Below are 56,610 nucleotides of genomic sequence, written 5' to 3' on the forward strand. Positions count from 1 at the left end.
TGAAATGGATCATGAGCTCCAACTCGCTCTGCCTGATGCCGCCGCCGAAATACGAGACCTGGTTCGCCGAAGCGCAGCTTGAGGCCAACGTGCATTACGTGCCGCTGGCGCCCGACTTTTCTGACGTCGCCGACAAGGTCGCCTATTTCGAAAAGCATCCGGTCGAGGCCGAGCGCATTGTCGCCGCCGCCAACGCCTATTGCCGCACCTTCCTCAACGAAAAGGACGAGCAGGCCATCTCGCTGCTCGTCCTCTACAAATATTTCGTGCTGAGCGGCCAGATCGATCCCGATCCGGAAATCTGGCGCTACATCACGGGCTGACGGCGCTCAGATCTCGCTGCGGTCGAGGACCAGATCGGCCGGGCCGAACCGGTCCTTGGCCGTGAACTGCTGGTGCCAGTAGGGATAAAGCACCGGCGGTCGGCTGACGGCGTCGAGGCGCATGCGCTCGTCAAGGGACAGGGTCAGGCTTGCCGCGGCAAGGTTGTCCTTGAGCTGGGTTTCGTTGCGGGCGCCGATCACCAGCGAACTGACGGCCGGGCGGCCGAGCAGCCAGGCGAGCGCCACCTGCGCGGCCGACACGCCGCGCGCCTTGCCGATTTCGACCAGCACGTCGACGATCCGCCACAGCCGATCCTCGTCGCGGATCGGCGGCTCCGACCAGCCGCCAAGCTGCCGCGCGGTAGGACTGTCGCGGTTGTATTTGCCTGAGAGCAGGCCGCCGGCCAGCGGGCTCCACACCAGCACGCCGAGGCCCTGGTCGACCGAGATCGGCAGTAACTCATACTCGGCCTCGCGTGCTTCCAGCGTGTAGTGGATCTGCTGCGTGACGAAACGGGGCCGATGCTGGCTGTCGCTGATCGAGAGCGCCTTCATCACCTGCCAGCCGGAATAGTTGGAGCAGCCGACATAGCGGACCTTGCCCTGGCTGACCAAAGTGTCGAGTGCGGCGATCGTCTCCTCCAGCGGCGTGACGCCGTCCCATTCGTGCAGGAAAWAGATGTCGATGACATCGGTCTTGAGCCGCTTCAGGCTCCGCTCGCATTCGCGGATCAGGTGATGGCGCGACAGGCCTTCGTCATTGGGGCCGTTGCCGATCCGCATGCGCGCCTTGGAGGCGATCAGCACGTCGTTCTTGCGCTTGCCGCCGAGCGCCGCGCCGACGATCTCTTCGGACAGGCCGCTGGAATAGACATTGGCGGTGTCGATCAGATTGATGCCGGCATCGATGCAGGTGTCGATGATGCGGCTGGCCTCCGCAAGGTCGGAGTTGCCGACCGCGGCGAAGGGCCCCGTGCCACCGAAGGTCATAGTGCCAAGGGTCAATGTCGAAACCTTCAGGCCGGAGCGGCCAAGGGTACGGTATTCCATATCGGGTCCTCGCGATCGGATTGAAAAGGAGCRCCGCGGCGGGCGCCGGAAAGAGGCGAGGGCATTTCTAGGACAATTCGAACAGCCTGTCGCCACATCATCGATCAAAACAAAGACACTTGAAGCGCGTCGCCTCAATCCCTTTCAACGCGCTTCACGCCAACGCCTTGCCGAGCCTACGGTTGCAATAAAACCGTCATTGCGCGTCTGTATCCCAGTCGGCTTACGCAGTGGCGTTTCCGGCTGCGGCCGGAACGCGCCCGAAGCGACGATGGCTGAAAGGCAGGAACAGCGCGATGAAGGAAGTCAAAGGGAATTCCGCGGCAAAGGACTGGCTTGAAGCCGAACTCGCCGACACGCTCGATGAGGACTATGAGCTGGAGATTTCCGAGCCCGCGCTCTCGCTTGAGATCGCCAGAATATACAACGACGCGCATCCGCCTTCGATCGAGCGCCAGACCTATTTTCGCGAGCTGCTGCGGTTGCAGGCGGAACTGATCAAGCTGCAGTCCTGGGTCGCCTACCACAAGAAGAAGCTGGTAGTGATCTTCGAGGGCCGCGACTCCGCCGGCAAGGGCGGCGTCATCAAGCGCATCACGCAGCGGCTCAACCCGCGCATCTGCCGCGTCGTGGCGCTGCCGGCGCCGACCGAGCGCGAGAGATCGCAATGGTATTTTCAGCGCTATGTTCCGCATCTGCCGGCGGGCGGCGAAATCGTCTTGTTCGACCGCTCTTGGTACAACCGCTCAGGCGTCGAGCGCGTCATGGGCTTTGCCACCCGGATCAGGTGGAGGAATTCTTCCACGACGTGCCCGAATTCGAGCGCATGCTGGTTCGCTCCGGCATCACGCTGGTGAAGTACTGGTTCTCGATCACCGACGAGGAGCAGCAGCTGCGCTTCCTGATGCGCATCCACGACCCGATGAAGCAGTGGAAGCTGTCGCCCATGGACCTGCAGTCGCGCGTGCGCTGGGAACAGTACACCAAGGCCAAGGAAGAGACCTTCGCCCGCACCAACATCAAGGAAGCGCCCTGGTTCATCGTCGAGGGCAACGACAAGAAGCGGGCACGGCTGAACTGCATCGACCACCTGTTGCAGCAGATGCCTTATGAGGACGTGCCGCACGAGGAGATCACGCTGCCGGAGCGCGTCTTCAATCCGGACTATGAGCGCCAGGTGCTGCCGCGCGAACTCTACGTGCCGCAGAAGTATTGAGATCCTTCCCTTCTCCCCGTTCCACGGGGAGAAGGTGCCCGAAGGGCGGATGAGGGGCGGCGCCGACATTGACAGTTTAGCGGGGCCGAACCGCTGCCTGGGCACTACTTCCACCGCTCGCGCTCCCCCTCATTGCCCTGCCGGGCATTTCTCCCCGTATAGTGACGGGAGAAAGGGGGCTGCGCCAAGGGTTTCGCTATCTACACCCGCCCGATCATCACATGCGTGGCATCAGCCGTCGCCACCTGCTCCGTGCAGCGGTAGCCGAGCTTCCGCATGTCAAGGCCGGCGAAAAGATGCTCGCCGGAGCCGAGCAGGACCGGCGAGATCGCGAGATGCATTTCGTCGATGAGGCTTTCCATCAGATATTGCCGGATGGTGGCGACGCCGCCTCCGATCCGCACGTCCTTGTCCTTAGCCGCCGCCTTCGCCTGTTCGAGCGCTGAATGGATGCCGTCGGTGACGAAATAAAATGTCGTACCGCCTTCCATGACGATCGGCGCCCGCTTGTGGTGAGTGAGCACGAAGACCGGCACATGATAGGGCGGGTTGTCGCCCCACCAGCCTTTCCAGCTCTCGTCCGGCCATTCGCCGCGAACGGGCCCGAACATGTTGCGGCCGAGGATCCAGGCGCCGACATTCTCGAAGCTGYGCACGGTGAAGCTGTCGTCGATGTCGGTCGTGCCGCCCTCCTTGCCGATCACCATCTGGCGGAAGGTACGGGTGCCGATCATCCATTTATGCAGATCTTCGCCGCCGACGCCGAGCGGTTTTTCGAGAGCCTGATCGGGACCAGCGCCGTAGCCGTCGAGCGACAGAGTGAAAGCGTTGACACGCACGCTGGACATCATCTCCTCCTAGGCCAGTTGTGATATGCAAGCAGGTATTGACTAGCTTAACCGATTGCAAAATGCAAGCGGTATTCGGCCGAATCAGAAGTGGATTCCGTCGTGCAAGGGTAAGGGCGAACTTGCCCATCGCGCGAATGCGATTGGAGGATGGGCCTGAAACGTTTTGCGAGAGTTGCCGAGAGGCCTACCCCCTCAGCATCTCCGCCACCGTCGGCGCGAAATACGTAAGAACGCCGTCGCAGCCGGCGCGCTTGAAGGCGATGAGCGATTCCAGCATCGCCTTCTCGCCGTCGATCCAGCCATTGGCGCTGGCCGCCTTGATCATCGAATATTCGCCAGACACCTGGTAGGCGAAAGTCGGCATCTGGAACTCGTCCTTCAGCCGGCGGATGATGTCGAGATAGGGCAGCCCAGGCTTCACCATCAGCATGTCTGCGCCTTCGGCGAGATCCTGCTCGGCCTCGCGCACAGCCTCGTCGGAATTGGCGTGGTCGATGTAATAGGTCTTCTTGTCGCCTTTGAGCAGGCCGGCGGTTCCGACCGCCTCGCGATAGGGGCCGTAGAAAGCTGAGGCGAATTTCGTCGCATAGGACATGATCGCCACGTCCTGGAAACCGTTGGCGTCGAGCGCGTCGCGGATGGCGCCGATGCGRCCGTCCATCATGTCCGACGGCGCGATGATGTCGGCGCCGGCGGCGGCCTGGATGACGGCCGCGGCGGTGACCTGTTCCACCGTCTCGTCATTGACGATGATGCCGTCGCGCAGGATGCCGTCATGGCCATGGCTGGTGAACGGGTCGAGCGCCGCGTCGGTGATGATGCCGATCTCGGGCACTGCATCCTTGATGGCGCGGGTGGCGCGGTTGATGACATTGTCCGGATCGAGGATATGCGAACCGGTCTCGTCGCGCAGCGATAGCTCGACGTTGGGGAAGGTGGCGATCGCCGGGATGCCGAGCTTGGCCGCGCGCTCGGCCTCCTTGACCGCGAGGTCGACGGACAGGCGATAGACGTCGGGCATGGCGGCGATCGGCTCGCGCACTTGCCTGCCGTCGACGACGAAGATCGGCCAGATCAGGTCGTTCACCGAGAGTTGGTTCTCCTGCACCAGGCGCCGCGACCAGTCAGCCTTGCGCATGCGCCGCAGCCGCCGGCTGCCGGTGATCTCGTCGACGCTGCGCGCGCCGGCAGGCTTTGCGGGGGTGAATCTGTTCATCGCCAAAACTCTCTTTTCGTTCCGGCTTTTACCATGCACCCTAGCCACTGACCAATGCGACACGATTGTGCCAGATCGGCTCAGTTTCCTCGCCCCCGCCAAAGCGGGGGAGAGGTGGCCTCGAAGCGGCGGGAGAGGGGGCCTTCGTAGGGCGCAGTCCCCCTCTCCGTCTCGGCTTCGCCGAGCCACCTCTCCCCCACTTCGTGGGGGCGAGGAACTCCGTTCAAGGCTGCCCGTTCCCGGACAAAATCTGCGCCGCGCCCCGGACCGCCACGCGAAAAGCCTCGTCGAAGCTCACGCCACGCGCCTGCCACTGGTATGTCTTGCCGCGATTGCTAAGCCGCCAGTCCGCGATCCAGCCCAATTCCTTGTCGCTCCACACGATGCTGCCGGCGAGCGCCCGGTCCGCACCCGCCTGCCGGGCGAGCCGGTCGAGCCTTGCCATATCGGCAGCCCGCAGCGCCTTGTCGTCGAGGTCGTCGAGTTGCTCCGTCTTTGGAAAACTGACACGCATCAGCAGCGGCACTGTGGCGTTGGCAAAGGACTCGCGCATCGTCTTGCCGCGGTCCTCGTCAGCCGTCAGCACAAAATGTTTTGTACCTTGCTCGGCTGTCAGGAAAACGGCGATTGGCGGCCGCTCGCCGGGCCAGGGCTTGCTGCCGAGCTGCGCCAGCAGCTTGTCGACCACCGCGGGCTTGTAGAGGCAGGTCAGGTCATGCGGCCGGTCGTGCGTGCCTTGCTCGTCATGGATCGGAATGCCTTCCAGCCGGTCATGATAGCGGAAGGACGCGACGAAGTCGGCTGCCTTGTCGCGCAGCGCCAGCATCTCCGGCCTCTGCAGGAGCCGCTGATCGCCGGAAACCCTGACCAGCACTTTCTCCAGGCAGTCCTTGAAGCCGATCTGCCGGTTCACTTCGCCGGTGCCGGTGACGATGGTCTGCGCCTGATAGAGCTCCGCCGCCGTCGCGGCCAACCCGGAGGGAACTCCCAGGCAAAGGAGACCTGCCAAGCCAGCCATGGAACGAGAAAATCCAGGCATCTCGATTTGCTCGAAAATCTGTCGACCCCGCGCGGGGCGCAATGGTTTGCCGGTTTCGTAACATCTGAGGCGGCCAGCCGCCAGAGCAGCGTCCACCGCCATTGACGCATCCCTGTGCCGTCTTTAGCACTTCAGTATCCCGCAAAGGGCGGAGAAAAGGATTCTCTGGTGATGGATTTTGGCGGAGGCGAGGAGATTCGCTTCGAGCGTTTGGGTAAGGCCGGCGTCGTCACGCTGGCGCGGCCGCAAGCGCTCAACGCTGTCACCCATCGCATGGTCAAGGCGCTCGGTAACGCGCTCGACGCCTGGGAGAAGGACGCCGGCGTCAGCGTCGTCGTCGTCAAGGCCGAAGGCAGGGCGTTTTCCGCCGGCGGCGACATCCTGCACATTTACGAGGCCGGCCGTGCCGGCAAGCCGCCGGTCGATTTCTTCGCCGACGAATACCGCCTCAACGCCCGCATCGCGCGCTTCAAGAAGCCGTATGTCGCGCTGATCGACGGCATCGTCATGGGCGGCGGCGTCGGCATTTCCTTCCACGGCTCGCATCGCGTGCTGACCGAGAACGCGCAGTTCGCCATGCCGGAAGTCGGCATCGGCTTCTTCCCCGATGTCGGCGCCAGCCACCTCTTGCCGGACCTCGGCGGCAGCTTCGGCATGTATCTAGGGCTGACGGGGAATCGCATCCGCTATGGCGATGCGCTGTGGTCGGGCCTCGCCACGCACACCATCAAGGCCGAGGATCAGGCAGGCCTGCTCGACGAACTGGCGGCGACCGGCGATCCGGATTCGGAGTTGCGCGGCTTCTTCACGCCCGCCAGGCGCGAAACGGAGCGGCAGGATTTGGAAGCGATAGCGCACCATTTCTCGCAAGCTTCGCTCGCCGATATCATCGCAAGCCTGGAGGAAGCTGCCGCCGGCGACGCCTTCGCCGCCAAGACGCTGGCCACCATCAAGACGCGCTCGCCGACAAGCCTCAATGTCGCCTGGCGCGAGATCAGCGCCGGGCTGACGCTGTCGATGGACGAGTGCATGAAGATGGAATTCCGCATCCTCAACCGCATGCTGGCCTGCCACGATTTCTATGAAGGCATCCGCGCCGCCATCATCGACAAGGGCACGAAGCCGCAGTGGCGGCCCGCCAGCCTCGATGCGGTGAGCGCCGCCGATGTCGATGCCTATTTCGCGCCGCTCGGGACCGGGGAGCTCGAACTGTGAGCGAGGTCACCTCCAGGCGCGTGGTGCTGCAGCCCTCGACCACGGAGGTGATCTTCGCCTGGTTCCAGCGGGTCATTGCCGGCTACTGCCTGCTGTTCGGCATCCTCTACTGGATCCGGCTGATCGGCATCTATCCGGGCGAGCTCTGGCGCTTCGACCTGATGCCGGTGCACTGGCAGGTGGCGGCGGCCACGCTTGCCGTCTTCTTTCCCTTCGCCGCCGCGGGCCTCTGGATGCTCGCCTCCTGGGGGCCGGTGATCTGGTTCATCTGCGCGGCGACCGAGACCGTCATGTATGCCGTCTTTCCCGATCTTTTCGGCCACCGGCTGCTGATCGTGATCTCGCATGCCTGCGTGGCGCTGCTTTACATTGTCTTCCGGGTCACTATCTGGATACAGAAGCGCCAGCTCCGGCAATAGGCAGCCGAGCCGCTCCGGTGGGCCGAGTTCGCGGCCGCGATTTGCCCCCACAATCATTGGCTAAATCTTTAGGTTAATTGATCTTGTTCGCGTGACCGTTCGTTAAGCCTCTTTCGAAACCTCTTGCCGGTAAGCTCTTGTTAGCCTTGGCGTTTAAGTCGAATTTTATGAGTATTCGATAGTGTCGCGATCAAGGTGAAAAACAAAAAAGATCACCGGGCGACAAACGAGAGGCAAAGACAATGAACAATTCGCGTCCGGCGGCGAAGACCGCTAACGTATCCGACGATCGCCGCGAGGCTATCCGTTCGCTTTACATGGAATCGCTGCAGCTGGTGGAGCGCCTGCACCGCCGTCTGCTTGACGTGATCAAGGACGAGTTCGACCGCRACGGCCGCTCTGACATCAACGCCATCCAGGCACTGCTGCTYTTCAACATAGGCAATTCGGAGCTGACCGCCGGTGAGTTGCGCTCGCGTGGCTATTATCTCGGTTCGAACGTCTCGTACAATCTGAAGAAGCTGGTCGATCTCGGCTTCATCAACCACCAGCGCTCGCGCATCGACCGCCGCTCCGTCCGCGTCTCGCTGACGCCGAAGGGCACCGAGGTGGCGGATGTCGTCGCCGGTCTCTACGAGCGCCATGTCGGCTCGATCGAGCACGTCGGCGGCATCAACACCGACGAGTTCAAGCAGATGAACCGCGCCCTGCAGCGCCTCGACCGCTTCTGGAACGACACCATCGCTTACCGGATGTAAGCGCGTCTGAGACCGGGAACACATCGAAGCCGCGCCGGAGAAGCGCGGCCGGAGAAAACTGTGGGGCCGGTGCTCGAAAAGCGCCGGTCCTTTCTTTTGCGAGGGCGAAGGGCAGCCGGCCGATCGACCTGCAAGGGGTGGTTGACCGTAGGGTTGAAGGCGTGGAAGCTTTCCCATCAAAGGGGAGGGGGAGTCATGCGCTATTTCCTGCTTGTGCTTTCCGCTTTGATCCTGGCTTCGCCGGTTCAAGCCAGGACGATCTCTTACGGCGCCAGGGCGGGCATGGAGCTCACGATTGTCAAAAAGACCGGCATCGGCACGTCRCATGCCAGCATCCTGACCAAGCACACCAGGCAAAACGCAATCGGCTTTTGCCGCGACTATGTCGGCAAGGTGACCGAGGATTGCATTGCCAAGGAAATGAATACGCCCTTGCATCTGGAGATCACCGCGGACTGCAAGACCGGGAAGTTCACCACCTTCTACGGCGCCAACATGCTCTTTCAGGGCCGCAGCCCTGCCGGCAGCGCGACAGACTACCTGATCACCGACACGGACGAGAACGTGGTGCTGGATGGCTCTGGCGCCTCCGGCTACGACTACACGCTGGAGCAGTTCAAGACCCTGTGCCCAAACCGGGTGAAGTAGGGACCGGAAGGGCGTCCGCTGCCGGCGATGCCAAAATGCCTCGGTCCGATTCTTTGATCGTATCACCGGTTGCAAATAGGGGGCCAAAGCCACGTTGCCGCCATAATCGCGGTGAAAGCGAGAATGCGGGTGATGCTGCGGGCCGAGGCCAGCGCCTCCTGAAACAGGCGTCGTGGTGCTACGTTTTCGCGCCCTGATGACGCAGGTCATGGTTGGCTAATTGTTAAGATTGCCGACCTTAGAGTGCTGGCGACCCGCCAGTAGAGCGAACTGAGCGAGATGATACAGCTAGAATGTCTGGAACGTCCATGAGAACCAGCCGCCGCTTCTTCCTCACCGGAGCCTCTGCGCTCGCCGCCGCTGTTGTTGCCGGCCATGCCAGCGCGCAGGATGTGGTCGGGGATATCCTCAAATCTTCGACCCGCGGCAATTGGGACGACCAGTTCGACGCCCGCGCCAGCGACACCAACAAGGTTGCCTCGACACTGCCGATTTTCAGCCTGCAGACTGTCGCCTTCACCGAGCAGGCGGTGGCGCAGTATCAGAACATCGTTGCCCAGGGCGGCTGGGAGCAGGTTCCGGCAACCAAGAAATTGCAGCTCGGCGACGACGATCCGGATGTCGTGCCGCTGCGCAAGCGCCTGATGGTCTCGGGCGACCTGCCGCAGAGCGCCGGCATCTCGACCGCCTTCGATTCCTATGTCGACGCGGCGGTGAAGCGCTTCCAGCTGCGCCACGGACTGCCGGCCGACGGCGCGATGGGCAAGTACACCTACGCGGCGATGAACGTGCCTGCCCAGATCCGGCTCGGCCAGCTGCAGACCAATCTGCAGCGCCTGCGCGAGAAGGCCGGCACGCTCGGCAGCCGTTATGTGCTGGTCGACATTCCGGCGGCGCAGGTCGAGGCGGTCGAGAACGATCGCGTCGTGCTTCGCCACACTGCGATCGTCGGCAAGATCGACCGCCAGACGCCCATCGTGAATTCCAAGATCAACGAGATCATCGTCAATCCTTACTGGAATGCGCCGGTCTCGATCGTGCGCAAGGACATCATTCCGCTGATGCGGAAGGACCCTAACTATCTGAAGGACAGCCATATCCGCCTGTTCGCGCCCGACGGCAGCGAGGTCGATCCGATGAGCATCGACTGGTCGACGGACGATGCCGCCAAATACCGCTTCCGCCAGGATCCCGGCGCCGGCAACGCGATGGCTTCGGTCAAGATCAACTTCCCGAGCCCGGACGGCGTCTACATGCACGACACGCCGCAGCAGAGCCTGTTCGGCAAGCTGATGCGCTTCGATTCCTCCGGCTKCGTGCGCGTCCAGAATGTGCGCGACCTGGTCACCTGGATCCTGCGCGATACCCCGGGCTGGGACCGCCAGCATTTCGAGGCGACGATCAAGACGGGCGAAAACACGCCGGTGGAGGTCGTCAATCCGGTGCCGGTCCACTTCCTCTATCTTTCGGCATGGTCGACCGCGCCGGGCGTCGTCCAGTTCCGCGACGACATCTACGGCCTCGACGGCAACGAGCAGCTGCAGATCACCTCTTCGCYGTAAGTCTCTGATAGCCAAAACAAAAAGGCTGCCCTTGAGGCGGCCTTTTTCATTTTGGCCTTTGGTTGGCAGCCTGATCGCTGCTTCCGGCGAGCCGGCATGGCGGCATAGGGGCGGAGTGCGGGCAGGCGCCATGTCCCCGCAGCCGCGATATCAACGACCATACGATGCGGGCGCGCTTACCGAGATTACGCTGACTGCACTCTGTGCCCAAAAGCCGGCAAGACGGCAAATAACGTTTCAGGCGATTGCTTGGCGCAATCCGGCCAGCAAATTTCGCGCCGCAAACGTGGCGGGCCAAACACAACTGTGTTAATGGCGGCGACCTCGCAGACCTCCGGCCCCAAGGGAAAGCAAGCCATGTCATCAGCCGCTGCAGCCTCCAGCAAATTCGAATCCTTCTTTGAGACCACGCTTGCCGATGCCGATCCGGAAATCTTCGGCGCCATCCGCAACGAGCTTGRCCGCCAGCGGCATGAGATTGAACTGATCGCGTCGGAGAATATCGTGTCCCGCGCGGTGCTCGAGGCGCAGGGCTCGATCATGACCAACAAATATGCCGAGGGCTATCCGGGCAAGCGCTACTATGGCGGCTGCCAGTTCGTCGACGTGGCCGAGGAACTGGCCATCGAGCGCGCCAAGAAGCTCTTCGGCTGTAACTTCGCCAACGTCCAGCCGAATTCCGGCAGCCAGATGAACCAGGYGGTGTTCCTCGGGTTGCTGCAGCCCGGCGACACCTTCATGGGCCTCGACCTCAATTCGGGCGGCCATCTCACCCATGGTTCGCCGGTCAACATGAGCGGCAAGTGGTTCAAGGTCGTGTCCTACGGCGTGCRCAGGGACGACCACCTGCTCGACATGGATGCGATCGAGAAGACCGCGCATGAGACGAAGCCGAAGCTGATCCTGGCCGGCGGCACCGCCTATTCGCGCGTCTGGGACTGGAAGCGCTTCCGCGAGATCGCCGATTCGATCGGCGCGTATCTGATGGTCGACATGGCGCACATCGCCGGCCTCGTCGCCGGCGGCATGCACCCGTCGCCGCTGCCGCACGCCCATGTCGTGACCACCACCACGCACAAGTCGCTGCGCGGCCCGCGCGGCGGCATGATCCTCTGCAATGACGAGGAGATCGCCAAGAAGATGAACTCGGCGGTGTTCCCGGGCCTGCAGGGCGGCCCGCTGATGCATGTCGTCGCCGCCAAGGCGGTGGCGCTCGGCGAGGCGCTGAAGCCGAGCTTCAAGGCCTATGCCGAAAGCATCGTCGCCAACGCCAAGGCRCTGGCCTCGAGCCTGCAGGAAACCGGGCTCGACATCGTCTCGGGCGGCACCGACAACCACCTGATGCTGGTCGACCTGCGTCCGAAGAATGCCACCGGCAAGCGCGCCGAGGCAGCGCTTGGCCGCGCCAACATCACCTGCAACAAGAACGGTATCCCCTTCGATCCGGAAAAGCCCTTCATCACCTCCGGTGTCCGCCTCGGCACGCCGGCAGGCACCACGCGCGGCTTTGGCCAGGCCGAATTCCGCGAGATCGGCAAGCTGATCGCCGAGGTGCTGGACGGGTTGAAGGTGGCGAACTCCGACGAAGGCAATGCCGCGGTCGAGGCTGCGGTCAAGGCCAAGGTCACGGCGCTGACCGATCGCTTCCCGCTCTACCCCTATCTCGGTTGACCGGCCGCGTCGCGTCATCTTTTATCCTTTACGCTTCGCGCCGCCTGATCGGGCGGCGCGGCTTGCTGGAGATTTGATGATGCGCAATTTCCGTCTTGCTGCCCTTGTCCTGTCTGGCTCGCTGACCGCTATCGCCGCGTGCGGCGCGGTGGCCCAGGAGCAGACCCAGCCGGCCAGCGATATGCCGGCCACCAACACTTTCGGCCGGTGGACCACGATCATTGATACGCTGGATACCGGGCAGGATGCGCACAAGACCTGCGCCGCCTCGACGGCGTTCGTCGACGGGAGCGGCAATGCGGGCACGCTCACGCTGTCGATCTCGACCGGTGACGCGCTGCCGCCCGATGCCTATCCCGCCGTGATGATCACGGTCGACAACAAGGATCTGCCGACCGGGAAAAACATCGCGGCTACCTTCGGCGACCCCGGAGTCAAGGTTTCCGCCACGGTCTATTCCAGCAACGGCGTCAATGGGCGTCCCAGCTGGACAGTCGACAACCAGGCCAAGACCAGTCTCGCTGTGCTGCGCGCCATGCGCAAAGTCACCTCGCTCGACATCACCTTCGGCAAGCAGACGGTCGCCAGCATCCCGATGGATGGCTTCACCAAGGCCTATCGCAATCTCGGCACGTCTTGCGGCTTCGCAACCAAGGACGTCGCACCGTAGCGCCGATGGCGGCGGGACCCGGGGCAGGGCGCTGGCAATCTTCCTCGCGCCTCGCTATCTCTGAGGCGCGAAATGTCTCTGCGCTTTGCCGTTGCGGCAAAACGCACTAAGCCTTTCCGCCACCCGAGAATCGCGAACCAAAGGCTCTCCATGCGCTGCCCCTATTGCCAGTCCGAAGATACGCAGGTGAAGGATTCGCGTCCCGCCGAGGACGGCGCGGCAATCCRCAGGCGGCGTGTCTGCCCTGACTGCGGCGGCCGCTTCACCACCTTCGAGCGTGTGCAACTGCGCGACCTCGTCGTCATCAAGAAGTCCGGTCGCAAGGTGCCCTTCGATCGCGACAAGCTCCTGCGCTCGGTGGAGATCGCGGTGCGCAAGCGCAATGTCGATCCCGAGCGCATCGACCGCGCCGTGACCGGCATCGTGCGCCAGCTCGAAAGCTCGGGCGAGACGGAAGTGGCCTCCGGCGAGGTCGGGCGCCTGGTCATGGAGGCGCTGAAATCGCTCGACGACGTCGCCTATGTCCGCTTCGCCTCGGTCTACCGCAATTTCCGCGAAGCCAAGGATTTCCATGAACTGCTCGGCGAGCTGAAGGGCGACGAGGAAAAGAGCGAAGAGGACGCCGGCTGAGATGGCGATGTCTCGACCGAGCGAGGCCGATCAGGCAGCCCTTGATCGCCGTTTCATGGCGGCGGCCATCAGGCTGTCGCGCCGCAATGCCGGCCGGACTTCGACCAATCCTTCCGTCGGCACCATCATCGTGCGCGACGATGGCGCGGGCCCGATGATCGTTGGCACTGGCGTCACCGCCATCGGCGGCCGGCCGCATGCCGAGACCGAGGCGCTGGCCGAGGCCGGCGAGCTGGCGCGCGGCGCCACCGCCTATGTCACGCTGGAGCCTTGCGCCCATCATGGCCGCACGCCGCCTTGCGCCAATGCGCTGGTCAATGCTGGCATTGCGCGCGTCGTGGGTGCGGCGAGCGATCCCGATCCGCGCGTCTCGGGCAAGGGCTACGCCATCCTGCGCGCCGCAGGTATCGAGGTGGTGGAGAGGGTGCTCGCCGCCGAGGCCGCCGAGCAGATGGCCGGCTATTTGATCCGATCATTGAAAAAACGCCCGGAAGTGATCCTGAAACTTGCGCTTTCGAGCGACCGCAAGATCGGCAGGAAAGGCGCCGGCCAGGTCGCCATCACCGGTGAGATTGCGCGGCGCGAAGTCTATCTGATGCGCGCTGAAGCGGACGCCATTCTGGTCGGCATCGGCACGGCGCTGGAAGACGATCCGGCGCTGACCGTACGCCTGCCGGGGCTGGAGAACCGGTCGCCGGCGCGCATCATCCTCGATCGCCAGATCCGGCTGCCGGAGACGTCCAAGCTTGTTTCCGGCGTCGACCATGTGCCGCTCTATGTTGCGGCATGCGCCGAAGCCGACCCGCACCGGCGGGACGCGCTTGAACGCGCAGGTGTGCATTTCATCGGCACCGAAACCTACAAGAGCGAAGTGGCCCTGCCGGAACTGCTGGAGGATCTTGCGGCACTTGGCATCGCGAGCGTGCTGGTCGAGGGCGGCGCCAAGGTGGCGAGGGCCTTCCTTGAGGAAGGTCTGGTCGACCGCATCGTGCTGTTCCAGGGGCCGGCCGCGATCGGCGAGGACGGCATTGCATCGCCCATCGACGCTGACCATATCCCGCCTGGGTTCCGCAAATTGCGTGAGATGCGCTTCGGCGAGGACAGCTACGCCGAGTGGATAAGACCGTGATCCCAAAAAGCGGGAACCGGCTTTGGACAAGATCAGGGTCAAGCTGAAAGACAGAATCCGATGTTTACTGGAATTGTCACCGACGTTGGAACTGTGGCGGCTGTGAAGCCTCTCAGCGAAGGCGTCGGCCTGCGCATCGACACCGCCTATGATCCCGAGACGATTGCGATCGGCGCCTCGATTTCCTGCGGCGGCGTCTGTCTGACCGTCACGGCGTTGCCCGAGCATGGCTCCAACGCGCGCTGGTTCGAGGTTGAGGCCTGGGAAGAAGCCTTGCGTCTCACCACCGCCTCGAGCTGGCGGACTGGCACCAGGATCAACCTCGAACGGGCACTGAAGATCGGCGATGAGCTCGGCGGCCACATCGTCTCGGGCCATATCGACGGCACGGCGGAGATCGTCGGGCGCAAGGAGGAGGGCGACGCCGTGCGCTTTACGCTGGAAGCGCCCCGGCATCTGGCGAAGTTCATCGCGCCGAAAGGCTCCGTCGCGCTCGACGGTACCTCGCTCACCGTCAACAAGGTCGAGGGCACGCGCTTCGACGTGCTTTTGATCCAGCATTCGCTGAGCGTCACCACCTGGGGCGACCGCCAGGAAGGCGACCGTGTCAACATCGAGATCGACACCATGGCCCGCTACGCCGCGCGCCTGGCGGAGGCGGCGAAAGAGGGGCTGTGAGGCTTTAGCCGCAGTCTGATCTCGACTTAATCAATGTTAATCGCTACGATTAAACATGATTGCGAGGTTCGAATGGACACAAAGGTAATCACTGCTCATGTTCCGCTGCCCCTTGCGGAGAAAGTAGACCAATTGGCTGCTCGACTTGAGCGCCCGCGTGGTTGGATCGTCAAACAAGCACTCTCCGCCTGGGTCGACTTGGAGGAGGAGCGCCAGCGGCTTACGCTTGAAGCGCTGGCCGATGTTGACGCTGGTCGGATTATAGACCACCCAGCTGTTCAATTATGGGCCGAGAGCCTTAGCGCTGAAAAACCGCTCCCGGTGCCACGTTGATGGAGCTGAAGTGGACCAGTAAGGCTTTGTCCGATCTGGTCAGGCTTCATGATTTTCTTGCACCAACAAACAGCCAGGCCGCCGCACGTGCAGTGCAGTCATTGGCTGCTGGGCCAGCACGGCTAATCGAGCATCCACGTATCGGTGAAAAGCTGGAAGAGTTCGAGCCACGGGAAGTACGCATTCTGGTCGGCAACTACGAGATTCGCTACGAAATACAGAACGCCACGATTTTTGTGCTTCGCCTATGGCACACGCGAGAGGATCGATAGGAGTGAGCTAGGTCCTCAGCGATCTTCCACTTGCTGTCAAMGCGGCTTCAGCCTCTGCCATCGCAATCCGCCTTTCCTCACGGCTTCCCACTTCACTTCTGCTCGCACCCCACGTAAGCTTTCTCCAAGGGAAAGCCCGGAGGGGAAAGGCGTGAGCAGCCCGTCGCAGCAAGTCGTAAGGCTTGGTTTCGGATTTGCCGTGTCGCAGGCGCTACGCGTGATTATCGAACTCGGCATTCCCGATCTTCTGGCACCCGGCGCAATGTCAGTTGAAGAATTGGCAGCTGCCACGAAGGTGGATGCCGAACCGCTCTACCGCGTGATGCGGCTTCTGGCGCCGGAGGGGGTTTTCACCGAAATTCGGCCTCGCCATTTTGCGTTGACGGAAGTCGGCGCAGCGCTTCGTTCCGATCGACCCGGACCGCGCGACTTCATCCGGATGACCAACAGCGAGCCCTATCTCGCCTTCGAACAACTCATGCATTCTGTCCGGACCGGAAAGCCGGYGTTCGACAAGGTGTTCGGAAGTCCGAGGTTCGATTGGCTCTCAAGCCACCCGGAGCAGGCCGCCCTGTTCCAGCAGGCCATGGTCGCCTTGGGCCAGGGCAACAACGAGGCGGTAGCCGACGCCTATGATTTCGGCCGATACACACGGGTCGTCGATGTCGGCGGCGGGCATGGACAGCTGCTTTCGGCGATCCTTGCCCGCAATCCCCATTTGAGTGGCGTTCTGTTCGATCTACCCTCCGGGGTGGCGGCGGCGCGCCGGGGTACCGGCGGCGAGCTGCCGCGCACCGACTTCGTCGCGGGCGACTTCTTCGAGGGCGTCCCGCCCGGCGACGTCTATGTGATCAAGAAGGTCATCCACGACTGGAATGATGAACGTGCCGGGCTGATCCTGCGGCGTTGCCGTGAGGCCATGCCGGCGCATGGCAAGGTGCTCGTGGCCGAGACGCTCGTGCCTCCGGGCGACGAGCCGCACCAGATCAAGGCCATCGATGTGGTCATGCTCGCGGTCACCGGCGGCCTGGAGCGGACGGAGGCACAATACGCCCGTCTGTTCGAAGGCGCCGGACTGCGGCTCGAGCGGGTGATCGGCACCCGGGCGCCGATCTCGATCCTCGAGGCCTCGCCTGCCTAACCAAAGTCGTTCGGAAAGATCGCGTTGAGCGCGATCGGAATTCGTCGAGAGACGCCGGGCCGGCGTCCGTTCGGCAATCTTGTGCTTGCGATCAACCCGGCTTCGGCCTAAGTCACCCGCGATCCCCCGGAGACTTTTATGGCTGGCACATCCCAACACGGCAAAGCGTTCATTCGTCCGAAGGCGAAGGCGCATCTGCTTATCGTCGAGGCGCGCTTCCACGACGATCTCGCCGACGCGCTGCTCGAAGGCGCGACCAGCGCGCTGGACGAAGCCGGCGCCACCTACGACGTCGTCACCGTTCCGGGCTCGCTGGAAATCCCGGCCGTGATCACTTTCGCGTTGGACGGCGCCCGCGAAGGCGGCATGCATTATGACGGATTTGTTGCCCTTGGCACGGTCATCCGTGGCGACACCTATCATTTCGACATCGTCGCCAATGAATCGAACCGCGCGCTGATGGACCTGTCGGTGCAGGAAGCGATCGCGATCGGCAACGGCATCCTGACCACCGAGAACGATGCGCAGGCCTGGACGCGCGCCAGGCGGACCGAGGGCGACAAGGGCGGCTTTGCCGCGCGCGCGGCGCTGACCATGATCGCGCTCAAAGAGAAATTCGGAGCCCAATCGTGAGCGAGCCTGCCCACAACGGAGCGGTGCGCCACGCCAACAAGCGGGGCGCCGCTCGCCTTGCCGCCGTCCAGGCGCTCTACCAGATGGATGTGGCCGGCAGCGGCGTCTTCGAGATCACCGCCGAATACGAGGCCTTCCGCCTCGGCAAGGAAGTCGACGGCGCACTCTATCGCGAGGCGGACGCGCAGTGGTTCCGCGCCATACTGACCGGCGTCGTCGAGAACCAGAAGACCATCGACCCGGTCATCCGCCAGGCGCTCACCGACGACTGGCCGCTGTCGCGTCTGGATTCCACGCTCCGCGCCATCCTGCGCGCCGGCGTCTATGAGCTGATGAAGCGGGACGATGTGCCGGTGGCCGTCATCGTCTCCGAATATGTCGACATCGCCAAGGCCTTCTACGAAGAGGACGAACCGAAGCTGGTGAACGCCGTGCTCGACCGCGTCTCGCGCCGGGTGCGCGGCGAGGGACGCGGCAAGGACGCGTCATGACGGCCGCCGTGGCCGTGGTCGCCGAAGGCGGCCGCGCAGCGCGACGCACGGCGCTGCTGCTTGCCTCGGCGCAAGCCATCGTGGGCTCCGCCGCGCCGATTTCCATTTCGCTCGGCGCACTTGCCGGGGAGTATCTGCTCGGTCCCGACAAATCGTTGGCGACGGCGCCGGTCACCGGCTTCAACCTCGGGGTGGCGCTCGGCGCCCTGCCGGCCGCCGCCATCATACGCCGGCTTGGCCACCGCGGCGGCTTCATGACCGGAACCGTCATCACCGCGCTCGGCGGTCTGACGGCGACGCTGGCCCTTTTTCAGGCAAGCTTCTGGCTGTTTGCCTTCGGCCTCGGCGTGATCGGTGTCGGCGGCGCCTTTGTCCAGCAGTTCCGCTTCGCCGCTGCCGACAACGCGCCGCCGGAATTCAAGGCGCGCGCCATTTCCTTCGTCCTGGCGGGGGGCATCGTCACCGCAATCCTCGGGCCGCAGATCGTCATCTATACTCGCGAGCTTCTCGCGCCGGTGATGTTTGCCGGATCCTTCGCCTCGATCCTGGTGCTGGCGGCCGTTGGCGCCGTGATCCTTTCCTTCCTGCATGTTTCCAAACGGACAAGCAGCACCGCTGCGATCGCTGAGAGCGACGCCCGCCCGCTGCTTGAGATCGCCACCCAGCCGCGCTTCGTCGCGGCCTTGTTCTGCGCTGTCGGCAGCTACGCGCTGATGAGCTTCGTCATGACCGGCGCGCCGCTCGCCATGGTCGGCTGCGGGCTCTCGACCGACGATGCCACGCTGGGCATTTCCTGGCATGTCATGGCGATGTTCGGGCCGAGCTTCTTCACCGGCTCGCTGATCCACCGCTTCGGCGCCGAGCGCATTGTGGCCATCGGGCTGGTCCTGCTCATCGGCTGCGCTGGCGTCGCGCTCTCTGGCTTGGCGCTCTGGCAGTTCTGGACGGCGCTGATCCTGCTCGGCCTTGGCTGGAATTTCGGCTTCATCGGCGCCACCTCCATGGTCGCCGCCAGCTACCGGCCCTCGGAGAAGGGCAAGGTGCAAGGCTTCCACGACTTCGTCCTGTTCGGGTCGGTCGCCTTCGCCTCGCTGATGTCGGGCGCCGTCTACAACGCCTGGGGCTGGACCATGCTGAACTGGGTCGTGTTCCCGGTTGTCGTTCTCTGCTTCCTGGCGCTCGGCGCATTGAAGCTGCCGGGCCTGCGCGCCGCCAACTGACATCACGCTGTCGGGACGTGGTGCAGCGCGGCATTCGCGCCGCAGACAAAATTATTGYGCGCATTCCAGCCGTTATGAAACCGTGTGCCCCGACGACGCGTTAAACCCGTGCTCACATACAGCCTCCGACCCTTCGGCTCACAGCAAAGGATTTCCACAATGTTTTCAATCGGAAAGCTCGCCGTAGCAGCGATTGCGCTCGGCATCAGCGTGGCTTCGGCACATGCCCAGGTGGTTGTCTCCTCGAAGATCGACACCGAGGGTGGTGTGCTCGGCAACATCATCGAGCTGGTTCTGAATGCCAACAACATCAAGACCACCGACCGCATCCAGCTGGGTGGCACTCCGGTGGTGCGCAAGGCGATCACCGCCGGGGAGATCGACATCTATCCCGAATATACCGGCAATGCGGCCTATTTCTTCCAGAAGGCCGACGATCCTTTGTGGAAGGATGCCGCCAAGGGCTACGAGACCGCCAAGAAGCTCGACTACGACGCCAACAAGATCGTCTGGCTGGYGCCGTCGCCGGCCAACAACACCTGGGCGATCGCGCTGCGCAAGGAAGTGGCCGACGAGAACAAGCTGGTCACCCTGTCGGACTTCGGCAAATATGTATCGGGCGGCGGCAAGGTGGTGCTGGCTGCCTCGGCTGAGTTCGTCAATTCGGCGGCCGCCCTGCCGGCCTTCCAGACCACTTACGGCTTCAAGCTGAAGCCGGACCAGTTGATCACGCTCTCCGGCGGCGACACCGCCGCAACCATCGCCGCGGCCGCCAATCAGACCAATGGCGCCAACGCCGCCATGGTCTACGGCACCGACGGCGGCATCAAGCCCTCCGGCCTCGTCGTGCTCGAGGACGACAAGGCAGTGCAGCCGGTCTATCAGCCGACGCCGATCATCCGTGAGAAGGTGCTGAAAGAGCATCCCGAAATCGAGCAGCTGCTGAAGCCGGTCTTCGCCAAGCTCGATGTCAACACGCTGCAACAGCTCAACGGTCGTGTCCAGCTCGGCGGCGAGCCTGCCAAGGCGGTTGCTGAAGACTTTTTGAAGAAGAATGGGTTCTTGAAGTAGTCGGGCGGGGATCGCGACACAAGTGCGAGTTGGACAGGAGCCGTCGGCGGAGCTGCCGATCTCCCCCCTTGCGGGGGAGATGGCCGGCTGGCCAGAGAGGGGTGTCCCGCCAACCTGTCAACCTTCTCCCGAGGGATGGCGATGACCCTGCGCTTCGACAAGCTCGGCGTGGTCATCGCCGCGATCGCCGCCTATGCCGCCTTCGCGGCACCCTTCGCCACGTTCCGCGCCAACCGTATCGTGCCGGGGCAGGCGCGCTCGATCCTGGACGCGCTGCCGCCCACGCTTGGCACCTTGCTCCTGGCGATATTGATCGCCGGCGGCATCGTCGCGCTGCTGCGGACGCCGCTTATCCTGAGGTTGGCAGCGAGCGTTGTTGCGCTGCTCGCGCTTGTCATTCTAATCGGCATCGCCGGCAGTTTCCTGACGCCTGCCGGCAACACTTTCGCCCGCGTCGCGCCGGCCTCCGGCTTCTGGCTGCTTATCTTCGCCTTCACGCTGCTTCTGGCCGATGTGCTGACGAGGCTGAACCTGTCACCCCAGGCGCGCCTCGGCGTTCTTGCCGTCGCCGCGCTCGCCGTCGGCGCGCTGCTCGTGTCGGGGAGTTGGGACAGTCTTTCCATCCTCAAGGAATATGCCAGCCGCGCCGACGGTTTCTGGGCTGAAGGCCTCAAGCATATCACGCTTGCCCTCGGCTCGCTGGCGGCGGCGGTGGTCRTCGGGGTGCCGCTCGGCATTCTCTGCCACCGGGTCGACCGGTTGCGGGATGGCGTCCTCAACGTGCTCAACATCATCCAGACCGTCCCGTCGATCGCGCTGTTTGGCCTGCTGATCGCGCCGCTCGGCTGGATCGCCGCGCATGTGCCCGGCGCGGCAACCGCCGGCGTCAGGGGCATCGGCACCGCGCCCGCTTTCGTCGCGCTGTTTCTGTATTCGCTTTTGCCGGTCGTGGCGAACACCGTGATCGGACTTGCCGGCGTGCCGCGCGCCGCCAACGATGCGGCCCGCGGCATGGGCATGACCGACCGCCAGCGTCTGTTCGATGTCGAGTTTCCGCTCGCCTTTCCGGTGATCCTCACCGGCATCCGCATCGTGCTGGTGCAGAATATTGGCCTCGCCACCATCGCAGCGCTGATCGGTGGCGGCGGATTCGGTGTGTTCGTATTCCAGGGCATAGGCCAGACGGCCATGGATCTGGTGCTGCTCGGCGCTGTGCCGACCGTGGCGCTGGCCTTTGCCGCGGCTATCATCCTCGACGCGATTATCGAAATGACCTCCACTAGGCGCAGGGCGGACCCCGAATGATCGAGATCGAAGGCATCACCAAKCGCTACAACGGAACGGCCGTCGTCGACGATGTCTCGATGGTCGTCGAGCCGCGCACCATCGCCGCCGTCGTCGGTACTTCCGGATCCGGCAAGACGACGCTGCTCAGGATGATCAACCGGTTGGTCGAGCCCACGTCTGGCGTCATCAAGATCGACGGCGCCGACAATCGCTCGCTGCCTGGATACGAGCTGCGCCGCAGCATCGGCTATGCCATCCAGGGCCATGGCCTGTTCCCGCATCGTACCGTGGCGCAGAACATCGCCACTGTGCCGCTGCTGCTCGGCTGGGACAAGGACCGCATCAAGGCGCGCGTCGAGGAGTTGATGAAGCTCTATCAGCTCGATCCGCAGGCCTACGGTCCCCGCTATCCGCATGAGCTCTCCGRCGGCCAGCAGCAGCGCGTCGGCGTCGCTCGCGCGCTCGCCGCGGAACCCAATGTGCTTCTGATGGACGAGCCGTTCGGAGCGCTCGACCCGATCATCCGCACCAAGGCGCAGGAAGATCTGCTGGCGATCCAGAAGCGTTTCGGCACCACCATCATCCTCGTTACCCACGACATGGAGGAGGCGGTGCATATGGGCGACAAGATCGCCGTCATGGATAACGGAAAGGTGCTGCAATACGCCAATCCGGCGGAGATACTGGCGAAGCCCGCGAATGGCTTCGTCGAGACCTTGGTGGGCTCCAGCGAGCGGCCGTTCAGGCTCCTGTCGCTCGGCCGCGTGCGCGACGCAGTGGAGGCCGGCGGCGCCGAAGGCGAGGCGATCCCCGGCGACGCCAGCCAGCGCGACGCGCTGGCCGAGCTTCTGTGGTCGGGCCGCCCGGCGCTGCCGGTGAAGGATAGCGACGGCAAGCTCATCGGCCGCATCACCGTGGAAGCGCTGTTGAAACGCGCGAGGCCGGCATGAAGGCCTGGCTGCCCGCGCTGTTGAGGCTGGCGCTTCTGGTGCTGCTGGTCGTCTTCATCACCAGCCCGGGCTGGTTCGAGCCGTTGCTGAAGCCCCTGACCGAGAACGGCGCGCCGGCGATCTACAACCAGGGCAGCCTGCTGACGCTCACTTTGCAGCATCTGAGGACCGTGCTGGTCGCAACGATTGCGGCGGCAATCGTCGCCGTCGCGCTTGCGATCCTGGTCACTAGGCCGGCCGGCGCCGAATTCCTGCCGCTGTCCCGCAGCCTGGTGAATATCGGCCAGACCTTCCCGCCTGTTGCGGTGCTGGCGCTTGCGGTGCCGGCGGTCGGCTTCGGCGAGAAGCCGACGCTGATCGCGCTCTTTCTCTACGGGCTATTGCCGATCTTTGAGAATGCACTGACGGCGCTCACCACGCTGCCCGGCAACGTCATGGAAGCGGCGCGCGGCGCCGGCATGACCGGCTGGCAAAGGCTGGTGAAGGTGGAACTGCCGCTGAKCGCCCCCGTGATCCTAGGTGGCATCCGGCTCTCGGTGGTCATCAGCCTCGCCACCGCCACCATTGGCTCGACGGTCGCGGCAAAGACGCTGGGCGAGGTCATCATCGCCGGCCTGATATCGAACAACCTTGCCTTCGTGCTGCAGGGCGGCCTGATCGTGGCGGCGCTTGCGGTGCTGATCTATGACGGCCTGTCTGCGATCGAGCGCTACGCCGCGCGCCGGATGGGGCGGGAGGCGGAGTAGAGCCGGGAAGGCCGCGATCCTGGTCGGATTCCCTTACGTCATTTCAATCGATATAAACAATGACGCCGTCGACCTTTAAGTCGCCCGACTTCGCCTTTCGGGTGAAAGCAGGGCAAAAACCGAACAATATCTTGACGTTCCAAGCCCTGTTTCGCATACACGCCAGCGAAGGGGCGGATTCCGACTGCCGGCATCCGTCTCCCGTTCCAACGGCCCAGGGAGGGGTTCTTTTGGGCCAACAATCGAGGAAAATCCGGCAATGACCATCATTACCGCCGTCATCGCCTGCGGCCTGCTTTCAGTCCTATACGCCATCTGGGCGACACGTTCGGTCCTTGCGTCCGATCAGGGCAGCCAGCGCATGCAGGAAATCTCCGCAGCCATTCGCGAAGGCGCCCAGGCCTATCTGGCGCGCCAGTACACCACCATCGCAGTCGTCGGCATCGTCGTGCTTCTGCTCGCCTGGTGGCTGCTGTCCGTCACCTCCGCGATCGGCTTCCTGATCGGCGCTGTGCTCTCGGGTACTGCCGGCTTCATCGGCATGCATGTCTCGGTGCGCGCCAATGTGCGCACCGCGCAGGCTGCTTCCAACAGCCTCGCCGCCGGCCTCGACATCGCTTTCAAGTCCGGCGCCATCACCGGCCTGCTGGTGGCGGGCCTGGCGCTGCTCGGCGTCTCCATCTACTACTTCATCCTGACCGGCCCGATGGGCCTGCAGCCGAACGACCGCGTCGTCATCGACTCGCTTGTCTCGCTCGGCTTCGGCGCCTCGCTGATCTCGATCTTCGCCCGTCTCGGCGGCGGCATCTTCACCAAGGGCGCCGACGTCGGCGGTGACCTCGTCGGCAAGGTCGAAGCCGGTATTCCGGAAGACGATCCGCGCAACCCGGCCACCATCGCGGACAATGTCGGCGACAATGTCGGCGACTGCGCGGGCATGGCCGCCGACCTGTTCGAGACCTATGCGGTGACGGTTGTCGCCACCATGGTGCTTGGCGCCATCTTCTTCGGCGGCACCGCCGTTCTGGGTGCCGCGATGGTCTATCCGCTTGCCATCTGCGGCGCCTGCATCCTGACCTCGATCGTCGGCACCTTCTTCGTCAAGCTGGGCTCCAACGGCTCGATCATGGGAGCGCTCTACAAGGGCCTGATCGTCACCGGCCTGCTGTCGATCGTCGGCCTCGCCATCGCCACCTCGGCCTGCCTTGGCTGGGGCGAATTTGGAACGGTCGCAGGTGTTGCCATCACCGGCAGGAACCTGTTCTTCTGCGGCCTGATCGGCCTGGCTGTGACCGGGCTCATCGTGGTGATCACCGAATACTATACCGGCACCAACAAGCGGCCGGTCAACTCGATCGCGCAGGCATCGGTGACCGGCCACGGCACGAATGTCATCCAGGGCCTCGCCGTCTCGCTGGAATCGACGGCACTTCCGGCAATCGTGATCGTCGGCGGCATCATCGCCACCTATCAGCTCGGCGGCCTCTACGGCACGGCGATCGCCGTCACCACCATGCTCGGCCTCGCTGGCATGATCGTGGCGCTCGACGCCTTCGGCCCGGTCACCGACAATGCCGGCGGCATCGCCGAAATGTCCGGCCTGCCCAAGGAAGTGCGTCACTCCACCGATGCGCTTGACGCGGTCGGCAACACCACCAAGGCGGTGACCAAGGGCTACGCGATCGGCTCGGCCGGCCTCGGTGCGCTGGTGCTGTTCGCGGCCTACTCCAACGACATCAGGTTCTTCGCCGCCAATGGCGACAAGTATCCGTACTTCCAGGGCATGGGGGAGATCTCCTTCGATCTCTCCAACCCCTATGTCGTCGCCGGCCTGATCTTCGGCGGCCTGATCCCGTACCTGTTCGGCGGCATCGCGATGACCGCGGTCGGTCGCGCCGCCGGCTCGATCGTCGAGGAGGTGCGCAAGCAGTTCCGCGAGGACAAGGGCATCATGGCCGGTACCTCGAAGCCGAACTACGCGCGCGCGGTCGACCTTTTGACCAAGGCGGCGATCCGGGAAATGATCGTCCCGTCGCTGCTGCCGGTGCTGGCGCCGCTCGTCGTCTATTTCGGCGTGCTTTTGATCTCGGGCTCGAAGGCTTCGGCCTTTGCGGCGCTCGGCGCCTCGCTGCTCGGCGTCATCGTCAACGGCCTCTTCGTCGCGGTCTCGATGACCTCCGGCGGTGGCGCCTGGGACAACGCCAAGAAGTCGTTCGAGGACGGCTTCACCGACAGGAACGGCGTCAAGCACCTCAAGGGCTCGGAAGCGCACAAGGCCTCCGTCACCGGCGATACCGTCGGCGACCCCTACAAGGACACCGCCGGTCCGGCGGTCAATCCGGCGATCAAGATCACCAACATCGTGGCGCTGCTGCTGCTAGCCGTGCTCGCGCACGGCTGAACCCGGCGCTTTTCAGGACAAAGACCCGCGGGAGCGATCCCGCGGGTTTTGTTTTGACCAAGCATTCTCGTCGAAACAAAAGACCCGCCGGAGCGATTCGGCGGGTCTTGATTGTCTGGATGCCAGAAGCCGAATTCAGGGCGTGCCTCTGCTGCCGCCGCCCGGGATGCCGGGCGCCAGCTTGCTGGCGCCGTTGATGACCTGGCTGAGGAAGTTCTGGTCCTTGCCGCCGGTCGGCGTTGTCCTAGAGATGAAGTCGAAGATCTTGCCGTCCTTCAGGCCGTAATTGGCGATCTGGGTGACGCGGCCGTCGGCGCCGAAATAGACCGCCAGCACGTGCTGGTCCACCAGACGCGGCTTGTCGAAGGCGACATAGCGCTTGCGCGTCTGCGATATGTAATAGAAGGCCTCATTGTCGAAGGTCGCCGTCGTCGACGGCGTGCCGAGCGCCAGAAGCACCTGCTCTCGGCTCGAGCCCACGGGCACCGAGTCGACGGCCTGCTGGTCGATGACATAGCCCTGCGTCAGCGTCTCGGTCGGGTTGAGATCCCCGATCATCTTGGACGAATTGCAGGCCGAGAGTGCTGATACCGCAACCAGCAGCGACGCCACGCCCACCGGGGCGGGCGCAAGGAACGACTTGAATTTCAGCGCACCCAACAACAATTCTCCATCACATCCCCGCAACTTGCGCTGGGCCGCAAAACCGGTAAACCAGCTTGCATGCCGATGCAACAAGGCCAATTCAAACAAAAGGTCCCCGGGAGACCACCCTCAATGTTCCAGCGCCTTTTTGGCCGCGAACGTCATGCCAACCGCGCTATCACCGAGGCGCTCTACGCACAAATCGTGGCGGCCGCGCGGCAGACTGTGTTTTATTCCGACTGGAATGTGCCGGATACGCCGCTCGGCCGCTTCGAGATGCTGTCGCTGCATATGTTCCTGTTCCAGCACCGRCTGCGCGGGGAGGGCGGCGCCGCGGCGGAGCTCGCGCAGGTGTTGATCGACGAGTTCTTCCTGGATGTCGAGCATTCGCTCAGGGAACTCGGCATCAGCGATGTCGGCGTGCCGAAGCGCATGAAGAGGCTGGCAAAGATGTTCTATGGCCGTACCGCGGCTTACGACGACGCCCTGCGCGAAGACGATCGCGTGGCCCTTGGCATGGCCCTAGCGCGCAACGTCAGGCCGAATGCCGGCGAGTGGCCGGAAGCGCCGTTGCTGGCGGGTTATGTTGCCGAGGCATCCCGGCAGCTCGCCGCGCAGCCGAGCGAATCGATCGTGGCCGGCAAGGTGTCGTTCCCGGTGGCTGGAGACGCTTGAAGGAGGCGAGCATGAAACACGCCGAACCGAAGAGCCCCGTATCCTTTGTCGCCAATGTCGCCCGCTTGCCGCAAAAGGGCTTGCCGGTCGTGATCGAGGCCGACGAGCGGCAGCGCGCGGCGCTCGCTGCCGAGCACGGTCTGCTCTCGGTCGAGAGTTATCGCGCCGAACTGCTGGTGGCGCCGTGGAAGCGCAACGGCGTCAAGGTCAGCGGTGGCGTCGTGGCCGACATCACGCAGGCCTGCATCGTCACCCTCGATCCGGTGGCCGCCCATATCGACGAGCCGGTCGAGGCGCTGTTCCTGCCCGAGCAGTCGAAGCTCGGGCGCGAAGGGTTCGAAGGCGGCGGCGAGATCATCCTCGACGCCGACGGACCGGACAGCCCCGAAACATTTTCCGGCGACACCATCGATGTCGGGGCGCTCGCCGAGCAGTTTTTCGGCCTGGCGATCGACCCTTATCCACGCAAGCCTGGAGTTTCGCTCGGCGCCGCCGGCGACGACGAGCCGGAGGAAAGCGAATTCCAGAAAAAGCTGCGTTCGCTGCTCGGAAAATCCTGAAGGCGGCCCGGATTTTGGAAAAGTTGGTTGTGCGGCAGCCCAAAAACGCTATTTTCGCCGAACCTTTCGCGAGCCCCCTTACCTCGGCAGGCGCCCGCCGCAAGCCAGGCAAACCGTGAGAAAAATACCGCGTGATCAGGATTTCCATTGATGCCATGGGTGGCGATCACGGACCAAGCGTGGTCATCCCGGCGCTGATGACGGTCGCCATCCGCCGCCCTGACATCCGCTTCGTCATCTACGGCCGCGAGGACGCCGTGCGTCCCGAACTCGCCAAGTTCCCGAAACTGGCCGAGGTGAGCGAGTTCGTCCATTGCGAGATCGCGGTCCGGATGGACGACAAGCCAAGCCAGGCGCTGCGCCAGGGCCGCTGGAAATCGTCGATGTGGAAGGCAGTCGAGGCGGTGAAGAACGGCGCCGCCCAGGCCTGCATCTCGGCAGGCAATACCGGCGCGTTGATGGCGATGTCGAAATTCTGCCTGCGCACCATGGCCACCATCGATCGCCCGGCGATCGCAGCGCTTTGGCCGACGACGCGCAGCGAGAGCGTGGTTCTGGACGTCGGCGCGACCATCGGCGCAGATGCGCATCAGCTCGTCGATTTCGCCATCCTGGGCACCGGCATGGCGCGCTCGGTTTTCGGCATCGAGCGGCCGAGCGTTGGCCTGCTCAATGTCGGCGTAGAGGAGATCAAGGGCCAGGAGGAGGTCAAGGAGGCCGGGCGCATGCTGCGTGAGGCCAATATGGCCTCGATGAACTATCGCGGCTTCGTCGAGGGCGACGATATCGGCAAGGGCACGGTCGACGTGGTTGTCACCGAGGGCTTTGCCGGTAACATTGCGCTCAAGACCGCCGAAGGCACGGCAAGGCAGATCGCGGGCTACCTGCGCGCCGCCATGAGCCGCACGCTGATGGCGAGGATCGGCTACGTCTTTGCCAAGGGTGCCTTCGACCGGCTGCGTGAGAAGATGGATGTCGGCCGCTCCAATGGCGGCGTCTTCCTGGGCTTGAACGGCATCGTCGTGAAGAGCCACGGCGGTGCGGATTCGGACGGCTTCGCGGCGGCTATCGAGCTCGGCTACGACATGGTGCGCAACAATCTGCTTGACCGGATAGAGGCCGACCTCGATCTGTTCCATGCGCGCAAYCCGAATGCCCAGGCAAACAGGAAATCCGGCGTCGCCGTCGACGCCGAGGAATAGGAACGAACCTTGATCAGATCAGTCGTGCGCGGCAATGGTGCCGCGCTGCCCCGCCGCATCATGAAGAATGCCGATTTCGAAGGCATGGTCGAGACCTCAGACGAGTGGATCGTCCAGCGCACCGGCATTCGCCAGCGCCACGTCGCGGCCGATGACGAGACGACGGCCTCGCTGGGCGAGRCCGCGGCGCGCGCCGCGCTCGACAGCGCCGGTTTGACGCCTGCCGACATTGACCTCATCGTGCTGGCGACATCGACGCCCAACAACACCTTTCCCGCGACCGCCGTCGAGATCCAGAACCGGCTCGGCATGCATCACGGCTTTGCCTTCGACATGCAGGCGGTGTGCTCCGGCTTTGTCTATGCGGTCGCCACCGCCGACCTCTATATCCGCGGCGGATTGGCGAAACGCGTGCTGGTGATCGGCTCGGAGACCTTCTCGCGCATCCTCGATTGGAACGACCGCTCGACTTGCGTGCTCTTTGGCGACGGTGCCGGTGCGATCGTGCTCGAAGCCGCGGAGGGGACGGGCGGCATCGCCGATCGAGGCGTGCTGGCGGCGAGCCTGCGCTCGGATGGCGTGCACAAGGACAAGCTCTTCGTCGATGGCGGCCCATCGACCACGGGGACGGTTGGCCATCTCAGGATGGAAGGCCGCGAGGTGTTCAAGCACGCCGTCGGCATGATCACCGACGTCATCGAGGCAACCTTCGCTGAGGCCGGCATCACGGCAGAAGACCTCGACTGGTTCGTGCCGCACCAGGCCAATAAACGGATTATTGACGCTTCCGCCAGGAAGCTTGGGATTGCCGAACAGAAAGTGGTGGTCACCGTCGATTTGCACGGTAACACCTCAGCTGCCTCCGTGCCGCTCGCCTTGTCGGTGGCCGTCGCCGACGGCCGCATCAAGAAGGGCGACCTCGTTTTGYTCGAGGCGATGGGCGGAGGTTTCACCTGGGGCGCGGTGTTGCTCCGCTGGTAAGTGCCGAACGCATGGGTTCGGTCCTTGACCTTGCCGGATCAATTACTTAGGCTCTGCCGCTGGCTGTATCGATTTACGTTTTTTGAGCTGATGGGACGGTTTGCATGGGGGGAAAGACACTTACGCGTGCCGACCTTGCCGAAGCCGTTTACCGCAAAGTTGGTCTGTCGCGAACTGAATCGGCGGAACTCGTCGAAGCCGTCCTGGATGAAATTTGCGAAGCCATCGTTCGCGGTGAAACGGTGAAGCTGTCKTCCTTTGCAACCTTTCATGTCCGCTCCAAGAACGAGCGCATCGGTCGCAATCCGAAGACCGGCGAGGAAGTGCCGATCCTGCCGCGCCGGGTGATGACCTTCAAATCGTCGAATGTGCTGAAGAACCGCATTCTGCGCGCGCATCAGAACAGCAAGGCCAAGGGCGACAAATAACACGCCGGCAAATGCGGTTGAAAAGCGCCGGCCGCTTTGAGGCTGGGCTTGAATACCGCTTCATAAATCGCTGAAATAAGGCTCGATTCGGCATAAGTGCCGGACCTTCGTCCAGCGTGAGGATTCGCCCATGGACAAGAGCCCAGATGCTTTCCGCACCATCAGCGAAGTCGCGGAAGATCTCGATCTGCCGCAGCATGTGCTGCGGTTTTGGGAAACGCGTTTCAGCCAGATCAAGCCGATGAAGCGTGGCGGCGGCCGCCGCTACTACCGGCCGCAGGATGTCGAACTGATCAAGGGCATCCGGCACATGCTCTACGATCAGGGCTACACGATCAAAGGCGTGCAGAAGCTGCTGCGCGAGAACGGCAACCACTTCCTGGTCGCCATCGGCAATGGCGACATGGCGGCGGTCGAGGCGATCGCACAGCGCCGGCAGGCCGATCAGGTGCCACTGACGGCGGCTGCCCAGCCGCGCGGCGACGAGGACGCACTTGTCGGCCAACCCAAGGTGAAGCCCAGCCGTCGTTTCTTCGGCCTCGGCAAGAGCGACGACGAAGGTCCCGTACAGGCGGATTCCTCGAAATTGTYGCGTGACAATCGCGCCTTGCTGCAGGAGGCGCTGTTCGACCTCCTGGAATGCAAACGCCTGCTCGACCAGGTGCGCTGAAACTTCGGTTGCCGATGCGGACTTTGAACCGCCGTCGCTGACAGCGGACTGATCGGGACCACATTGCCGAAGCGAGCTCGAAGCCATTCAGTCACGCCGGACGCTGCCGATATGATGACGCAGCGCAAGGAGATCGGCATTTGCAACGAAGAATGTCGAACGCGAACGCGCGTCCATCGGGCGGTCGACGACAAAGTTAACCGTTTTGCCTTGCAAGGCGAAAATCCGAAGGGAAGACTGAACCCGGTCAACACGTGAAGGCCAGCCTTCCCTTCGGCAGACGGGCAGGATCAGGCTTTCTTCGGAGCCGCCATCTTGTGGTGGTGATGACGGTGATGGCTGCGGTGATGCTTCTTGTGGTGATGACGAAGATGATGATGCTTCTTCGCCGGGGCCGGAGCCGCATCGGCGCTGGTCGCGCCAAGGATCGGCATCGTGAATGCCAGGGCCAGAGCCAGCCCGAGCGCGGAGAGGAGGGACTTCTTCATGACTGCGTTTCCTTTTTTACGCGGGCGTTCCGAAGTTCACCGCACCAAATCGGTGACCAAGCCTCGCGACTTGGACTATCCTCCTGAATTTTTTCGACAATTTTTCCGGGCTATAGATTTTTGTTTCCAGATTGTGTCTGGGTGCCACTCAATAGCGCGGCGCGTCCGTCGGGCCGCGTGAGGCGACGCTATGGCACCACGATCTTCAAGGTTACGCGCCGGCTTCCTGGCAAAGTGCGCAGCGGTTTTGGGATGGCGACATGCGTCGAGGCAAGGACCTGGAGCGCTTCGCCCGAATTTGTTTCGGCGCGCCGCGCTTTAGCCTCACATCGGCGGAGCAATGCCGTGGTTGCCGACCACCACCCGGCGCGAAACGAGCTTGCCGTTGCTGCCGCGCTCGGCGCTGACGAACACCGGCGCACCGGGCTTAAGGTCCGCCGGCTTGGCGGTCGCGAATTTCACGATCGGCGTGGATTGCGGGATGGCGATCTGCTTCTTCTGGCCGCTGCCGTAGGTGAGCGTCACTGTCCGGCCGCTGACCTCGGTCACGGAGGCGACGGTGCCGTTGGTCATTCGGCTGTTTGGTTGCAGGTCCCAGGCACGGTCGCCTTCTCCTGTTCCCTTCAGCGCTGCCGGGAAGATCATGACTTCCAGCGCGCCGCTGCCGCCACCCGTCTTGGGAGCCGACGCGATGCCGAGGAAATCGCCCTGTTTGATGTCGGCGGCCGACGCCTTGGCGACGCCGGAAATCATCCAACCGGGAGAAAGCGTGACCGTATCGGTCTTGCCGTCATGGGCTTTCACCGTCAGCGCCGTTCCGGCGAAGTTGACCACCGTGCCGCGCACGCGCTCGGTGTCAGCCTGTGCAGAACCCGCAAGAGCTGAAATCGTGGCGAGCACAATCGCGAATAGCTTCGGTTTCATGGCATCTGATCCTTTTGCTTTGGGCAATTCCAGGCAAGCGCGTCGCGCCTTTCCGTTCGGAATTGCGTAAAAACAAGTACCTAGAGCGTATCTGCGATCCAGCGAACGCTGAGCCGCTCTGGCTGCCGGAGCGGCTGTCGGCCGCCAACGACAGCAAGGTAACGAACTCCAGAGTCGAAAGCGTCCAGCCCTCAAAAGAACTTGATTGGGCGCCCCGCCATCTTACATATGCGGAGCCTGCGGCGTCCGGCCGAAAATAGCCGGTTCACGATGGYGTGACGGCCGCCACAGTGCCTCTTGGCAAATCACCTGTTAACGGCCATCCTCCCGCCCGTCTCAGGCAACGCCACATTTCATCAGACGTGTTTCATCCCAAGGAGTTGCCATGCCCAACACCGCACGAAACCTGGTTTCCAACAACATGATTGCCGTGAACGGCTACAGTGCTCCCAGAGCCGTCCGAGAAACGAAGGGGTATACGATTGAGGAGCTCTCATTGACTTGCGGCCTGGCGGTCGGCGAGATCGTCGACATCGAGGACGGCAAGGACGCCGACCCCGCCAAGCTCAGGCGCATCGCTTCCGCGCTGCAGGTGCCGGAAGAGGAATTGATCGGGGTGCCGGCCCCGGAGAACCGGCTTATACAACAATAACAATAAGGACGCCGGAGCGTCCGCACGAAAGCCCGCCACGGTTCGCCCTGGCGGGTTTTTTGCGCCTTTCGCTGGCAGTCTCCTGGTCCTTGCCAACCGCAGCCGCGTTATGTGGCAATCGCGCCCGGCGCCGCGATTCGTGGGCGCCCGCCAACATGTCTGACAAGAGGTTGCTCATGAGCTTGCAATCGGTTCGCGCCTTCTTCGCCGAACATGCGCCCGACATAGAAGTCCTGGTCACCGAGGCGAGTTCGGCGACCGTGGTACTGGCGGCTGAAGCCCACGGCGTGGTGCCGGCGCAGATCGCCAAGACCATCTGCCTGCGCGTCGGCGATGAGACCATGCTGGTTGTCACCAGCGGTACCGCGAGCTCGACAATCGCAAGTGCAAGGACATCCTCGGCGGCAAGCCGCGCATGCTCGATGGCGAACAGGTGCTGGCGGCAACCAGCCATCCGCCGGGCGGCGTCTGCCCGTTCGGCCTGCCGGCACCGTTGCCGGTCTATTGTGACGTGACGCTCAGAGCCTTCGACGAGGTCGTCCCGGCCGCCGGCGCCACCAACGCCGCGGTGCGCATCGCGCCGCAAAGGATGGCCGATCTCGTCAGCGCCAAATGGGTCGATGTGTGCCAGTAGGGGCTGCTGAAGAAGGAATATTGGGGGCCAAGTTTCGGGGCTTGAAATGGTCGGAGTGGCCGGATTCGAACCGACGACCCCTTGACCCCCAGTCAAGTGCGCTACCGGGCTGCGCTACACTCCGGACCGCGCAAAGCCCTATATTCTCAAGGGCTGTAGCGCAAGGGGCCAATCAGACAAAATGCACGAGAACGGAACAAAAGAGAATCCGCCTTGTGCCTTTGGTGGCTAAGAGCCACGCCGAAAATCGCGCCCGGAGGTTCTACCTATGTTCTGGTCGTCGCGAGAGCGCCCGTGCTTCGAGTCTGCAGTAGGCCCGGCGGATAAGCTCGAAAGAGGGGCGCGCTCCCCGACGCTCACTCGGGAGATAGAGTTTCGGGCCTATCACTGTTTTGTAAGTTCGTCGCCTTTGACTGGCGGCTTGCCCTTGCCGGCGCGCTTGAGAACGTCGAGCGCCTTGGGAATGTCTGCGCGTGCTGCGCGCTCCTGGAAATAGCTTTCCACTCTGAGCGCCGACAGCTTCTCAGCCACGGCCACGTTGATGAACTGGTTGAGCGCAACACCCTCGTCTTCCGCGACCTTGCGCGCTTCGTCCAGAAGCGAGGGCTGAAGCCGCAGCGCAAAATTGCTCTTCCTCATTTGCCTTTCTCCACTAGTTTCCAGGCCTCTCCAGGCGACAGAACCTCTATTCCGAAACGGACGGCCGCTTGGCCGAAGTCACGGACGTTGAACGTCACGATCGCATCGGCCTGTCCGTTCACCGCTGCTTCGAGTACCATATCGTCATCCTGGTCGCGGGCGACCGGCCGCCATAAAAAGGCAAGCCTCACCGGCTCGATGATCGCCGCCACTGCATCGAGAACGACGCCCACATCGTCGACCGATAGGTCAGATACCTTCAGATGTTCCGRCCGCGTCATTACAGCCTGATACTCGATCATCAGCGGCACCGAGGCGAGTAGCGTGAACCGCCYCTCCAACGCTGCCACCAGGAGGCGGCGGGCCGCGCCGGCTTCGCTGCGGATCGCGGCCACCATGGCCGCCGTGTCGAGAATCAACCTCATGCGATTATATTGGGTTGCAAAAATGATATTGCAAGCGATATTGCGCAAGAGACCGTCAAGCTAACCGTGACGACAGAGAAGACACGATCGCATAACGCGGCAGAATGAGATTGAAGGCTGCCTTCGCCCTTCATGGCAAGAAGCCTAGCGCGTGATRATCCCGTGTCGGTCAACCGAATTCGGCGGTTATCTTACCGATCATATTGCTGGRCAGGAACGGGCCGCGCCAGCCGCAATTGCTTCTGATGCCGGTACTCCAGTGCGATCGCGCCCCAGACAAGGCCGAGCAGCAGATAGAGATGGCGCCAGTGGTCGAYGTCGATGACGGTGCCGAGCCCGATATTGCCGAGATAGGCGACATAGGAGCAAAGCAGATAGGGCTGCCAGGGCCGGTCGCGCAGCAGGATGCGGAAACCGGCCGCGATCGTCCACAATGTCAGCGTCACGAACGAGACGAAGCCTAGCCAGCCATAGTCCATCAGCGCCTTGAGCCAGATGTCGTGCGTGTCCTCGCCGTAGATCGTGCCAAAGACCAGCGGCCCGATGCCGAACGGGCGCTCCAGCGCCAGTTGGAAGCCGATCGTGTAGCGGGYGAAGCGGCCGAGTCGCGCGGTGTCGTAGCTCTGCTCCAGATGCGCGCGCTGGGAGAACATGTCCGACACGCCGGGCAGTTGCAGGATGACGAGGATGGCGATGACCAGCAGCGCGACCGCTCCGATCGTCATCACCACCAGCCGCAGCCGGAACAGGCCGCTGGCGCTTTGCAGGAACAGGCAGCCGGTGAGCAGCACCGCTGACACGGCGAACATGCCCCAGGCGCCGCGCGAGAAGGAGAAGAATATGCCGGCGGTGATGACGAGCAGCGGCACCGCCAGTAGCGGCATGCGCGACACCGGACCGGTCAAGAGCAGGTAGAGCAGATAGGTCCCAGGCAGCACCAGGAAGGGGCCGAACACGTTCGGATCCTGGAAGGCGCCGGCGGCGCGGTCGTATTTGGTGAAGATCTCCGCGCCCGGAAAGGCATGGAAATAGCCCGCTATGCCGAGCAGCGACGTCGCCACGGCCGACACCACATAGGCGATGAAGATCAGCCGGTAGAGGTTCGGCTGCACCGACGTCACCGAGGCGAAGAAGACCGCGCTGAAGGCGAGGAACAGCGAGACAGCGAGATAGAGCGGCGTGTTGGCCAGCTCCGCCATCTGCGTCATTGCGATCATGCCGCCGATGTTCATCGCCACCAGCAGCACCAGCAGCGGCACGATCGCCCGCAAGATTCTGAGGCYGAACAGCGCCCACACGGCGATCAGCCCGGCCATATAGATTTCGTAAGGCGCCGGCTCGCTGATAACGAAGCCGGAAAGCAGGATGCCGAGGACGATTGCGGCGGAGGAAATCAGCGCGATCAGCTTGGCGTTGACCGCGTGAGGYGGCAACCCGTTGACCGCGTGAGGCGGCAACCCGTTGACCGCCCGAGGCGGCACCTCATGCGTGACCGCGCTCAATAGGCGTTTTCCGTGTTGAGCAGGCGGACCGGCGTCAGGAACAGGATGCGCAGGTCGAACAGCATCGACCAGTTTTCGATGTAGTAGAGATCGTATTCGGTGCGCATGCGGATCTTTTCATTGGTGTCCATCTCGCCGCGCCAGCCATTGATCTGCGCCCAGCCGGTGACGCCGGGCTTGACCTTGTGGCGGGCGAAATAGCCGTCGACCACTTCGTTGTAGAGCAGGTTATGCGACTGGGCGGCGATCGCATGCGGGCGCGGCCCGACCAGCGACAGCGAACCGAACAGCGAGTTGAAGAACTGCGGCAACTCGTCGATCGAGGTCTTGCGGATGAAGCGGCCGACGCGGGTGACGCGCGGGTCGTTCTTGGTCACGGTCTGCTTGGCGGTCGGGTCCGACTTGTCGGTGTACATTGAGCGGAACTTGTAGACCTCGATGATCTCATTGTTGAAACCGTGGCGCTTCTGCTTGAACAGAACCGGGCCCTTGCTGTCGAGCTTGATGGCGATCGCGGTGGCGAGCATCACCGGCGAGAAGACGATGATGCCGACGAGCGAGAAGATGATGTCGAAGCTGCGCTTGGCGACCGAGTCCCAATCGTTGATCGGCTTGTCGAAGATGTCGAGCATCGGCACCGAGCCGATATAGGAATAGGCGCGCGGGCGGAACTGCAGCGCGTTGGAATGCGCCGACAGGCGGATGTCGACCGGCAGCACCCAGAGCTTCTTCAGAAGCTGCAGCACGCGCGATTCGGCAGTCAGCGGCAGCGACACGATCAGCATGTCGATACGGGCGATGCGGGCGAATTCGATCAGTTCGGAAACGGTGCCGAGTTTGGGATAGCCAGCGACGATCGGCGGCGAGCGCTTGTCGCCTCGGTCGTCGAAGATGCCGCAGATGCGGATGTCGTTATAGGGCTGCTTCTCGACCGAGCGGATCAGCGCTTCAGCCGACCTGCCGCCGCCGACGATCACGGCGCGGCGCTCCATGCGGCCGTCGCGCGCCCAGCGCCTGATCAGCCCCGACATCACCAGCCTGAGGCCGAAGATCAGCACGAAGCCGACCACGAACCAACTGCCGAACAAGAGGCGCGAATAGTCCTGCGACGCCTTCAAGGCAAAGGCGGTGAGCGCCATCAGCGCGAAGGCGCCGGCCCAGACGAGCAGCACGCGTCCGAGATTGGTGACCGGGCGCATCAGCGCGGCGATCTGGTAGCTGTCGGTGATGTCAAGCAGCACCACGGTCAGGAACGAGGCTGCCGCGATCGTCAGCGGATATTGCCAGGCCAGATAGTTGAAAAAGCCGACATAGTAGAAATAGAGGCCGAGCCCCGACAGGAACAGCACCGCGAATTCGACCATGCGCAGCACGCCGCTGACCATGATCGGCGACATGGTATCGCGCCGGTACTGTGAGGCGACCTGGCGCGCAACGTCATTGATGCCGCCGGGCTTTTCGCTTTCGACGGGGCCGTCGAATTTGCGCACCGCATCCATGGAAAAGCGGCGCGCGGGATCGATCTCGTTCATGGGATTGTCCGCGAGCTACGCGCAAGTGCATAGCAAAAGAGAGCTAAGAAAGCCTTGAAACAACAGATGGCTTTGAACGCGTATAGTTGCGCGCGACGACTAACGGTCTTCTTGCAAGAGCAGTCAATTAGCAAGAGCTAAAGCTTTAGTGCCGCGAAATAAGCCTTTTCGATCTCAGCCGCCATCACGTCGGCGCCGAATCGCGCCTTCAACTCACCGCCCTGCGGCATCAGCTTCAGGTAAGCGCCGGGGTCGGCGAGGGCCGTTCCCAACCGGTCGGCGAGCTGGCCAGCATCCGGCCGGATCAGGGCAGGGGAGGTTTCGCCGAAGACCTCCGGAATGCCGCCGACCGCGGTCGCAATCATCGGCCTGCCGGCGGCCAGTGCTTCCAGCACGATGTAGGGCATCGCTTCGGCGCGGGATGGGACCACGATCAGTTCGGCCAGCGCGAAGGCTTCTCTGGCCGGCATCGGCGGCAGAAAACGGACATGGCTCTTCAGCCCCAGCCGCTCGACCTGGGCATGGTAGCGCGGCAGGTCGTCGCCGTCGCCGACCATCACCGCGCTCAACGGGCGGCCAAGCGCGGCGCCGGCCTGCGCCAGTGCATTGATGAAGATGTCCGGACCTTTGAGGTCGCGCATCATGCCGATATAGAGAAGATCGGCCGCACCTGCCGCCGGCACCACCGGTTCGAATTCGACGGCGCGCAGGCCGTTATAGACCAGCGCGTTGGGGATCGGCGGTTCGCCCACCTTCCGGCGATAGGTTTTCCGCTCATAGTCGGAGACGAACAGCAGGCAGTCGGTGAAGCGCACCATGAAGCGCTCCAGCGCGAAGAACAGCTTCCCGGTAGCCGTCGTTTCGTCATAGTGGAGCGAGCCGCCATGCGGCGAATAGAGGCGGGCCACGCGAGACCTTGAAACCCGCAACAGTGAGCCGAACAGACGGGCATAGGCGCCACCCTTGGCGCCGTGCCCGTGCAGAACGTCCGGCCGCAATTCCTTGATGATTTTGTATGTGCGCCAGGCCGCCGCGATATCGCCCGGCCCGATATGACGCTGCATCGGCGTGCGATGGATGCCGAGCGCCAGGCTGTCCTTCATTGCTCCGAACAGCCGCTCCTCATAGTCACCGCCCGTGGTCGAATCGCAGACGATGCCTACCGAATGGCCGGCGGCGACCTGCGCCTCGGTCAGGTCGCGCACATGCCGGAAGATTCCCCCGACAGGTGAGCGGAAGCAGTGGACGATGCGGAGGTGAGCCGCCACGTTGATTTTCAGAACAGGCGTTCGCGGACGTAGACGGTGTCGCCGGGCAGGAGCGGATCGGATGTCTGCACCCTGCCGGTGATGACCTTGCCGTTGATATCGCGCGTGATATCGACGCTTTCCTGGTTGGCGCGCGGGGTGAAGCCTCCGGCGATCGCGACCGCCTTCTGCACCGTGAGCCCCGGCACGTAGGAATATTGCCCGGCGGCGCCGACTTCGCCCATGACGAAGATCGGCCGGTAGCGATCGATCTCGACGGAGACGTCGGGATCGCGCAGATAGCCTTGGCGCAACTTGTCGGCGATTTCCTTTTCAAGCTGCTGGGCAGTGTGGCCGCGCGCGGGCACAGCGCCGACAAGGGGGAAGGAGATGTAACCCGACTGGTCGACGCTGTAGGTGTTGGTCAGTCCATCCTGCTCGAACACCGTGACGCGGATGCGGTCGCCGGCGCCGAGCCTATAGGGCTGGTCGAGGACTTCATGGAAGGCGGCGGGCGTCGGGCGATAGCTTGAGCAGCCGGTAAGCAGCGACAAGGCAAGCAAGGCGCGAAAGAGACCAGCAGTGCTTTTCATGAYCGGACACGAACCTTCATCGCTCCCACCGCCAGTGGCAGCGGCCAACCCCAGGAAGTGCGACCGTTATCGTCCTGTTAGGGTTAATGGAGGGTAAAGGGTCGTGAACGGAATGGGCGGCGACCGGTAAAAAGCCCAGCTGTTCTATTGCCTTCGCCCGATCTTCTTTGAGGGCCCTCTAATAAGGGCGCATTCTGATCTTAACGGCTGAGTTACCATAATTGTTTACGGTCCATCCTCGACTCAAAGTTCCGGAGCAGGATGCATGTCCGTTCAATCCGCGGCCGCAGATGTCGATGTCGACCTGAGACAGCTCTTCGCCAGCCTGGCGCGGAACTGGCTGCGCATCGTTCTGGTCACGCTTGTGGTCACCGGCCTTGCCTTTGCCTTCGCCTGGCTGGCCACGCCGCAATACAAGGCGGCGGCCAAGCTGGAGATCGGGCCACGCGAATCGGTCTACACGCGGCCGGCTGGAACAGGCAATGACGACAAGCCGGCAACCGACGAGGAGGCGGTAGCCACCGAGGTTCAGATCATTTCTTCCCCTGATATTCTCAAGAAGGTGGCGTCGGATCTCAATCTGGAGAAATTGCCCGAATTCGACGAGGCGCTGAAAATGTCGGCGCTCAGTCGCGCGCTTGTGCTGGTCGGCTTGAAGAGCGATCCCTTCGACATCCCGCCGGAAGAACGCGTGCTGAAGGCAATGCACGACAAGCTCAACGTCTACGGCGTTGAAAAATCTCGTGTTATTGCCGTCGAGTTCTCCTCCAAGGACGCGCAGCTTGCCGCGAAGATTGCCGACGCCATCGCTCAGGCCTACCTCGCCTCCAAGGGTAATGCGAAGAAGGAATCGAACACCGCCGCCACCGGCTTTCTCGGCCCGGAAATCACCGATCTGCAGAACCGGGTGAAGGAAGCGGAAGCCAAGGTTGCCGCCTACCGCGCGCAGTCCGACCTTTTGATAGGCGGCAACAATTCAGTGCTCGCGACCCAGCAGCTCTCCGAACTGTCGACTGAGCTTTCGCGGGTGCGCGCCAATCGCGCCGCTGCCGAGGCGACCGCCGACAGCGTGCGCAAAGCGCTCCAGAACGGCGGCACGCTCGACACCGTGCCGGAAGTTCTGTCTTCCGAACTGATCCAGCGCCTGCTCGAGCGGCAGGTGGAGCTCAAAACCAACATTGCCGACCTGTCGACGACCTTGCTCGACAACCATCCGCGCATCCGGGCGCTGAAGTCGCAGCTTGCCGATCTCGACGGTCAGATCCGCAACGAAGCGCAGAAGATCCTCAAGGGACTGGYGACCCAGGCGCAGACCGCCAAGGCGCGCGAGGACCAGCTCGTGGCGGAGGTGAACACGCTGAAGGCCGCATCGGCTCGCGCCGGAGAGCAGCAGGTGGAACTCGATGCGCTGCAGCGAGACGCCAATGCCCAGCGCCAGCAGCTCGAATCCTATATGGCGAGCTATCGCGAGGCGGCTTCGCGCGCGGACCGCAACTATATGCCGGTGGACGCCCGCCTGCTGTCGAGGGCGCAGGTGCCGTCGGAACCCTATTTCCCGAAGATCGGTCCAATCACTGGTGCCGCGGCTGCCGCTTCGCTGCTGTTGATGGCGGTCGGCACGCTTCTGAGGGAATTGTTCTCCGGCCGCGCCATGCGACCGGCCGCGGGGGCCAGGGTTGACCCGATCGAACAGGTGGCGATGCCGGCGGCGCGCATCGAACCTGCGGTCGACGAAGCCGAGGGCGAAGCGGACGAAGAATCGGTCGCCGAAGATGAGATCAGGCAAAGTGCCGCCATCGACACAGAGGCCGCTGGGCCGACTGGGGCGGAGGCGCTCGAGCCGCGACCGTCCAGGCTCGGCGAGATMGATGTCGAAAAGGCGGCGGAAAAGCTCGTCGCCTCCGGCACCGCGCGCGCCATCTTCGTCTCCCCGGAAGGCGACGAGGCCGCGGCGACGGCCGTTCTGGTTGCGCGCGAAGTCTCCGACGCCGGCCTGCGTGTCCTGCTGCTCGATCTCACCGCATCGGGCGCCGCCTCGCGGCCGATGCTGGACAGCGGGCTGTTCCCCGGCATCACCAATCTTCTCGCGTCCGAGGCGCAGTTCAGCGACGTCATCCATCCCGACCTCTATTCGGACGCGCATGTCATTCCGGTCGGCACCGCGGACCCGGTTCGCGCCATGCGCGCCGCGGACAGGCTGCCGATCATCATGCAGTCGCTGACCACGGCCTACGACCTCGTCGTCGTCGAATGCGGCCCGGCCGATGCGCAAGGCATCGGCCGACTTGTCGGCGACGGCACCGAGGTGTTCCTGTCGATGCTCRAAGCCGACGACGAGGTGACGCAGGCGGCGGTGAAGCTGATCGAGAACGGCTATCCGGACGTCACGCTGGTCACGCCGGTCGGTGACGAACCGGAGAACCCGTTGCCCGGACGACGCTCTGCGGCCTGAGGCTGAACGGGAATCGGGCTGTTCTGCGCGTACCCGTGATGTCGTCATCGTCCGGCTTGACCGGCTTGGCGCGAAATCCATGCCGCGGCTTGGCCGAAGATCGCTGCGTCTTAGAAAAGGTGCTGCAAAACAGCGCTTTGCCGGGATACGCTCAACTAGCTATCGTCCTCAGCGGCAGCGGCAGGCGCTGCCTGGCCGGCTGCCTTCCGGCGCAGCATCTTGGTCAATTTCCACACCGTCGGGTTGTTCTTGATGAAGGCCTTTGCCCGCGCGCCTTGCCGCAGCCCCGCCGCCAGCGCTCGGCCCTTCAGCGTCAACGGTGCAAGCACATCGAAATGCTGGACCTCGATGTCGCACCACAGCCGCTTGTAGGGCTCGTCGCCGACCGAGAAATCATAGACGTCGAAGCCCAATTCGCAGGCTTCCTGGATGTTGTCGAAGAACAGGAAGTCGCCGGGACTGGTGAAGGCGAGATCGTCCTCGGCGATCGCGCCGAATTCGCAAATCAGGCGCTTGCCTGAGCGGCTGGAGCCGGTGACGGCGCGAAGCTTGCCCGCCACCTCCAGTCCATGCAGCAGGAAGGACGGCTTTTCCTCGGCAAGCGCATCCGCAAACAGCGCCCGAAAGAAAGCGCGCACCTCATCGTCGCCGAAGACGTTGGCGATGCCCATCTTGGCGAAGCGCGCTGCCTTCATCTCGAAGAAGGCGTCGAGCAGGGTGTCGACCTCTTCACGTGTGCGCGCCTCGACGCGGCGGAAGCTGCCGACGGCCTCGAACTTGCGCGTCTGCGAGCGGTGCTTCTTGCGCTTGCGCTTGCCGCTGGCCCGGGAAAGCAGCGCGTCGAAGCCGCCGCCGAGATCGACCGCGAGCGCTAGGTTCGGGCTCGGATAGCCGGGCAGGGCAGCGAGCGGATTGGCGATGCCGTCGAGATCGGGTAGCAGGCGCTCCAGGGAAACCAGGTCGATGTCCGGTCGCGCCTTGGCGATTGCCGCTAGCACGGAGCGGATTGCCGGGCCGTCGATCCTTGGCAGCAGCCGCGGGTCGGCGGCGGGGTAATTGCCGTTGGCGTGACGTCCGCCCGCGAAGCGGGCAATCCGGAAGGGGCCGCTCCGGACGACTTCCAGCGCCAGCGAGAGCGCCGGCTGGCGCCCGTCGAGTAGCGACGCGATGACGATATCGGCCTTTGTCTCCGCCACCCAGTTGCGGATCCAGGACGCGCTCTGCGCCGGAGCAAACAGCGCCGACGCGCAGAATGCCGCGTAGTCGCCGAGGCCTTGGCTATCGCTTACCACCGTCGCCAGCCGGCCTTGGCTCGAGGCAAGCGGACGCGCCGGCGCGTCGTTGGCCGCGACCCGATTGCCGTCAAATGACGCGGTGGCGTCAACCATACCTCAATCCTTAAGACGTATTGGTTCCGACCTGGGGGTTCGCATAGGCGATTGTCGTRCTTGGACGAGCCTAGGCGCAAAAGGTGAAGGAATGATCGACGGGGGCGAGGCAATCCGGAAACTGGCCTTGAACGTTGCCCGCTACACCGGTCTCGCTCCGCTGGCGAAGCCGCTTGTCGGCGGCATCGGCGCCATCCTGATGCTGCATCGCGTGACCGCAACGCCCGAGAGGCCGAGCGGCGTCAACAGTCACCTCAACATCGCGCCGGACTTCCTCGACAAGCTCATCGTGGACATGAAGGCGAGCGGCTATGCCTTTGTCAGTCTTGACGAAGCGATCGAGCGGATGAGGGCAGGGGGCAAGGGCGGCCAGTTCGCCGCCATCACGGCCGACGATGCCTATCGCGACAACATGACGGAGGCGCTGCCGGTGCTGGAGAAGCACGGCGCCCCGATTGCCATCTATGCCGCTCCGGGCCTCATCGACGGCGCTGCCTATCTCTGGTGGGACGTGATCGAGGATATCGTCGACCGGAGCGCGCGTCTCAAGCTCTCAACAGCGAGCGGCCAGACGGTGATCGACTGCTCCACCMCGGGCCGGAAAATCCAGGCCAATGCACGCCTGACCGCCTGGCTGACCCTTGAAGTGCGCGAGGAAGAGCAGGGTGCTGCGCTTCGCGAACTTGCGCGCTCCAACGGCATCGAGCTTGGCGCGGCTCGCCCCGGCACACTGATGAACTGGGACGAGATCCGCACGATGGCGGCGCATCCGCTGGTGACGATCGGCGCGCATACCGTCAACCACCGCAACCTCAAGCGGCTGTCGGAGGCGGACGCGCGGCACGAGATCTGCGAGGTCCGCCGCATCCTCAAGGAAAAGCTTGGGCAGGAACCGCGGCATTTCGCTTACCCCTATGGCTATGCCAGCGCGGTCGGCTGCCGCGAAGTCGGGTTTGTCCGCGATGCCGGCTACGCCTCGGCGGTGACGACCCGGCACGGAGTGCTGAGGGCCGAGCATGCCGGCTTCCTGCATGCGCTGCCGCGCATATCGGTCAACGGCCGCTACCAGAGCGTCGGCCACATCCGCACGATGCTGTCGGGCGTGACAACGCCGCTCGCCAATACCGGCAAGATGGTCGTTACGATCTAGCAATTCCAAGAATAGCGTAAAAACAAATATTTAGAGCAGCCGGCGATCTATCGAGCGCTGAACCGCTCCAGGGTTGAAACTGAATCAATTGGTTGCCGCAAAAAATGACCGCGATGGATAAGGCCGGCCATTCGACAAAGGGGGGCGAACATCTTAGCGTCGGCAGATGACAGCCGATCTTCCCGAGCTCCGGAGCGCTCGTCTCATCCTTCGTCGGCCAATGCCCGAAGATGTGGAAACGCGGCTCGCGCTTGGGCGGCAACGCGAGATCGTTGAAGCTTACGGGGGGACATTTGACCCAAACGCGACCTTTACCCGAGACGAAGCCGAAGCAGCCATTCGCTTTATCGAACAGCAGAACTGTGCCTGGGTGATCGATGCAGGTTGCTTTGTCGGTCATGTCCGCCTTCACAGCATAGACTGGCAGGACAAGAGGGCAGGCCTGGCCATCGGCATCGACGACCCAACATATCTCGGCAAGGGATATGGCGCCGAAGCGATCAGGCTCGTCCTCGGTTATGCCTTCAGTTGTGGCTTGCATCGCGTGTCGCTGCGGGTGTTATCGAGCAATTCCCGCGCTATCGCCTGCTATMGCAAGTGCGGATTTGTGGAGGAGGGTCGCGAGCGCGAATCCGCACTCGTCAATGGCGCTTGGCAGGACGACATCATTATGGGGTTGCTGGACAGAGAATTTGGTCCGCCTTGAAGCACCGTATTGGCTCGAACTCTGTCGCTTCAGCGCAAATCGGGTCTTGATCCTAAGGCCCTTCAGTGCTTTGCCGGCGGCTCCAGGATCAGCCATTTGATGATGGCCATCGCCGGCAGGACCCAGAGCAATCCGCTGAGCAGGAAGAACAGGAAATGCGCCGTGGGGCCGTATGCCGCAAGTCTGGTGACCGCGACGGCCGAAGCGATCAGCGCGTAGATGACGACCAGCGCCACCAGCAGGATGGTTCCGATCAGCTTTTTCAGGCGAATGGGCATGTCGCGGTCCCGTTGACCCGTCTCGCTTAAAGCATTTTGCAGCCGAGTGGAATCACTTGGCGTCGCAGAAATGCGGCTAAAACAAACAGATAGAGCGGGATGCCAACCTCTGCTTCGTGCAGCCCGCTCTAGCCTGATTGAGGTGCCCGTGCAACCGCCGCGGCCCAGCGCGACGGCGTGACGCGCTGTCCGGCCTTGCCAGCGGAGCGGTCATGGTCCACCAATCGCGCGTTTCAACTGCCGGGAAACGCCCCATGGCTGCCATCACTGCCACGGCCGCATACGCCAGCCGCGACCGCGATCTCTACAACCGCGCGCTGGTGCGCGGCTGGCTGTATTTCGTGTTGCTCGTGCTGTTTGCGCTGGTGCTGGTCGGCGGCGCCACCCGGCTTACCGATTCCGGCCTGTCGATCACGGAATGGCGGCCGATCCACGGCGTTATTCCACCGCTCAACGATGCCGAATGGCAGGAAGAATTCCAGCGCTACCAGCAGATCCCGCAATACACCGAGCTCAACAAGGGCATGAGCATCGAGGCGTTCAAGGTGATCTTCTGGTGGGAGTGGGTGCACCGCATCCTGGMGCGCAGCGTCGGCGTCGTCTTTGCCTTGCCGCTCTTGTTCTTCTGGGCGACGCGCCGCATCGAGCGCGGCCTCGGTCCGAAGCTCGCCGGCATCCTCTTGCTCGGCGGCCTGCAGGGCGCCATCGGCTGGTGGATGGTGGCGTCAGGCTTGGTCGACCGCGTCTCGGTCAGCCAGTACCGGTTGGCCACGCATCTGACGATCGCCGCGCTGATCTTCACGGCGACCATGGTGGTCGCGCGGGGTCTGGCGCCGCATTCGGAGCCCACCGCCGACCGTTCGACGCAGCGGCTTGCCGGGGTCATCGTGCTTTTGGCGCTGATCCAGATTTATCTCGGCGRCCTGGTCGCCGGCCTTCACGCGGGCCTGAGCTACAACACCTGGCCGCTGATGGACGGCAAGGTGATCCCGTCCGATCTCCTCCTGCTGAACCCGGCCTGGGTAAACTTTTTCGAGAACCCTAAGACGGTGCAGTTCGTGCACCGGATCKGTGCCTATACGCTCTTTGTCGTGGCGCTCTGGCACATGATTGCTACATGGCGGGGCCAGGCAGGCACCACCCATGCCCGCCGTGCCACGCTCCTTTTCCTGTTGGTGCTGGTGCAGGCCTCGATCGGCATCGGGACGCTGCTGATGCAGGTGCCGCTGCACATGGCGCTGACCCATCAGGCGGTTGCGCTGGTCGTGCTCGGTTTCGCCGCTGCGCATTGGCGCGGCACCAAGGGTGCCTATCCCTTGCCGCACGAGATCGAGGTCAGAAGCTGAGGCGCAGCTTGCGGATCGCTTCGGCAACCGACAGCTCGCGCTTCTCGTCGTCTCGRCAAACGGTTCCCGAGCTCCGCCGCTCGGGCAGCGCCTGCATCCCCGCTCAGTGCTTGATGCCCAGCATCAGGTCGAGGTTCTGGACCGCGGCGCCGGAAGCCCCCTTGCCGAGATTGTCGTAGACGGCAAGCAGCAGCGCCTGCGCCCGCTCGTCATTGGCGAACACATAGACTTTCATGCGGTTGGTGCCGTTATAGGCCTCCGGATCGATCTCCGGCATGCGCTCCGTATGCGTGTAGGGCGCGACTTCGACCACGCCGCCCTCGATCGAGGCGTAATGGTCGGCGATTGCCGCGTGAAGCTCCGCCCCCTTCGGCACACGCTCGAGCCTGCCGAGCTGCAGCGGCACCACCGTGATCATGCCTTGCGCGAAATTGCCGACCGCCGGCTGCATGATTGGATCGCGTGACAGCTTCGCATAGGTCCTAAGCTCCGRCACATGCTTGTGCTGCAGCGTCAGCCCGTAGGGCAGAAACTCGGGCGCGTTCTCGCCCTTGCCGACATAGTCCTCGATCATCGGCCGGCCGCCGCCGGAATAGCCGGAGATGCCATTGACGCTGACGGGGAAATCGGCGGGCAGCAGGCCGGCCGAGATCAGCGGACGCAGCGTCGCGATCGGACCCTGCGGCCAGCAGCCGGGATTGGCGACGCGCTTAGCACTGGCGATCTTCTTTGACTGGTCCCTGTCCATTTCGGCAAAGCCATATTCCCAGCCCTCGGCCACGCGGTGCGCGGTCGAGGCGTCGATGACTTTTGTCGTGTCGTTCGCAATCAACGACACGCCTTCCTTGGCCGCGGCATCCGGCAGGCACAGGATCGCGACATCGGCGGCATTGAGGAATTCGGCCCTGGCGGCGGCCTCCTTGCGGCGCTCCGCAGGGATGGAGATGATCTCCAGGTCGTCGCGGTCGGCCAGCAGCGCCCTGATCTGCAGGCCGGTGGTGCCATGCTCGCCGTCAATGAAGATTTTCGGTTTCATCGGTTACCAAATTCCTTGCAATTTCAATACTATATACCTTGAGCACTATGTACCACGGCAAGATTGCCGCCGCTTAGGTCCTCAAGCCGCGCCTTTCGTTCAGCCACCAGGCCAAGATAATGCATGGCAATGATTGATCCAGCGATCGCCGTAATATCGGCGTGATCATAGGCCGGYGCAACCTCGACGACGTCGGCGCCGACGATGTCGACTTGCCCGAGCTGGCGCAGCGTCGAGAGCATCTTGGCCGAGGACGGGCCGCCGGCCACCGGCGTGCCGGTGCCGGGCGCGAAGGCCGGGTCGAGGCAGTCGATGTCGAAGGTGAGATAGGTCTTCCGGCCGCCGGTCCGATCGACGATGGCATAGGCTATGTCGGAGGCGCGCATTTCCTCGACTTCATGGCCGTAGAGGATCTTGATGCCGAACGTGTCGGGCGCATGCGTGCGGATGCCGATCTGGATCGAGCGGTCGGGATCGACGATGCCTTCCCTCACTGCGCGGGCAACGAAGGAGCCGTGGTCGATCCGCTTGCCGTCGTCCGGCCAGGTGTCCTGATGCGCGTCGAACTGCACCAGTGCCAGCGGCCCGTGGATGGCGGCATGCGCCTTGAGCAGCGGCCAGGTGACGAAGTGGTCGCCGCCGAGGGTCAGGAGGAAGGCACCCGACCTCAGGATCTTGGCTGCCTCCCGCTCGATCGTGGCCGGCGTCTTTTGGTGGTTGCCGCTGTCGAGCAGGCAGTCGCCATAGTCGACCACCGCTAGCCCTTCGAACAGGTCGCGCGAGAACGGGTATTGCGGATCGTTGTCGAGGATCGCCGAGGCGCGGCGGATCGCCTGCGGCCCGAAGCGGGCGCCTGGCCGGTTGGTGACCGCCRCATCAAAGGGAATGCCCCACACGACGGCGTCCGCGCCCTTTACGTCTTTGCTGTATTTGCGCCGCATGAACGACAGCGCGCCGGAATAGGTTGGCTCAAGTGCCGCGCCCGTTTTCGAACGGGCGGTAAAGGCGTGGTCGATCTCTTTGTTCGCCATTGCGGGTCCTCGGTTATCATCGGCCGGCCACAACTACAGAACCGGCACGCAACTTGCCAGTCATGCAATGGCGCTAGGTGTAGGCCGATTTTGCTCAACCTCGCATCGCACCACGTCGCGAGTGCTGCGAGCGCTTCCTGTCGCTCGCTTGCTGTCGCGCCTTGCCTGGTTCCACCATGACTTTATTGCAGGGGCGCGACAGCCGCTTCGCGGCGCTGGCCGGCGCTCGCCAAGCGGATTTGACGAGCCGGGTGCCGAAACAGCTAGCCGGCTTCGTTCACCGCCCTGTCATGGGCATCGCCTAACCGGGTCCCGACCGGAACGGAGCGATTCCCCGATGCGAACACTCTGGCTGAGCCTTCTTCTGTGCGCCACGCTTGCGGCCGTCCCCGGCCGGAGTTTGGCCGGCGAAACGAGAGCTGCCCAAATCCTCGAGCGCTTCGAGCATGCCAATCAGTGGCGCGACCATGTGATGGTCGCCGCGCATCGCGCCGGCAGCATGCAGGCCGGCAAGACGCTCTATGCCGAGAACTCCCTTGCCGCGGTCGAAGCCTCGATCGCGATGGGCGCCGAGATCGTCGAGGTCGACGTCCGGCGCTCGAAGGACGGCGTGTTCGTCATCATGCATGACAGCTGGCTCGACCGCACCACCACCTGCAAGGGCGAAGTGGTGAAATATACGCTGGCAGAGCTCAAGAAATGCCGTCTGGTGATCGAGGGCACGGGCGCGGTGACCAACGAACCAGTGTCTACTCTGCACGAAATGCTGCGGGCCACCAAGGACAGGATACTGATCAACCTCGACAACAAGCTGGAGGTTTCGGACCTGCCGGGAATGATCGCGGTTGCCCGCGATCTCGGCATGGCCGATCAGGTGATCGTCAAGGAGAATCTGTGGAACCGTCAGCGCATCGACGCTGCCAGGGCGGCGCTTGTCCAAGCCGGCGGCGGGTTCCAGTTCATGCCGATMCTCGCCGACGACGCCGTGCATGATGCCGCCTTTGCCGGTGAGGTCGATAAGGCGTTCGTGCCGCGCGCCATCGAATTGATCAACTGGCGAAACGGCGCCGAGACGCTGACTGCAACCGGCGGCCCGCTGTTCAGCAACCGCATGCGGGCAGAAGCGGTGCGCGGCGACTGGCACCTGTGGGCCGATACCTACGCCATCGTCAACAAGCCGGGCGGCTTCCTCGCCGGCGGCCGCGGCGACGAACTGGCGGTGGCCGCCAGCCTGCCGCGCGAAGCCTGGGGTTTCTGGATCGATCGCGGCGCTACCATCATCCAGACCGACGAGCCGAAGGCGGCGATCGAGTGGCTGGCGGCTAATGGTTATAGGGTGCCCTATAACGGCGCGACGCGGCCGGCAGAGCCGGCGCATACGGCGAGTATTAATTAAGAGCCGGCGCTGGAACTGCGATCTCCCCCCTTGTGGGGGAGATGCCCGGCAGGGCAGAGGGGGGCGCTGTCCCGCCGGCCTTTCGGTCCGTTGAGGCTACATTTGCGATTATTGCCGGGAGAGATATCCCCGAGGTGGCATTCCTTCGCGCCCCCTCTGGCCTGCCGGCCATCTCCCCCACTTGGGGGGAGCTTGGCTAATCACGCTGCCCTCGCCACACCATCCAACTCCGTGAGCGCATCCTGCGGCAGCTCCAGCTCCGCGGCCTCCAGATTCTCACGCAAATGCTCCACAGACGACGTGCCTGGGATCAGCAGGATGTTGGGTGAACGTCGCAGCAGCCATGCCAGCGCCACCTGCATCGGCGTCGCGCCGAGCCTTTCTGCGACGCCGGACAAGGTCGAGGACTGCAGTGGGCTGAAGCCGCCGAGCGGGAAGAACGGCACATAGGCAATGCCGTCGCGGGCAAGCTCGTCGATGAGCGCGTCGTCTTGYCTGTGCGCGAGATTGTACTGGTTCTGCACGCAGACGATCTCGCAGATGCGGCGGCCTTCCGCGATCTGCGCGCGGGTGACGTTGCTCAGGCCGATATGGCGCACCAGACCTTGGCGCTGCAGCTCGGCGAGCGCCGAGAGCGGCGCTTCGATCGAGCCTTCCGCCGGGCCGTGCGTGTCAAACATGATGCGCAGGTTGACCACGTCGAGCCTGTCCAGTTCGAGATTGCGAAGATTGTCGTGCACGGCTTGCGTCAGTTCCTCGCGCGAATAGGCCGGCAGCCAGGAAGCGTCGCTGCCGCGACGGGCGCCGATCTTGGTGACAATGACGAGATCGTCAGGGTAGGGCGCCAGCGCCTCGCGGATCAGTCGATTGGTGACATGCGGGCCATAGTAGTCGCTGGTATCGATGTGGTTGACCCCGCTCGCCACCGCTTCGCGCAACACGGCGATCGCCGCCGCGTGGTCTTTCGRCGGACCGAACACGCCTTTACCCGCAAGCTGCATGGCGCCGTAGCCTAGCCGCCCGACCGTGCGGTCGCCGAGTTTGTAGGTGCCGGATTTGTCGATACTGGACATGGTCGCTTCTCCTTGTCTGTCGGCGAAGGAAATAGGTCATGTTCGCTGTCTCGATAACCGCTATAATCCGGACAACTTGTACCGAATGACGAACAATGATTGACCTCAACGATCTGCAGGCATTCCTGGCGGTGGCGCGCGCAGGCGGTTTTCGCGAGGGAGCGCGCGCAACGGCGGGCAGCGCGTCGGCGCTCAGCGAAGCGATCCGGCGTCTCGAAACGCAACTTGGCGTGCGGCTGTTCAACCGCACGACGCGCAGCGTCGCCCTCACCGAAGCAGGCGCGGGTTTGCTTGCGCGATTGGGTCCCGCGCTGGGCGAGGTCGAGGCGGCGCTCGACGTCGTGAACGGCTTTCGCGACCGGCCGGCCGGCACGCTGCGGCTAAACGTGCCGGTCAGCGCCTCGCGGTTGGTGCTGCCGAAGATCGTTCCAGGATTTCTCGCCGCCTATCCCGCGATCCGGCTGGAGGTGATTGCCGAGGAGAGCTTTGTCGATCTGCAGGCGGCCGGCTGCGATGCCGGCATCCGCTACGACGAGCGGCTGGAGCAGGATATGATCGCGGTGCCGATCGGCCCGCGCGTCCAGCGCTTCGCGACGGCTGCTTCGCCTGCCTATCTCGATCGGCATGGTCGGCCCCAGCATCCGCGCGACCTGCTTAACCATGCCTGCCTGCGTGGCCGCTTTTCGGGTCGTGCCGTGGCGCCGTGGGAGTTCGAGCGCGACGGCGAAGTGGTTCGGATCGATCCTTCTGGGCCGCTGCTTGTCACCCTGGGCGGTGCTGTCGACCTCGCCGTCGACGCGGCCGTTGCTGGCACCGGCATAGTCAGCCTGTTCGAGGACTGGCTTCGCCCACATTTCGAGAGCGGCGCGCTGGAGCCGGTGCTCGAGCCCTGGTGGCAGCAATTCTCCGGTCCGTTCCTCTACTATCCCGGACGGCGCCTTGTGCCCGCGCCGCTGCGCGCATTGATAGATTACRTCAAGACGACGCCCGCCGGACGCGGACAATAGCGGCTCGAAAAACAAAAGGCCGCCCGGAGGCGGCCTCTGGAGAAGCTTGCAATCGTAAAAGCTTAGCGCTTCGAGAACTGGAAGCTGCGGCGGGCCTTCGCCTTGCCGTACTTCTTGCGCTCGACGACGCGGCTGTCGCGGGTCAGGAAGCCGCCCTTCTTGAGCACGGAGCGCAGCCCCGGCTCGTAATAGGTCAGTGCCTTGGAGATGCCGTGACGAACGGCGCCCGCCTGGCCCGAAAGGCCGCCGCCAATGACGGTGGCGACGATGTCGTACTGGCCGGCGCGGTTGGCGGCGACGATCGGCTGGTTGAGGATCATCTGCAGCACCGGGCGCGCGAAATAGGTCGCGAATTCCTTGTCGTTGACAGTGATCTTGCCGGAGCCCGGCGTCACCCAAACGCGCGCGATGGCGTTCTTGCGCTTGCCGGTGGCATAGGCGCGGCCCGACTTGTCGAGCTTCTGGACATGGACTGGCGCGGCCGGCTGCGCGGCGGTCGTGACAGTCCCGAGTTCTGCGAGCGAGGAAAGCTCAGCCATTAAGAGGCCCTCTTGTTCTTGGGGTTCAGCTTGGCCACGTCGAGCGCGACGGGCTGCTGGGCGGCGTGCGGATGTTCGGCGCCTGCGTAGACGCGGAGATTCTTCATCTGGCGGCGGCCAAGCGGGCCGCGCGGGATCATGCGTTCCACGGCCTTTTCGACGACGCGCTCGGGGAAGCGGCCCTCGAGCAGCTGGCGCGCGGTGCGCTCCTTGATGCCGCCGGGGTGGCCAGTGTGCCAGTAGTAGACCTTGTCGGTGTACTTCTTGCCGGTGAACACCACCTTGTCGGCATTGATGACGATGACATTGTCGCCATCATCGACATGCGGGGTGAAGGTGGGCTTATGCTTGCCGCGCAGGTGGTTGGCGATGACAGTGGCGAGTCGGCCGACGACGAGACCTTCGGCGTCGATCAGCACCCACTTCTTCACCACATCCGCAGGCTTCTGCGAAAAGGTAGCCATGGTCTTACTCTCAGGTTGACCTTCCCCATCGGCGAACGACAAGGAAAGCGTTTTTTGTTGCTTGGATTGGCGATGGCGCCAGGCCATTCGCCAATAACAAAACGGCGGYCGTTACGGGCCGCTGCTTCGCGAGGGCTTATAGGCGAGGGCGCCAAACGCGTCAAGGCGGCTGAAAACTCACATGGCGCATAAAATAATGAAAAAACAAAAACTTAAGGACAAGGTATTATTTTACCGCAACGGAAAGGAGCGCTCCGGCCGATCACCGGAACGCCCTCCGATGGATCCGGCCGTCAGTCGAGGGCTTCGAGCGAACGGCGAATTTCCGGCGCAAGCTGGTCCATCGCCGCGGCGAGCCAGCCGCAGAGCTCGTCTGGGGCGGTGTCATGGATCCACACCAGCCGGCTGCGTCCATCGTTCTCTGCGAAGACCTGCATGGAGGTGTTGTCATGCCTCACCTCTTCGCCTTCCCAGGCCCAGACGATCCGGCGTGCCTGTTCGTCGCGGGCAATCAGCCTCTCATGCACGACCTTGCCGTCGGCGAAGGTCATTTGCCGCAAGTCGGGCTCGACCAGCCGGCAATCCACGAAGATGTCCGGTGTTGTCAGCCGGGGTCCCTCGGCGAAGTTGCCAATGGTCTGCCAGACGCTCTCCGGCGATGCATCGACGATCACTTCCCTGATAACTGATCCCATTTTGGCACCTCCTGTTTGAAAGTAGACAATCCTGTCTACTAGACAAACCTGTCTGTATGCCGGAAAACGGGGTGCGTCAAAGGATATTCGGGATGGCGGACCACACTGCTGACATCACTGACAACGGTCTGGAGAGTTCCGCGCGCAACCGCGTTCTGGATACGGCAACGAAGCTCTTCTATGCCGAGGGCGTGCACGCGGTCGGCGTCGACCGGATCATCGCAGAAGCCGGCGTGGCGAAGGCCACTTTCTACAAATACTTCCAGGCCAAGGACACGCTCGTCCGTGCTTATGTCCAGAACCAAAGCCGGCTGGGGAGGGCCGCGATCGACAGGATCGGCAAGCGGCCGGCGCGAGACATGATCCTGGCTATCTTCGATCTTGTTGCGGACGCCGCCGCCCAACCGGGCTATCGCGGCTGTCCGTTTCTCAACGCCGCCGCCGAATATCCGGACCCGGGCCATCCGGTGAGGCAGGCGATCGGCGAGCACAGGCGTTGGAAGCATGACCTCCTGCGCAGTCTGCTCGCCGCCGACGGCAACCCGAATCCGGAAACCACGGCCGACATCCTCACCGTTGCCGGCGATGGACTGCTCATCGCCAGCCACCTCGACAAGCCCGCAAACCTGCGCCAGCTCATCCGCGAGACGGTCCTGAAGATTCTGGAAACGTCGGCGGGCAGATAAATGCGGCTAACGCTTCGGCGGGATCGAATAGGTGCCGGTGGCGTGGGCCACCGTGTGCCTGTCGGGTCCGGCGACGATATCGATGTCGAACACCATCAGGCTCTTCCCGAGCTTCAGGATGCGGCAATGGCCGTCGATCGGCCCGGCCTCGGCCTTGCGCATGAAGTTGATGTTGAGGTTGGTGGTCACCGACAGCGCGTCAGGCCCGGCGTGGCTGAGCACACAGACATAGCCGCCGATGTCGGCCAGCGTGAACAGCGACGGGCCCGACACCGTGCCGCCCGGGCGCAGATGCCGTTCATCGGCATTGAGCCGCACAATGCATCCGCCCGGGAACACCTCCAGCGCCTCGTAGAAGGTGAACTGGTCGTTGAGTTGCGGATAGACGTTTGCCATCAGCGCATTGACTTCCGCCGCGTTGAGCACCGGCTTCAGATTGCTTTGGGCGGGCATGGCGGCGTCCTATATGAGTCGTGAATCTCCAGGCGCGCCTGGACCAAACGGTGCGACGGAGAAAACACGTCTCGCGGCTGTTCTTCAACCGGCAGCATGCTAGTTCTGTTGCTCCATGCGCCGCGAGCGCTGATCGAGAGGTTAAACAGTGGCTGAAGTCGTCGCCATCAAGCCTGCCGTCGCCGACGGCCCCGTTCTCGCCATCCAGGACCAGGGCGTGCTGCGCCTCACACTTGCYAGCCCGCCGGCCAATCCGTTGTCGCTGGCGACAATGGCTGCGCTGCAGGCCGAGTTCGACCGTGTGAAGGAAGACAGATCCGTCCGCGTCATCATCCTGTCGGCGTCGGGGAAGGTGTTCTGCGCAGGCCACGATCTCAAGGAAATGACCATGCACCGCGCTGATCCGGATCGTGGCCGCGCCTTCTTCGAGAAGACCTTCGCCGCCTGCGCGAAACTGATGCAGTCGATCGTGCGCCATCCCAAGCCGGTGATCGCCGAGGTGGACGGCTTGGCGACCGCGGCCGGCCTGCAGCTTGTCGCGAGCTGCGACCTTGCCATTGCCTCGCATGAAGCGACCTTCTGCACGCCGGGCGTCAATATCGGCCTGTTCTGCTCGACGCCAATGGTGGCGCTGTCGCGCAATGTCTCGCGCAAGCAGGCAATGGAGATGCTGCTCACCGGCGAGACGATCGATGCGGCGACGGCCAAGGAATTCGGCCTCGTCAACCGCATCGTGCCGCGCGAATACCTGAGTCAGGTTGTTAACAAATACGCGCAAACCATCGCTTCCAAATCGTCTTTGGTCGTCAAGACAGGCAAGGAGGCGTTCTACGCCCAGGCCGAAATGGGGCTGGCCGATGCCTACGCCTATACCGGCCGAGTGATGGTGGAAAACATGCTGGCGCGCGACGCCGAGGAAGGCATCGGCGCCTTCATCGGCAAGCGCAAGCCGGAATGGACCGACGAATAGCTGGTCTAAATGGAGGTGCGCTTTTCCATCGCTGAAGGTGTGACGTGCCTGCCCGCAAGCAACTGACGCGGCTGAAAGCGCCCTACCTCAAGCGCATCCTGCTTGAGTCGTCGCGGGTCGCGGATTGGGAAAAATATCCCTGGAACCTGCCAATTTTTCAGCGCGGTGAGTTCGAATTCGAATTCACCACCGCCATCACCATCATCGTCGGCGAGAACGGCACCGGCAAGTCGACCTTGCTYGAGGCAATTGGAGCACTGGCCGGCTATGACGAGGCCGGTGGCGGCAAGGGGTACAGGCCGGTCGACCACTCCGGCGCCGTTGACAAGAGCGGCGCGGCGCTGGCTCGGGCATTGCGTGCCCATTGGCTTCCGAAGGTGACAGCGGGTTGGTTCTTTCGTGCCGAATCCTTCTATTCGGTCGCGCGCTATCTCGATCGGTCGGCGTTGGAAGTCGGTGCGGCGCCGCCTGATTYCCTGTCATGGTCGCATGGCGAGGGCTTTATCCGCTTCTTCGAGGAGCG

Annotated in this window: 60 protein-coding genes, 1 tRNA gene and 2 pseudogenes (2 of these 63 cut by a window edge); 40 read left to right on the forward strand and 23 right to left on the reverse strand. The window is 63.5% G+C overall.

Annotation, left to right across the window (positions count from 1 at the left end):
- On the forward strand, positions 1–323 hold the end of the coding sequence (locus ORS3428_RS13900; protein WP_071098597.1) for a glycosyl transferase family 90. 649 nt of this gene lie to the left of the window's left edge; only the last 323 of its 972 coding nucleotides appear in the window; its start codon lies off the left edge, out of view; the stop codon is at positions 321–323.
- A 6-nt stretch (positions 324–329) separates the two neighbouring features.
- Here the strand turns inward: ORS3428_RS13900 and ORS3428_RS13905 are convergent, their stop codons facing one another.
- Positions 330–1,373, reverse strand: a complete 1,044-nt coding sequence (locus ORS3428_RS13905; protein WP_071098600.1) for an aldo/keto reductase — start codon at positions 1,371–1,373, stop codon at positions 330–332.
- A gap of 296 nt (positions 1,374–1,669) precedes the next feature.
- Between ORS3428_RS13905 and ppk2 the strand changes: the two are divergent.
- Positions 1,670–2,589: pseudogene (ppk2, locus tag ORS3428_RS13910) on the forward strand (polyphosphate kinase 2).
- 200 nt (positions 2,590–2,789) lie between these two features.
- On the opposite strand, the gene ORS3428_RS13915 reads toward ppk2, so the two are convergent.
- The 3 genes from ORS3428_RS13915 to ORS3428_RS13925 all read right to left on the reverse strand — a co-directional run bounded on the left by ORS3428_RS13915 (position 2,790) and on the right by ORS3428_RS13925 (position 5,629).
- On the reverse strand, positions 2,790–3,437 hold the full coding sequence (locus ORS3428_RS13915) for a dihydrofolate reductase family protein (RefSeq protein WP_071099258.1): 648 nt from the start codon (positions 3,435–3,437) through the stop codon (positions 2,790–2,792).
- Positions 3,438–3,624: 187 nt separating this feature from the next.
- Positions 3,625–4,656: a porphobilinogen synthase gene (gene hemB, locus ORS3428_RS13920; protein WP_071098602.1), complete on the reverse strand. Its 1,032-nt coding sequence runs from the start codon at positions 4,654–4,656 to the stop codon at positions 3,625–3,627.
- 223 nt (positions 4,657–4,879) lie between these two features.
- Positions 4,880–5,629, reverse strand: a complete 750-nt coding sequence (locus ORS3428_RS13925; RefSeq protein ID WP_244507959.1) for a DUF2066 domain-containing protein — start codon at positions 5,627–5,629, stop codon at positions 4,880–4,882.
- Positions 5,630–5,866: 237 nt separating this feature from the next.
- Between ORS3428_RS13925 and ORS3428_RS13930 the strand changes: the two genes are divergently transcribed.
- The 21 genes from ORS3428_RS13930 to ORS3428_RS14025 all read left to right on the forward strand — a co-directional run bounded on the left by ORS3428_RS13930 (position 5,867) and on the right by ORS3428_RS14025 (position 25,620).
- Positions 5,867–6,910: an enoyl-CoA hydratase/isomerase family protein gene (locus tag ORS3428_RS13930; protein WP_071098606.1), complete on the forward strand. Its 1,044-nt coding sequence runs from the start codon at positions 5,867–5,869 to the stop codon at positions 6,908–6,910.
- Positions 6,907–7,329 carry a DUF6163 family protein gene (locus ORS3428_RS13935; RefSeq protein ID WP_071098608.1) on the forward strand — a complete coding sequence of 141 codons (423 nt, stop codon included), beginning with the start codon at positions 6,907–6,909 and terminating at the stop codon, positions 7,327–7,329. Before ORS3428_RS13930 ends, ORS3428_RS13935 begins: the two co-directional genes overlap by 4 nt.
- A 242-nt stretch (positions 7,330–7,571) precedes the next feature.
- Positions 7,572–8,087, forward strand: coding sequence for a transcriptional regulator LdtR (gene ldtR / locus ORS3428_RS13940; RefSeq protein WP_071098610.1), 516 nt, complete (start codon positions 7,572–7,574; stop codon positions 8,085–8,087).
- A 195-nt stretch (positions 8,088–8,282) separates the two neighbouring features.
- Positions 8,283–8,735: a hypothetical protein gene (locus tag ORS3428_RS13945; protein WP_071098613.1), complete on the forward strand. Its 453-nt coding sequence runs from the start codon at positions 8,283–8,285 to the stop codon at positions 8,733–8,735.
- A gap of 308 nt (positions 8,736–9,043) precedes the next feature.
- Positions 9,044–10,297, forward strand: a complete 1,254-nt coding sequence (locus ORS3428_RS13950; protein WP_071098616.1) for a L,D-transpeptidase family protein — start codon at positions 9,044–9,046, stop codon at positions 10,295–10,297.
- A gap of 357 nt (positions 10,298–10,654) precedes the next feature.
- A complete protein-coding gene (gene glyA / locus ORS3428_RS13955; protein ID WP_071099259.1) occupies positions 10,655–11,968 on the forward strand; it encodes a serine hydroxymethyltransferase in 1,314 nt (437 codons plus the stop codon).
- A 79-nt stretch (positions 11,969–12,047) separates the two neighbouring features.
- Positions 12,048–12,638, forward strand: a complete 591-nt coding sequence (locus ORS3428_RS13960; protein ID WP_071098618.1) for a hypothetical protein — start codon at positions 12,048–12,050, stop codon at positions 12,636–12,638.
- 150 nt (positions 12,639–12,788) lie between these two features.
- A complete protein-coding gene (nrdR, locus tag ORS3428_RS13965) occupies positions 12,789–13,268 on the forward strand; it encodes a transcriptional regulator NrdR (RefSeq protein WP_071098621.1) in 480 nt (159 codons plus the stop codon).
- A 1-nt stretch (position 13,269) separates the two neighbouring features.
- On the forward strand, positions 13,270–14,397 hold the full coding sequence (gene ribD, locus ORS3428_RS13970) for a bifunctional diaminohydroxyphosphoribosylaminopyrimidine deaminase/5-amino-6-(5-phosphoribosylamino)uracil reductase RibD (protein WP_172833688.1): 1,128 nt from the start codon (positions 13,270–13,272) through the stop codon (positions 14,395–14,397).
- Between the two features lie 60 nt (positions 14,398–14,457).
- A complete protein-coding gene (locus ORS3428_RS13975) occupies positions 14,458–15,075 on the forward strand; it encodes a riboflavin synthase (protein WP_071098623.1) in 618 nt (205 codons plus the stop codon).
- A gap of 72 nt (positions 15,076–15,147) precedes the next feature.
- Positions 15,148–15,408: a CopG family ribbon-helix-helix protein gene (locus ORS3428_RS31510; RefSeq protein WP_083355134.1), complete on the forward strand. Its 261-nt coding sequence runs from the start codon at positions 15,148–15,150 to the stop codon at positions 15,406–15,408.
- Positions 15,408–15,680, forward strand: coding sequence for a type II toxin-antitoxin system RelE/ParE family toxin (locus ORS3428_RS31515; RefSeq protein WP_083355135.1), 273 nt, complete (start codon positions 15,408–15,410; stop codon positions 15,678–15,680). Before ORS3428_RS31510 ends, ORS3428_RS31515 begins: the two co-directional genes overlap by 1 nt.
- Positions 15,681–15,831: 151 nt before the next feature.
- Positions 15,832–16,821, forward strand: coding sequence for a methyltransferase (locus tag ORS3428_RS13985; RefSeq protein ID WP_071098628.1), 990 nt, complete (start codon positions 15,832–15,834; stop codon positions 16,819–16,821).
- A gap of 138 nt (positions 16,822–16,959) precedes the next feature.
- The gene (ribH, locus tag ORS3428_RS13990; RefSeq protein ID WP_071098630.1) at positions 16,960–17,454 is read left to right on the forward strand and encodes a 6,7-dimethyl-8-ribityllumazine synthase; all 495 of its coding nucleotides are present in this window, start codon (positions 16,960–16,962) and stop codon (positions 17,452–17,454) included.
- Positions 17,451–17,945: a transcription antitermination factor NusB gene (gene nusB / locus ORS3428_RS13995; protein ID WP_071098632.1), complete on the forward strand. Its 495-nt coding sequence runs from the start codon at positions 17,451–17,453 to the stop codon at positions 17,943–17,945. Before ribH ends, nusB begins: the two co-directional genes overlap by 4 nt.
- Positions 17,942–19,165 (forward strand): MFS transporter, encoded by a 1,224-nt coding sequence (locus ORS3428_RS14000; RefSeq protein WP_071098635.1) that lies wholly within the window; start codon positions 17,942–17,944, stop codon positions 19,163–19,165. Before nusB ends, ORS3428_RS14000 begins: the two co-directional genes overlap by 4 nt.
- A 159-nt stretch (positions 19,166–19,324) precedes the next feature.
- A complete protein-coding gene (gene osmF / locus ORS3428_RS14005) occupies positions 19,325–20,236 on the forward strand; it encodes a glycine betaine ABC transporter substrate-binding protein OsmF (RefSeq protein ID WP_071098637.1) in 912 nt (303 codons plus the stop codon).
- Positions 20,237–20,377: 141 nt separating this feature from the next.
- Positions 20,378–21,541 carry an ABC transporter permease gene (locus tag ORS3428_RS14010; RefSeq protein WP_071099261.1) on the forward strand — a complete coding sequence of 388 codons (1,164 nt, stop codon included), beginning with the start codon at positions 20,378–20,380 and terminating at the stop codon, positions 21,539–21,541.
- Positions 21,538–22,473 carry an ABC transporter ATP-binding protein gene (locus ORS3428_RS14015; RefSeq protein WP_071098639.1) on the forward strand — a complete coding sequence of 312 codons (936 nt, stop codon included), beginning with the start codon at positions 21,538–21,540 and terminating at the stop codon, positions 22,471–22,473. Before ORS3428_RS14010 ends, ORS3428_RS14015 begins: the two co-directional genes overlap by 4 nt.
- Positions 22,470–23,219 (forward strand): ABC transporter permease, encoded by a 750-nt coding sequence (locus ORS3428_RS14020; RefSeq protein WP_071098641.1) that lies wholly within the window; start codon positions 22,470–22,472, stop codon positions 23,217–23,219. The genes ORS3428_RS14015 and ORS3428_RS14020 overlap by 4 nt, the downstream gene beginning before the upstream one ends.
- Before the next feature lie 259 nt (positions 23,220–23,478).
- Positions 23,479–25,620, forward strand: coding sequence for a sodium-translocating pyrophosphatase (locus ORS3428_RS14025; RefSeq protein WP_071098643.1), 2,142 nt, complete (start codon positions 23,479–23,481; stop codon positions 25,618–25,620).
- Positions 25,621–25,755: 135 nt separating this feature from the next.
- On the opposite strand, the gene ORS3428_RS14030 is transcribed toward ORS3428_RS14025, so the two are convergent.
- Positions 25,756–26,280, reverse strand: coding sequence for an outer membrane protein assembly factor BamE (locus tag ORS3428_RS14030; protein ID WP_071098645.1), 525 nt, complete (start codon positions 26,278–26,280; stop codon positions 25,756–25,758).
- 117 nt (positions 26,281–26,397) lie between these two features.
- Here ORS3428_RS14030 and ORS3428_RS14035 point away from each other — a divergent pair, with 117 nt between their 5' ends.
- The 6 genes from ORS3428_RS14035 (at position 26,398) to ORS3428_RS14060 (ending at position 30,781) form a co-directional block, all read left to right on the forward strand.
- Positions 26,398–26,940, forward strand: a complete 543-nt coding sequence (locus tag ORS3428_RS14035; protein WP_071098647.1) for a ubiquinol-cytochrome C chaperone family protein — start codon at positions 26,398–26,400, stop codon at positions 26,938–26,940.
- 11 nt (positions 26,941–26,951) lie between these two features.
- Positions 26,952–27,500 (forward strand): YceD family protein, encoded by a 549-nt coding sequence (locus ORS3428_RS14040; RefSeq protein WP_071099262.1) that lies wholly within the window; start codon positions 26,952–26,954, stop codon positions 27,498–27,500.
- Positions 27,501–27,631: 131 nt separating this feature from the next.
- Positions 27,632–28,702, forward strand: coding sequence for a phosphate acyltransferase PlsX (gene plsX, locus ORS3428_RS14045; RefSeq protein ID WP_071098650.1), 1,071 nt, complete (start codon positions 27,632–27,634; stop codon positions 28,700–28,702).
- Between the two features lie 9 nt (positions 28,703–28,711).
- Complete coding sequence (locus ORS3428_RS14050) at positions 28,712–29,683, forward strand: beta-ketoacyl-ACP synthase III (protein WP_071098652.1); 972 nt, start codon at positions 28,712–28,714, stop codon at positions 29,681–29,683.
- A gap of 104 nt (positions 29,684–29,787) precedes the next feature.
- On the forward strand, positions 29,788–30,111 hold the full coding sequence (locus ORS3428_RS14055) for an integration host factor subunit alpha (protein ID WP_071098655.1): 324 nt from the start codon (positions 29,788–29,790) through the stop codon (positions 30,109–30,111).
- Positions 30,112–30,241: 130 nt separating this feature from the next.
- Complete coding sequence (locus tag ORS3428_RS14060) at positions 30,242–30,781, forward strand: MerR family transcriptional regulator (RefSeq protein WP_071098657.1); 540 nt, start codon at positions 30,242–30,244, stop codon at positions 30,779–30,781.
- 290 nt (positions 30,782–31,071) lie between these two features.
- On the opposite strand, the gene ORS3428_RS14065 is transcribed toward ORS3428_RS14060, so the two are convergent.
- Positions 31,072–31,269 (reverse strand): hypothetical protein, encoded by a 198-nt coding sequence (locus ORS3428_RS14065; protein WP_071098659.1) that lies wholly within the window; start codon positions 31,267–31,269, stop codon positions 31,072–31,074.
- A gap of 324 nt (positions 31,270–31,593) precedes the next feature.
- Complete coding sequence (locus ORS3428_RS14070) at positions 31,594–32,193, reverse strand: hypothetical protein (RefSeq protein ID WP_071098661.1); 600 nt, start codon at positions 32,191–32,193, stop codon at positions 31,594–31,596.
- Positions 32,194–32,578: 385 nt separating this feature from the next.
- On the opposite strand from ORS3428_RS14070, the gene ORS3428_RS14075 reads away from it, so the two are divergent.
- Positions 32,579–32,845, forward strand: coding sequence for a helix-turn-helix domain-containing protein (locus tag ORS3428_RS14075; protein ID WP_071098664.1), 267 nt, complete (start codon positions 32,579–32,581; stop codon positions 32,843–32,845).
- Positions 32,846–33,021: 176 nt separating this feature from the next.
- Positions 33,022–33,479, forward strand: a pseudogene (locus ORS3428_RS14080) (YbaK/EbsC family protein).
- 47 nt (positions 33,480–33,526) lie between these two features.
- Here the strand turns inward: ORS3428_RS14080 and ORS3428_RS14085 are convergent.
- The 7 genes from ORS3428_RS14085 to ORS3428_RS14115 all read right to left on the reverse strand — a co-directional run bounded on the left by ORS3428_RS14085 (position 33,527) and on the right by ORS3428_RS14115 (position 39,417).
- Positions 33,527–33,603 (reverse strand) — tRNA-Pro (locus ORS3428_RS14085).
- Positions 33,604–33,863: 260 nt separating this feature from the next.
- The gene (locus ORS3428_RS14090; protein ID WP_071098666.1) at positions 33,864–34,118 is read right to left on the reverse strand and encodes a toxin-antitoxin system HicB family antitoxin; all 255 of its coding nucleotides are present in this window, start codon (positions 34,116–34,118) and stop codon (positions 33,864–33,866) included.
- Positions 34,115–34,591, reverse strand: coding sequence for a putative toxin-antitoxin system toxin component, PIN family (locus tag ORS3428_RS14095; protein ID WP_244507961.1), 477 nt, complete (start codon positions 34,589–34,591; stop codon positions 34,115–34,117). The genes ORS3428_RS14090 and ORS3428_RS14095 overlap by 4 nt, the downstream gene beginning before the upstream one ends.
- Before the next feature lie 143 nt (positions 34,592–34,734).
- On the reverse strand, positions 34,735–36,045 hold the full coding sequence (locus ORS3428_RS14100; protein ID WP_443136854.1) for an O-antigen ligase family protein: 1,311 nt from the start codon (positions 36,043–36,045) through the stop codon (positions 34,735–34,737).
- Entirely contained in the window at positions 36,042–37,577 is a 1,536-nt protein-coding gene (locus tag ORS3428_RS14105; protein WP_071098673.1) for an undecaprenyl-phosphate glucose phosphotransferase, read from the reverse strand. The genes ORS3428_RS14100 and ORS3428_RS14105 overlap by 4 nt, the downstream gene beginning before the upstream one ends.
- A 137-nt stretch (positions 37,578–37,714) precedes the next feature.
- Entirely contained in the window at positions 37,715–38,845 is a 1,131-nt protein-coding gene (locus ORS3428_RS14110) for a glycosyltransferase (RefSeq protein WP_071098674.1), read from the reverse strand.
- A gap of 8 nt (positions 38,846–38,853) precedes the next feature.
- A complete protein-coding gene (locus tag ORS3428_RS14115; protein ID WP_071098675.1) occupies positions 38,854–39,417 on the reverse strand; it encodes a polysaccharide biosynthesis/export family protein in 564 nt (187 codons plus the stop codon).
- 265 nt (positions 39,418–39,682) lie between these two features.
- Here ORS3428_RS14115 and ORS3428_RS14120 point away from each other — a divergent pair, with 265 nt between their 5' ends.
- Complete coding sequence (locus tag ORS3428_RS14120) at positions 39,683–41,869, forward strand: GumC family protein (RefSeq protein ID WP_071098678.1); 2,187 nt, start codon at positions 39,683–39,685, stop codon at positions 41,867–41,869.
- 155 nt (positions 41,870–42,024) lie between these two features.
- Here ORS3428_RS14120 and ORS3428_RS14125 read toward each other — a convergent pair whose 3' ends face one another.
- Entirely contained in the window at positions 42,025–43,257 is a 1,233-nt protein-coding gene (locus ORS3428_RS14125; protein ID WP_071098680.1) for a GNAT family N-acetyltransferase, read from the reverse strand.
- A gap of 91 nt (positions 43,258–43,348) precedes the next feature.
- Between ORS3428_RS14125 and ORS3428_RS14130 the strand changes: the two genes are divergently transcribed.
- A complete protein-coding gene (locus ORS3428_RS14130) occupies positions 43,349–44,407 on the forward strand; it encodes a polysaccharide deacetylase family protein (RefSeq protein WP_071098682.1) in 1,059 nt (352 codons plus the stop codon).
- A 166-nt stretch (positions 44,408–44,573) separates the two neighbouring features.
- On the forward strand, positions 44,574–45,113 hold the full coding sequence (locus tag ORS3428_RS14135; protein WP_071098684.1) for a GNAT family N-acetyltransferase: 540 nt from the start codon (positions 44,574–44,576) through the stop codon (positions 45,111–45,113).
- Positions 45,114–45,175: 62 nt separating this feature from the next.
- Here the strand turns inward: ORS3428_RS14135 and ORS3428_RS14140 are convergent, their stop codons facing one another.
- A complete protein-coding gene (locus ORS3428_RS14140) occupies positions 45,176–45,391 on the reverse strand; it encodes a DUF2842 domain-containing protein (protein ID WP_071098687.1) in 216 nt (71 codons plus the stop codon).
- A gap of 254 nt (positions 45,392–45,645) precedes the next feature.
- Here ORS3428_RS14140 and ORS3428_RS14145 point away from each other — a divergent pair, with 254 nt between their 5' ends.
- Positions 45,646–46,737 (forward strand): COX15/CtaA family protein, encoded by a 1,092-nt coding sequence (locus tag ORS3428_RS14145; RefSeq protein ID WP_108723060.1) that lies wholly within the window; start codon positions 45,646–45,648, stop codon positions 46,735–46,737.
- Positions 46,738–46,840: 103 nt separating this feature from the next.
- On the opposite strand, the gene argC is transcribed toward ORS3428_RS14145, so the two are convergent.
- Positions 46,841–47,773 (reverse strand): N-acetyl-gamma-glutamyl-phosphate reductase, encoded by a 933-nt coding sequence (gene argC, locus ORS3428_RS14150; RefSeq protein WP_071098691.1) that lies wholly within the window; start codon positions 47,771–47,773, stop codon positions 46,841–46,843.
- 29 nt (positions 47,774–47,802) lie between these two features.
- Positions 47,803–48,804, reverse strand: coding sequence for an agmatinase (gene speB, locus ORS3428_RS14155; RefSeq protein WP_071098693.1), 1,002 nt, complete (start codon positions 48,802–48,804; stop codon positions 47,803–47,805).
- 337 nt (positions 48,805–49,141) lie between these two features.
- Here speB and ORS3428_RS14160 point away from each other — a divergent pair, with 337 nt between their 5' ends.
- The gene (locus ORS3428_RS14160; protein ID WP_071098695.1) at positions 49,142–50,200 is read left to right on the forward strand and encodes a glycerophosphodiester phosphodiesterase family protein; all 1,059 of its coding nucleotides are present in this window, start codon (positions 49,142–49,144) and stop codon (positions 50,198–50,200) included.
- Between the two features lie 200 nt (positions 50,201–50,400).
- On the opposite strand, the gene ORS3428_RS14165 is transcribed toward ORS3428_RS14160, so the two are convergent.
- Positions 50,401–51,273, reverse strand: coding sequence for an aldo/keto reductase family oxidoreductase (locus ORS3428_RS14165; protein ID WP_071098697.1), 873 nt, complete (start codon positions 51,271–51,273; stop codon positions 50,401–50,403).
- Positions 51,274–51,368: 95 nt separating this feature from the next.
- On the opposite strand from ORS3428_RS14165, the gene ORS3428_RS14170 reads away from it, so the two are divergent.
- Positions 51,369–52,280, forward strand: coding sequence for a LysR family transcriptional regulator (locus ORS3428_RS14170; RefSeq protein ID WP_071098699.1), 912 nt, complete (start codon positions 51,369–51,371; stop codon positions 52,278–52,280).
- A gap of 62 nt (positions 52,281–52,342) precedes the next feature.
- Here the strand turns inward: ORS3428_RS14170 and rpsI are convergent, their stop codons facing one another.
- The 3 genes from rpsI to ORS3428_RS14185 all read right to left on the reverse strand — a co-directional run bounded on the left by rpsI (position 52,343) and on the right by ORS3428_RS14185 (position 53,978).
- Positions 52,343–52,819: a 30S ribosomal protein S9 gene (gene rpsI, locus ORS3428_RS14175; protein WP_071098701.1), complete on the reverse strand. Its 477-nt coding sequence runs from the start codon at positions 52,817–52,819 to the stop codon at positions 52,343–52,345.
- Entirely contained in the window at positions 52,819–53,283 is a 465-nt protein-coding gene (gene rplM / locus ORS3428_RS14180) for a 50S ribosomal protein L13 (RefSeq protein WP_071098703.1), read from the reverse strand. Before rplM ends, rpsI begins: the two co-directional genes overlap by 1 nt.
- A 293-nt stretch (positions 53,284–53,576) precedes the next feature.
- Positions 53,577–53,978, reverse strand: coding sequence for an SRPBCC family protein (locus tag ORS3428_RS14185; RefSeq protein WP_071098705.1), 402 nt, complete (start codon positions 53,976–53,978; stop codon positions 53,577–53,579).
- A 92-nt stretch (positions 53,979–54,070) separates the two neighbouring features.
- On the opposite strand from ORS3428_RS14185, the gene ORS3428_RS14190 reads away from it, so the two are divergent.
- Positions 54,071–54,664 carry a TetR/AcrR family transcriptional regulator gene (locus tag ORS3428_RS14190; protein ID WP_071098707.1) on the forward strand — a complete coding sequence of 198 codons (594 nt, stop codon included), beginning with the start codon at positions 54,071–54,073 and terminating at the stop codon, positions 54,662–54,664.
- 6 nt (positions 54,665–54,670) lie between these two features.
- Here ORS3428_RS14190 and ORS3428_RS14195 read toward each other — a convergent pair whose 3' ends face one another.
- Entirely contained in the window at positions 54,671–55,117 is a 447-nt protein-coding gene (locus ORS3428_RS14195) for a PaaI family thioesterase (RefSeq protein ID WP_071098710.1), read from the reverse strand.
- 148 nt (positions 55,118–55,265) lie between these two features.
- Between ORS3428_RS14195 and ORS3428_RS14200 the strand changes: the two genes are divergently transcribed.
- Positions 55,266–56,087 carry an enoyl-CoA hydratase gene (locus ORS3428_RS14200; protein WP_071098712.1) on the forward strand — a complete coding sequence of 274 codons (822 nt, stop codon included), beginning with the start codon at positions 55,266–55,268 and terminating at the stop codon, positions 56,085–56,087.
- 44 nt (positions 56,088–56,131) lie between these two features.
- Positions 56,132–56,610 carry the 5' portion of an AAA family ATPase gene (locus ORS3428_RS14205; RefSeq protein WP_071098714.1) on the forward strand. Its footprint extends 298 nt past the window's final position, so 479 of the gene's 777 nt are visible here — the first part of the coding sequence; its start codon is at positions 56,132–56,134; its stop codon lies beyond the right edge, outside the window.

The organism is Mesorhizobium sp. ORS 3428 (assembly GCF_001854785.1).
In the GTDB taxonomy this organism is placed as follows: Bacteria; Pseudomonadota; Alphaproteobacteria; order Rhizobiales; family Rhizobiaceae; genus Mesorhizobium.

Excerpts from the sequence above, each read along its gene's own strand:
- ORS3428_RS13930 (WP_071098606.1), top strand. The coding sequence starts at position 5,867 with ATGGATTTTGGCGGAGGCGAGGAGATTCGCTTCGAGCGTTTGGGTAAG.
- ORS3428_RS13960 (WP_071098618.1), top strand. The coding sequence starts at position 12,048 with ATGCGCAATTTCCGTCTTGCTGCCCTTGTCCTGTCTGGCTCGCTGACC.
- ribD (WP_172833688.1), top strand. The coding sequence starts at position 13,270 with ATGGCGATGTCTCGACCGAGCGAGGCCGATCAGGCAGCCCTTGATCGC.
- ORS3428_RS13975 (WP_071098623.1), top strand. The coding sequence starts at position 14,458 with ATGTTTACTGGAATTGTCACCGACGTTGGAACTGTGGCGGCTGTGAAG.
- ORS3428_RS31510 (WP_083355134.1), top strand. The coding sequence starts at position 15,148 with ATGGACACAAAGGTAATCACTGCTCATGTTCCGCTGCCCCTTGCGGAG.
- ORS3428_RS31515 (WP_083355135.1), top strand. The coding sequence starts at position 15,408 with ATGGAGCTGAAGTGGACCAGTAAGGCTTTGTCCGATCTGGTCAGGCTT.
- ribH (WP_071098630.1), top strand. The coding sequence starts at position 16,960 with ATGGCTGGCACATCCCAACACGGCAAAGCGTTCATTCGTCCGAAGGCG.
- ORS3428_RS14000 (WP_071098635.1), top strand. The coding sequence starts at position 17,942 with ATGACGGCCGCCGTGGCCGTGGTCGCCGAAGGCGGCCGCGCAGCGCGA.
- ORS3428_RS14025 (WP_071098643.1), top strand. The coding sequence starts at position 23,479 with ATGACCATCATTACCGCCGTCATCGCCTGCGGCCTGCTTTCAGTCCTA.
- ORS3428_RS14040 (WP_071099262.1), top strand. The coding sequence starts at position 26,952 with ATGAAACACGCCGAACCGAAGAGCCCCGTATCCTTTGTCGCCAATGTC.
- ORS3428_RS14065 (WP_071098659.1), bottom strand. The coding sequence starts at position 31,269 with ATGAAGAAGTCCCTCCTCTCCGCGCTCGGGCTGGCTCTGGCCCTGGCA.
- ORS3428_RS14070 (WP_071098661.1), bottom strand. The coding sequence starts at position 32,193 with ATGAAACCGAAGCTATTCGCGATTGTGCTCGCCACGATTTCAGCTCTT.
- ORS3428_RS14075 (WP_071098664.1), top strand. The coding sequence starts at position 32,579 with ATGCCCAACACCGCACGAAACCTGGTTTCCAACAACATGATTGCCGTG.
- ORS3428_RS14090 (WP_071098666.1), bottom strand. The coding sequence starts at position 34,118 with ATGAGGAAGAGCAATTTTGCGCTGCGGCTTCAGCCCTCGCTTCTGGAC.
- ORS3428_RS14105 (WP_071098673.1), bottom strand. The coding sequence starts at position 37,577 with ATGAACGAGATCGATCCCGCGCGCCGCTTTTCCATGGATGCGGTGCGC.
- ORS3428_RS14115 (WP_071098675.1), bottom strand. The coding sequence starts at position 39,417 with ATGAAAAGCACTGCTGGTCTCTTTCGCGCCTTGCTTGCCTTGTCGCTG.
- ORS3428_RS14125 (WP_071098680.1), bottom strand. The coding sequence starts at position 43,257 with ATGGTTGACGCCACCGCGTCATTTGACGGCAATCGGGTCGCGGCCAAC.
- ORS3428_RS14140 (WP_071098687.1), bottom strand. The coding sequence starts at position 45,391 with ATGCCCATTCGCCTGAAAAAGCTGATCGGAACCATCCTGCTGGTGGCG.
- rpsI (WP_071098701.1), bottom strand. The coding sequence starts at position 52,819 with ATGGCTGAGCTTTCCTCGCTCGCAGAACTCGGGACTGTCACGACCGCC.
- rplM (WP_071098703.1), bottom strand. The coding sequence starts at position 53,283 with ATGGCTACCTTTTCGCAGAAGCCTGCGGATGTGGTGAAGAAGTGGGTG.
- ORS3428_RS14185 (WP_071098705.1), bottom strand. The coding sequence starts at position 53,978 with ATGGGATCAGTTATCAGGGAAGTGATCGTCGATGCATCGCCGGAGAGC.
- ORS3428_RS14190 (WP_071098707.1), top strand. The coding sequence starts at position 54,071 with ATGGCGGACCACACTGCTGACATCACTGACAACGGTCTGGAGAGTTCC.
- ORS3428_RS14195 (WP_071098710.1), bottom strand. The coding sequence starts at position 55,117 with ATGCCCGCCCAAAGCAATCTGAAGCCGGTGCTCAACGCGGCGGAAGTC.